45 protein-coding genes are annotated in these 57,671 nt (G+C 38.1%); 24 read left to right on the forward strand and 21 right to left on the reverse strand.

Annotated elements, in window-relative coordinates:
• Positions 1–149 precede the first annotated feature (149 nt).
• Positions 150–368 carry a hypothetical protein gene (locus ACFIKB_RS03755; RefSeq protein ID WP_273723922.1) on the forward strand — a complete coding sequence of 73 codons (219 nt, stop codon included), beginning with the start codon at positions 150–152 and terminating at the stop codon, positions 366–368.
• 8 nt (positions 369–376) lie between these two features.
• Positions 377–1,420, forward strand: a complete 1,044-nt coding sequence (locus ACFIKB_RS03760) for a tyrosine-type recombinase/integrase (protein ID WP_375635686.1) — start codon at positions 377–379, stop codon at positions 1,418–1,420.
• Positions 1,421–1,665: 245 nt separating this feature from the next.
• Here the strand turns inward: ACFIKB_RS03760 and panB are convergent, their stop codons facing one another.
• From panB to rpoZ, 11 genes are all read right to left on the reverse strand, one after another.
• Entirely contained in the window at positions 1,666–2,481 is an 816-nt protein-coding gene (panB, locus tag ACFIKB_RS03765; RefSeq protein WP_375644890.1) for a 3-methyl-2-oxobutanoate hydroxymethyltransferase, read from the reverse strand.
• Positions 2,478–3,338 (reverse strand): pantoate--beta-alanine ligase, encoded by an 861-nt coding sequence (gene panC / locus ACFIKB_RS03770; RefSeq protein WP_375652861.1) that lies wholly within the window; start codon positions 3,336–3,338, stop codon positions 2,478–2,480. The genes panB and panC overlap by 4 nt, the downstream gene beginning before the upstream one ends.
• A 23-nt stretch (positions 3,339–3,361) precedes the next feature.
• Positions 3,362–4,108 (reverse strand): DNA repair protein RecO, encoded by a 747-nt coding sequence (gene recO, locus ACFIKB_RS03775; protein WP_375652862.1) that lies wholly within the window; start codon positions 4,106–4,108, stop codon positions 3,362–3,364.
• Between the two features lie 25 nt (positions 4,109–4,133).
• Positions 4,134–5,039 carry a GTPase Era gene (gene era, locus ACFIKB_RS03780; RefSeq protein ID WP_012754937.1) on the reverse strand — a complete coding sequence of 302 codons (906 nt, stop codon included), beginning with the start codon at positions 5,037–5,039 and terminating at the stop codon, positions 4,134–4,136.
• Complete coding sequence (gene rnc, locus ACFIKB_RS03785; protein WP_375644889.1) at positions 5,032–5,739, reverse strand: ribonuclease III; 708 nt, start codon at positions 5,737–5,739, stop codon at positions 5,032–5,034. The genes era and rnc overlap by 8 nt, the downstream gene beginning before the upstream one ends.
• Positions 5,720–6,532 (reverse strand): signal peptidase I, encoded by an 813-nt coding sequence (gene lepB / locus ACFIKB_RS03790; protein ID WP_375635832.1) that lies wholly within the window; start codon positions 6,530–6,532, stop codon positions 5,720–5,722. The genes rnc and lepB overlap by 20 nt, the downstream gene beginning before the upstream one ends.
• Before the next feature lie 79 nt (positions 6,533–6,611).
• The gene (gene acpS / locus ACFIKB_RS03795) at positions 6,612–7,013 is read right to left on the reverse strand and encodes a holo-ACP synthase (RefSeq protein ID WP_375635690.1); all 402 of its coding nucleotides are present in this window, start codon (positions 7,011–7,013) and stop codon (positions 6,612–6,614) included.
• The gene (locus ACFIKB_RS03800) at positions 7,010–7,624 is read right to left on the reverse strand and encodes a DUF2062 domain-containing protein (protein ID WP_375652863.1); all 615 of its coding nucleotides are present in this window, start codon (positions 7,622–7,624) and stop codon (positions 7,010–7,012) included. The genes acpS and ACFIKB_RS03800 overlap by 4 nt, the downstream gene beginning before the upstream one ends.
• A 93-nt stretch (positions 7,625–7,717) precedes the next feature.
• Entirely contained in the window at positions 7,718–8,296 is a 579-nt protein-coding gene (gene pyrE, locus ACFIKB_RS03805; RefSeq protein WP_375619471.1) for an orotate phosphoribosyltransferase, read from the reverse strand.
• A gap of 16 nt (positions 8,297–8,312) precedes the next feature.
• Positions 8,313–10,538, reverse strand: a complete 2,226-nt coding sequence (locus ACFIKB_RS03810) for a RelA/SpoT family protein (RefSeq protein WP_375635692.1) — start codon at positions 10,536–10,538, stop codon at positions 8,313–8,315.
• 149 nt (positions 10,539–10,687) lie between these two features.
• The gene (rpoZ, locus tag ACFIKB_RS03815) at positions 10,688–11,086 is read right to left on the reverse strand and encodes a DNA-directed RNA polymerase subunit omega (RefSeq protein WP_273791104.1); all 399 of its coding nucleotides are present in this window, start codon (positions 11,084–11,086) and stop codon (positions 10,688–10,690) included.
• A 546-nt stretch (positions 11,087–11,632) separates the two neighbouring features.
• Between rpoZ and ACFIKB_RS03820 the strand changes: the two genes are divergently transcribed.
• On the forward strand, positions 11,633–12,313 hold the full coding sequence (locus tag ACFIKB_RS03820) for a uracil-DNA glycosylase (protein ID WP_375635834.1): 681 nt from the start codon (positions 11,633–11,635) through the stop codon (positions 12,311–12,313).
• Positions 12,314–12,362: 49 nt separating this feature from the next.
• Here ACFIKB_RS03820 and smpB read toward each other — a convergent pair whose 3' ends face one another.
• On the reverse strand, positions 12,363–12,839 hold the full coding sequence (gene smpB, locus ACFIKB_RS03825) for an SsrA-binding protein SmpB (RefSeq protein ID WP_012231306.1): 477 nt from the start codon (positions 12,837–12,839) through the stop codon (positions 12,363–12,365).
• 18 nt (positions 12,840–12,857) lie between these two features.
• Entirely contained in the window at positions 12,858–13,742 is an 885-nt protein-coding gene (dapA, locus tag ACFIKB_RS03830; protein ID WP_375635693.1) for a 4-hydroxy-tetrahydrodipicolinate synthase, read from the reverse strand.
• 251 nt (positions 13,743–13,993) lie between these two features.
• Between dapA and ACFIKB_RS03835 the strand changes: the two genes are divergently transcribed.
• Positions 13,994–16,084, forward strand: coding sequence for a lytic transglycosylase domain-containing protein (locus ACFIKB_RS03835; protein ID WP_375652865.1), 2,091 nt, complete (start codon positions 13,994–13,996; stop codon positions 16,082–16,084).
• Positions 16,085–17,094: 1,010 nt separating this feature from the next.
• On the opposite strand, the gene ACFIKB_RS03840 is transcribed toward ACFIKB_RS03835, so the two are convergent.
• On the reverse strand, positions 17,095–17,865 hold the full coding sequence (locus ACFIKB_RS03840; RefSeq protein ID WP_375652930.1) for an energy transducer TonB: 771 nt from the start codon (positions 17,863–17,865) through the stop codon (positions 17,095–17,097).
• Between the two features lie 245 nt (positions 17,866–18,110).
• Here ACFIKB_RS03840 and ACFIKB_RS03845 point away from each other — a divergent pair, with 245 nt between their 5' ends.
• The 5 genes from ACFIKB_RS03845 to ACFIKB_RS03865 all read left to right on the forward strand — a co-directional run bounded on the left by ACFIKB_RS03845 (position 18,111) and on the right by ACFIKB_RS03865 (position 24,457).
• A complete protein-coding gene (locus ACFIKB_RS03845; protein ID WP_375644887.1) occupies positions 18,111–20,288 on the forward strand; it encodes a TonB-dependent hemoglobin/transferrin/lactoferrin family receptor in 2,178 nt (725 codons plus the stop codon).
• A gap of 271 nt (positions 20,289–20,559) precedes the next feature.
• Positions 20,560–21,603: a hemin-degrading factor gene (locus tag ACFIKB_RS03850; protein ID WP_375652866.1), complete on the forward strand. Its 1,044-nt coding sequence runs from the start codon at positions 20,560–20,562 to the stop codon at positions 21,601–21,603.
• Between the two features lie 18 nt (positions 21,604–21,621).
• Entirely contained in the window at positions 21,622–22,524 is a 903-nt protein-coding gene (locus ACFIKB_RS03855) for a hemin ABC transporter substrate-binding protein (protein WP_375644885.1), read from the forward strand.
• A 5-nt stretch (positions 22,525–22,529) separates the two neighbouring features.
• Entirely contained in the window at positions 22,530–23,627 is a 1,098-nt protein-coding gene (locus ACFIKB_RS03860; protein WP_375652868.1) for a FecCD family ABC transporter permease, read from the forward strand.
• Positions 23,624–24,457: a heme ABC transporter ATP-binding protein gene (locus tag ACFIKB_RS03865; protein ID WP_375652869.1), complete on the forward strand. Its 834-nt coding sequence runs from the start codon at positions 23,624–23,626 to the stop codon at positions 24,455–24,457. The genes ACFIKB_RS03860 and ACFIKB_RS03865 overlap by 4 nt, the downstream gene beginning before the upstream one ends.
• Before the next feature lie 218 nt (positions 24,458–24,675).
• On the opposite strand, the gene ACFIKB_RS03870 is transcribed toward ACFIKB_RS03865, so the two are convergent.
• Both ACFIKB_RS03870 and ACFIKB_RS03875 read right to left on the reverse strand, forming a co-directional pair.
• Positions 24,676–25,650 carry a tail fiber protein gene (locus ACFIKB_RS03870; protein WP_375652870.1) on the reverse strand — a complete coding sequence of 325 codons (975 nt, stop codon included), beginning with the start codon at positions 25,648–25,650 and terminating at the stop codon, positions 24,676–24,678.
• 780 nt (positions 25,651–26,430) lie between these two features.
• A complete protein-coding gene (locus ACFIKB_RS03875; RefSeq protein WP_155914971.1) occupies positions 26,431–26,601 on the reverse strand; it encodes a hypothetical protein in 171 nt (56 codons plus the stop codon).
• 1,642 nt (positions 26,602–28,243) lie between these two features.
• Between ACFIKB_RS03875 and thiC the strand changes: the two genes are divergently transcribed.
• The 9 genes from thiC (at position 28,244) to ACFIKB_RS03920 (ending at position 39,947) form a co-directional block, all read left to right on the forward strand.
• On the forward strand, positions 28,244–30,079 hold the full coding sequence (gene thiC, locus ACFIKB_RS03880) for a phosphomethylpyrimidine synthase ThiC (protein WP_375652871.1): 1,836 nt from the start codon (positions 28,244–28,246) through the stop codon (positions 30,077–30,079).
• The gene (locus tag ACFIKB_RS03885) at positions 30,076–31,026 is read left to right on the forward strand and encodes an FAD-dependent oxidoreductase (RefSeq protein ID WP_375635700.1); all 951 of its coding nucleotides are present in this window, start codon (positions 30,076–30,078) and stop codon (positions 31,024–31,026) included. Before thiC ends, ACFIKB_RS03885 begins: the two co-directional genes overlap by 4 nt.
• A gap of 3 nt (positions 31,027–31,029) precedes the next feature.
• Complete coding sequence (gene thiS / locus ACFIKB_RS03890; RefSeq protein ID WP_012754917.1) at positions 31,030–31,227, forward strand: sulfur carrier protein ThiS; 198 nt, start codon at positions 31,030–31,032, stop codon at positions 31,225–31,227.
• Between the two features lie 4 nt (positions 31,228–31,231).
• On the forward strand, positions 31,232–32,005 hold the full coding sequence (locus ACFIKB_RS03895; RefSeq protein ID WP_012754916.1) for a thiazole synthase: 774 nt from the start codon (positions 31,232–31,234) through the stop codon (positions 32,003–32,005).
• Entirely contained in the window at positions 32,002–32,607 is a 606-nt protein-coding gene (locus ACFIKB_RS03900) for a thiamine phosphate synthase (protein ID WP_375652873.1), read from the forward strand. Before ACFIKB_RS03895 ends, ACFIKB_RS03900 begins: the two co-directional genes overlap by 4 nt.
• Positions 32,598–33,356 carry a hydroxymethylpyrimidine/phosphomethylpyrimidine kinase gene (locus ACFIKB_RS03905; protein WP_375652874.1) on the forward strand — a complete coding sequence of 253 codons (759 nt, stop codon included), beginning with the start codon at positions 32,598–32,600 and terminating at the stop codon, positions 33,354–33,356. Before ACFIKB_RS03900 ends, ACFIKB_RS03905 begins: the two co-directional genes overlap by 10 nt.
• Positions 33,357–33,812: 456 nt before the next feature.
• Entirely contained in the window at positions 33,813–34,643 is an 831-nt protein-coding gene (locus ACFIKB_RS03910) for a uracil-DNA glycosylase family protein (RefSeq protein WP_375652875.1), read from the forward strand.
• A 69-nt stretch (positions 34,644–34,712) separates the two neighbouring features.
• Positions 34,713–37,340 carry an aminopeptidase N gene (pepN, locus tag ACFIKB_RS03915; RefSeq protein WP_375644877.1) on the forward strand — a complete coding sequence of 876 codons (2,628 nt, stop codon included), beginning with the start codon at positions 34,713–34,715 and terminating at the stop codon, positions 37,338–37,340.
• Positions 37,341–37,625: 285 nt separating this feature from the next.
• Positions 37,626–39,947 (forward strand): ATP-binding protein, encoded by a 2,322-nt coding sequence (locus tag ACFIKB_RS03920; protein WP_375644876.1) that lies wholly within the window; start codon positions 37,626–37,628, stop codon positions 39,945–39,947.
• Here the strand turns inward: ACFIKB_RS03920 and ACFIKB_RS03925 are convergent.
• Positions 39,944–40,468 carry a methylated-DNA--[protein]-cysteine S-methyltransferase gene (locus ACFIKB_RS03925; RefSeq protein ID WP_273788414.1) on the reverse strand — a complete coding sequence of 175 codons (525 nt, stop codon included), beginning with the start codon at positions 40,466–40,468 and terminating at the stop codon, positions 39,944–39,946. The genes ACFIKB_RS03920 and ACFIKB_RS03925 overlap by 4 nt on opposite strands.
• 816 nt (positions 40,469–41,284) lie before the next feature.
• On the opposite strand from ACFIKB_RS03925, the gene carB reads away from it, so the two are divergent.
• From carB to ACFIKB_RS03940, 3 genes are all read left to right on the forward strand, one after another.
• On the forward strand, positions 41,285–44,770 hold the full coding sequence (carB, locus tag ACFIKB_RS03930; protein WP_375652877.1) for a carbamoyl-phosphate synthase large subunit: 3,486 nt from the start codon (positions 41,285–41,287) through the stop codon (positions 44,768–44,770).
• Between the two features lie 244 nt (positions 44,771–45,014).
• Positions 45,015–45,224 (forward strand): cold-shock protein, encoded by a 210-nt coding sequence (locus ACFIKB_RS03935; RefSeq protein WP_012754908.1) that lies wholly within the window; start codon positions 45,015–45,017, stop codon positions 45,222–45,224.
• A 320-nt stretch (positions 45,225–45,544) separates the two neighbouring features.
• The gene (locus ACFIKB_RS03940) at positions 45,545–46,747 is read left to right on the forward strand and encodes a pyridoxal phosphate-dependent aminotransferase (RefSeq protein ID WP_375652878.1); all 1,203 of its coding nucleotides are present in this window, start codon (positions 45,545–45,547) and stop codon (positions 46,745–46,747) included.
• Positions 46,748–47,894: 1,147 nt separating this feature from the next.
• Here the strand turns inward: ACFIKB_RS03940 and ACFIKB_RS03945 are convergent.
• A complete protein-coding gene (locus tag ACFIKB_RS03945) occupies positions 47,895–48,800 on the reverse strand; it encodes a LysR family transcriptional regulator (RefSeq protein ID WP_012754906.1) in 906 nt (301 codons plus the stop codon).
• A gap of 42 nt (positions 48,801–48,842) precedes the next feature.
• Positions 48,843–49,799 carry a thioredoxin-disulfide reductase gene (trxB, locus tag ACFIKB_RS03950; RefSeq protein WP_375635706.1) on the reverse strand — a complete coding sequence of 319 codons (957 nt, stop codon included), beginning with the start codon at positions 49,797–49,799 and terminating at the stop codon, positions 48,843–48,845.
• Positions 49,800–50,110: 311 nt separating this feature from the next.
• Between trxB and ACFIKB_RS03955 the strand changes: the two genes are divergently transcribed.
• Complete coding sequence (locus tag ACFIKB_RS03955) at positions 50,111–51,505, forward strand: TrkH family potassium uptake protein (protein WP_375635707.1); 1,395 nt, start codon at positions 50,111–50,113, stop codon at positions 51,503–51,505.
• Positions 51,506–52,660: 1,155 nt separating this feature from the next.
• On the opposite strand, the gene ACFIKB_RS03960 is transcribed toward ACFIKB_RS03955, so the two are convergent.
• Both ACFIKB_RS03960 and greA read right to left on the reverse strand, forming a co-directional pair.
• Complete coding sequence (locus tag ACFIKB_RS03960; protein ID WP_375635708.1) at positions 52,661–53,719, reverse strand: glycosyltransferase family 4 protein; 1,059 nt, start codon at positions 53,717–53,719, stop codon at positions 52,661–52,663.
• 17 nt (positions 53,720–53,736) lie between these two features.
• Positions 53,737–54,210, reverse strand: coding sequence for a transcription elongation factor GreA (gene greA, locus ACFIKB_RS03965; RefSeq protein WP_012754902.1), 474 nt, complete (start codon positions 54,208–54,210; stop codon positions 53,737–53,739).
• A 338-nt stretch (positions 54,211–54,548) separates the two neighbouring features.
• Between greA and ACFIKB_RS03970 the strand changes: the two genes are divergently transcribed.
• Together ACFIKB_RS03970 and uvrB are read left to right on the forward strand one after the other, a co-directional pair.
• The gene (locus ACFIKB_RS03970) at positions 54,549–54,863 is read left to right on the forward strand and encodes an SH3 domain-containing protein (protein ID WP_375635709.1); all 315 of its coding nucleotides are present in this window, start codon (positions 54,549–54,551) and stop codon (positions 54,861–54,863) included.
• Positions 54,864–55,122: 259 nt separating this feature from the next.
• Complete coding sequence (uvrB, locus tag ACFIKB_RS03975) at positions 55,123–57,432, forward strand: excinuclease ABC subunit UvrB (protein WP_375652879.1); 2,310 nt, start codon at positions 55,123–55,125, stop codon at positions 57,430–57,432.
• Positions 57,433–57,671 lie beyond the last annotated feature (239 nt).

A 57,671-nucleotide genomic window follows, 5' to 3' on the forward strand; every position in this document is an offset into this window, starting at 1 on the left:
TACAACAACTCTCAACAAAAGCTGCTTAACCTTATGGGGGTGTTTTGTTCCCCGCATATCTACGAGCACCCCCACCCTTCCTAACAACTTTCAACACAAGCGTGATTCACGCCACACGTGAATTGCATCTCAATGTAAGGAGAAAAGATATGGCGCCTCGTCCAGCTGCTATAACGCAACCAGCCATTGCACGCGCTTTAAGAGAAGCTAAAAAACAAGGTTGTGAACTCGTAGAAATCAAACCTACCGGTGAACTGCTTATCTATCTCAAATCCGATATTCCACTACCAAATTCAGCAGCGCATCCAGACAAACTTTTAGATTTGTCAAAGAATGAATATTACGAAACCGCGCTCTCTAAGATGTAAAATTGATTATGCCAAAACCACGCCCTCCTCATCTTGTCAAACAAATTACTCAACATGGCAAAATTGTATGGTATGTACGTATTGGTCATGGCAAACGCATTAGAATACGCGGTACCTATGGAACGCAAGAGTTTGTTGATAACTACAAAAGCGCACTTGCCGAGTTACAAGGACTTATACTTCCTAAATCCAAAACCGGTAAACTTGTTGAAGGTTCATTTGCATGGCTGCTTAAACAATACTTTAACAGCTCTAATTGGCATAGCTACTCTAATACTACAAAGAAACAAAAAGAATACATTCTTATGAAGATATGCGACTCCATAGGAAATATTCCATACCAAGCAATTGAAAAGAAACATATCATAGCCGGTGTTGAACGGCGCAAAGAAACACCAGCAATGGCTAGAAACTTTCTGAAAGCCCTTAATGGACTTTTTAATTGGGCAATTGATCAAGGTCTTTTGGAAAATAATCCAACTTTAGGCGTCAAAAAACCTCCTCTTAAAAATAAAAGCGGCTTTCCTATTTGGACAGAAGAAGATGTTGAGAAATATTATCAAAGATGGTCCCATGGTACCCATGAACGCGTTTGGATTGATGTTCTTTTATATACGGGCTTGCGTCGTGGTGATGCGGTACGAATTGGTTGGAAAGATGTGAAAGATAATATCATTCATCTTAAGACAGAGAAAAGTAAATTCCAAACAGATGTCTTTCTACCTATTTTACCGGAATTAGCCAAAACGCTTGAAGCTGGTCCTATTGGAGTAGAAACATTCATCTGTAGTAAAACTAATCAAAAACTCTCCAAAGAAAGCTTTGGCGATACATTTAGAGACGCTTGTAATGCGGCTGGCATTAAAAAATCGGCGCATGGATTAAGAAAATTAGCAGCAACACGCGCAGCTAACTCTGGTGCAACAGTATCACAACTCAAAGCAATTTTTGGCTGGACAAATGATGCTATGGCATCTCTTTACACAAAGAGCGCAGATCGTAAAAGACTAGCTCTTGAAGCTATAAAAAAGCTCCAAAAAGATGAGGGATAGAGGCAAAAAAACTCAATAGAATCAAGATTCACCTATTCCCCCATATTAGACATAACTATTTTATTTTACTTGCTTTTTATATACCATTCACAGACGCCGTCGCGAAATAGGAGTTGAGTTCCTTAAGAAAGCTTTCTTAAAAAAAAAGCACAGCTCAAATTGCATACAAAATATATGAAATAATGCACTTTCATTATCAAAACAACAAATGTTCCCTTGTCAAACTTTTCATCTTAAACTGAAGTTTATTTTAGTTTATAAACTTCATTATCCGCTGGGAAAGCACGAGAGGTGACATCCTCTGCATAATTCTTTATTGCAGTTTCCATGGCTTGTTCAAAGTCTCCATAACGGCGTACAAATTTTGGCACATGAGCACCATAGCCCAACATATCTTCCATAACCAATACTTGTCCATCGCACTGATTGGATGCACCAATACCGATCGTAGGGATAGAAAGCTTTTCTGTCAGTTTTACTGCTAAAGGTTCGACAATCCCTTCTAAAACAATAGCAAAAGCACCGGCCTCCTCAATTGCAGCCCCATCGGCTTCAATTCTTTGCCAATCACTCTGTTTTCGTCCTTGTGTTTTGAAACCACCAAAACGATTCACCGCCTGGGGTGTAAGACCGATGTGCCCCATCACTGGAATGCCACGTTTACACAAAAAATCAATTGTTTCCGCTATATAAACACCACCTTCAAGCTTAACTGCACCACACCCCGTTTGAGCAAGAATACGCGATGCATTTAAAAAAGCTTGCTCTGGACTTTCCTCATAAGAGCCAAAAGGCATATCAATAACCACAAGAGCTTTTTGAGATCCACGCACCACGGCTTGTCCGTGTAAAATCATCATATCTAAATTAACAGGAAGCGTTGTCTCAAATCCATACACAACCATACCAACGCTATCACCAACCAAAAGGATATCGCAATATGGATCAGCAATCCGCGCAGTATAAGCTTGATAAGCTGTTAAAGAAACAATTGGCTGTTGTCCCTTTCTTGTACGTATTTCGGAAGATGTTATACGCTTTACGGTTTTATGTACACTCATTTTCCGCCCTTCTCTTGCAATATATATTGATCAATCAGCCTTACCTCTCCAAAGCGAACAGTAAGAAGTAAAACTGCTGGTTTATTCAATGTTCCTTTAATCACGCATAAAGTTTCCATATCCCGTAAATCTATTGCTTCAATGATTGCACGCGTTTCTTGTTGTAAAATATCACGAACAGTTTTGCATAATTTATCAACCGACCGTTCACCTTCATGGTAAAGCTTTTCAGCTGCTTTCCCACTTTCAGGAATAATTTTGGCAGCTTTACGATCTTCTAATGTTAAAAACTGATTGCGTGAAGAACAAGCTACACCATCTGACTCCCGTAGAATAGGAACTCCAACAATTTCAATAGGAAAAGCCAAATCTTCAACCATACGCCGAATAATTAAAATTTGTTGAAAATCCTTTTCCCCAAAAAAAGCCTTATCTGGTTGGACAATGTTAAAAAGTTTAGCAACAACGCTTGTCACACCACAAAAGTGCCCTGGACGTAATTTTCCCATCAAAATACGTGATAATTTTTTCACTTGCACAATTGTATCATTTCCCAGTGGCCACATTTCATCTACAGAAGGGGCAAAAACACATTCAACACCTGCTTCTTTTAACAAAGCACAATCGCCCTTCAAATCTCTTGGATATTGAGAAAAATCTTCATGAGGTCCAAATTGCTTTGGATTGACAAAAATAGAAACCAATACGCGATCACACATTGCTCTTGCATACTGTACTAATGCAAGATGACCATCATGCAATGCCCCCATTGTTGGAACAAAACCAATCGAAAAACCTAAACGTCGTTCCTCTGAAGTATATTGGCGGACTTCAGCAATTGTCTTTAAAACTTTCATTTTCCCATTCAATTATCATCAGATCAACAAATTAATGCTTGTATACCAAATTGGCGCTCAAACAATTGTATCAAATTCATGCGCACTGACGGCTGCTTTATATCTCGTGGCTCCCAGACATGACGCATAAGAAAAAAACCCGTCAGTATAAAACCATTTATTATGTCACTAAAATCAGTAGGACGAGTCGTTCTTTGCACAAGAAACTGTGGTAGAATGAGAAGCTTTTTTTTCCAAGGTTCCCCTGCTTCTTCACAGACAGCCCGTCCAGATTTTGGTGATACGTAATGAAGCCTTTCCTGACGACCTGTTGCAGCACAACAAGATAAATCAAGACCAAAACCAAGTTCTTCAAGAAGCCGCATTTCAAAACGTACAAGCAATTCTGCATTTACAAATGGTTCATCAAAATTCTGCATAAAAAGGTGTAAAATATCATATAAAACGGGGTGCGGATCACGTTCGGGAAGAAGCCGCAAATGAAAAGCTATCAATTGCAAAGCATAAAGTGCTTCTGGTAGACAGATTAATCGTGCCGCATGTAGATCAAGAGCTTCAAGCCGAAAAAGTCCCAAATGTTCTTCTAAACGAGCCCACCATTCAGCCTCCACAAAATTTCCAGGTTGAAGAAGAGCTGCCATACGACGTGATCGCCCCCCTTTTACCACTCCCATATAACGACCATGTTCACGTGTCATAACCTCAAGAATAACACTTGTTTCACCGTATTGGCGTGTACCAAGAATAACAGCTTGTTCTTTCCACTTCATTTTACTTTAATTATTTTAAAAAATCTTATTTTAAAAAATCCAATCCCATTTCGCGATAACGTTCTGGATCGGTATCCCAATTATCGCGCACTTTCACAAAGAGAAAAAGATGAACCTTTTGATCCATAATTTCCATGAGTTCTTTACGTGCTGCTTGACCAATCGCTTTAATTGTATCGCCTTTTGCTCCTAAGACAATTTTTTTCTGACTCTCACGCTCGACATAAATAACTTGATTAATTTTAACGGAACCATCTGAACGCTCTTCCCAGTTTTCTGTTTCAACCGTTGAGGAATAAGGAAGTTCATCATGAAGACGAAGAAAAAGTTTTTCACGCGTAATTTCAGCAGCAAGATGACGCATGGGCATATCGGAAATTTGATCTTCCGGATAATACCATGGTCCCTCCTGCATCATATTACTCAACGCATGAAGTAAATCCTTGCAACCAGAACCGTTTAGAGCAGAAATCATAAATGTTTGCGCAAACTTTACACGTTCATTTATTTTAGTGGTTAACGCTAGAAGAGATGATTTAACAACTGTATCAACCTTATTAAGAACAAGAACTTTTTCTTGTTTCATGTTGTTTACAATATCTAACATCATATCAACTTCATCCGAAAGACCACTTTGAGCGTCAATTAAAACGAGCAGAACATCCGCGCTCTTAGCCCCTCCCCAAGCAGCAGAGACCATGGCACGTTCTAAGCGCTTATGGGGACGAAAAACACCCGGTGTATCGACCAACACAATTTGCACATCATCATGAATGACAATACCGCGGATTAAAGTTCGTGTTGTTTGTACCTTATGCGTTACAATCGAAACCTTTGTTCCAACCAATTGATTAACCAATGTCGATTTACCGGCATTAGGCATCCCAATAAGTACAACAAACCCAGAACGCGTTTTCATAACGTCACTCATGATCATTTTTTCCCACTGTTTTCCATACACCCTCTCGTCGCAAAATTTTTTCAGCTGCCATTCTTTCGGCATATCTTTTGGAACTTCCCTGCCCAATCTCTGAAGCAAACCCAGAAATACTTACCTCTACCATAAAAACAGGATCGTGATCTGGACCTGAACGTTTTATAACCTGATAATGTGGTTGTGCATTGCCTTGGATATGCGCCCATTCCTGTAATTCGGTCTTGGCATCACGCCGACCAGCATCCATTTTCTTTGCCCGACCGTGCCAATATTTTTGAATAAAAGGGCGAACGCTTTCCAATCCTCCATCGAGATATATCACGGCAATCAAAGCTTCCACGACATCTGCATGCATATTGATGAGTCGACGCCCCTCGAAATTTTTCATCTCAAAACCAACACGGATCATATCAGGCAGCCTCATTTCACGCGCAATATCAGCACATGTCTGCGCATTAACCAGATGATTCAAACGGACTGATAATTCACCTTCACTTGCCTGAGGAAAAAGTTGATACAGCATTTCTGCAATCAAAAGCCCTAAAACCCGATCCCCTAGAAACTCTAGTCGTTCATAATTCCCCTGTTCCGAATCTTGTACACTCGAGTGTGTTAATGCCTTCTTTAACCTCTCTTCATCTTTAAAACGATGCCCCGTCAGCTTGAAAAGCTGATCAATCATTAGACGTTTCATCGTTGTTTCCTTGCTTGATAAGCGGCAAATCATGAACCGTATTTATGAAAGAAAACAAACGCTTCCAACGCACATCAAATGGCCAGCGCCAAACCTGCCAAGCACTTGAACCGTTACTGATAGAAAAGAAAATCACGCTCGCGCGACCAATAAGATTTTCTTCTGGAACATAGCCTACATCTAAACGACTATCATCTGAATTGTCGCGGTTATCTCCCATCATAAAGTAATGTCCTTGAGGAACTTCAAAAACTTTTGTATCATCAACTTTCGGGATGAAAGCTAAATCAAGTGTATCATAACTAACACCGTTAGGCATTGTCTCGCGATAAACCTCAACAGGATAGTTAACCTCTGTTATATCAGAATTATCAATCTCCCCCATAAAGTGACGTGAAACAGCCTCATCATTAATATAAAGAACACTTTGACGGACTTGTATACGATCACCTGGTAGCCCAACAACGCGTTTTATATAATCAATCTTCGGATTACTTGGTAAGCGAAAAACGACCACATCTCCACGTTGAGGTTGAGATGCCCAAATCCGTCCAGAAAAAAGAGGAGGAGAAAAGGGGATGGAAAAACGAGAATACCCATATGCATACTTAGAAACAAACAGATAATCTCCCACCAACAAAGTAGGACGCATTGAACCGGACGGAATACTAAAAGGCTGGAAAAAAAGTGTCCGAATAACCGCCGCTAAAAGCAGAGCCTGTACTAAAACAGAAATAAATTCACGAACCCCGCCTTTTTTTTCTTTTTTATGCACTTTATCTTTTTGGATCATCACCAACTGCCTTCTCATCACAGATATAATTTATTTCATCATAATATTCAAATAACAAAAGCACAATCTCTCACACCATCTATCCACGTGGAAGTGCTTCGATAATAATAAATGCCTGTGCCCAAGGAAAATCATCTGTTATGCTAAGATGAATAACTGCATCATGATGAGGAGGTAATAACTTTTGAAGTTGCACTTGCGCACGATTTGTTAATTGCATTATTGGTTTACCAGATGGCAAATTAACGACCCCCATGTCTTTCCAATTGATACCACAAGCGATTCCCGTTCCTAAGGCTTTAGCGCATGCTTCTTTAGCAGCAAATCTTTTTGCATAGGAAGAGGAGCTTTTTTTGAGATTTTCGGATCTATTCCTTTCAATATCCGTAAAAATACGTTGGGTAAAACGCTCACCATAGCGAACCAACATTTTCTCAATACGTCGTATATCAACCAGATCATTTCCAAGACCAACAATCATACGGTATTACCCGATCTTTCTTCCGATGAACGCTTCTTTAAAAGCCTTTTTTTTATAATCTTTTGATATCGCTTTTGTTTAAAACGAACCGTTGCTCTGTAAACACCTATATAAGATAAACCACCAAAAACAATACCTAAAAGAGTTCCACCTAAAATCATAGGACTCATAATTGTGTCCCATGCGCCTTTAAAGAGGAGAGAGAGATTTGACAATGTCAAACCATTAAATAGAGCACGAATTTGCGAAAGAGAAATCTCTTTGACATCGCTAAAAAGTGATAAACAAAAATACCCTACTTTATAATCAGCCATGACAATCAATAAAAATGTGAGTGGATTAGAAAAAATCGTCCCAATGATTGCGGCAGCAAAGTTTGCACGCAAAAGCCAAGAAAAAAATATTGCCAAAATAATATGCAACCCAAAGAAAGGGGAACAAGCTAAAAAAATGCCAACAGCAACCCCTAATGCTACTTCATGCGGTGTTGCTGATATACGCAAAATACGTTTATGTATGTAGCAAAATGAGCGAGAAAATGAACGACGTGGCCATAACCAAAGTCGAATACGCGTTACAAAATCTATTGGTTCTCGACTACGAAAAAGCATATGACTCTCAATATACATCTTTTGATGATGAAATAATTTATATCATCCAAATTAATCTTTTTAAGCTTTTGCACAAAAAAAATAGAACGACAATTAAATATTTCGACTGCCTGGTTTAATCGCTGGAAGAACAGAAAGCTCTGCAGGAAGTGCATCACTAGTATAAGAGGTTATCTCATATTCAGCAAGCGCAATCAATGGAACTCCAACATTGACCTTACCACCAGAACGATCAAGGATACATGCACTGGCCAATACCTCTGCTCCTGCTGCAACAAGCGCCTCAATAGTCTCACGAATGGAAAGACCCGTTGTCACAATATCTTCGACAATAACAACCCGTGCACCCTTCTTGATTTCAAAACGACGCAATTCAAAGATGCCATTTACACGCTCTACCCAAAGAGAAGGAACACCAAGGTGACGTGAAGTTTCATAGGAAGGAATAAGGCCGCCAATTGCGGGACCAACAACATAATCAATTTTTCCCTCGATAGATTTTTTGATTTTTTCAGCCAATCCACGACATAACTTTTCCGTCAAGTCAGCATGCATGAATACTTTCGCTTTTTGCATATAAGTCGCACTATGGCGCCCCGATGTTAAAATAAAATGCCCTTCTAGAATAGCATCTGCTTGTTTAAAAATATCAATGACATCTTGTGTATTCATTGCAAAATCTTTCTTTTTATCCATGAACCCGCCGTACTGTACTTACTGAACCTGCCTCTTTTAACTGAGAAAAAATACGATTCAAATGTTTTAAATCCCACACTTCCAAATCAATCATAATTTCTGTAAAATCCGGTGCTGTACGGATAAAAGATAAATTTTGGATATTGGCATCGTTAGCAGAAATTATTTGTGTAATTTCAGCCAAAGAGCCAGGACTATTTACAACCAAAATATTTATCCGTGCAGGAAAACGTTCATTCATTTGGGCATCAATATCCCAGCGGACATCAATCCATCGTTCTGGCTGATCATCATATGCCATCAAAGCTGAAGACTGTATTGGATAAATAACGATCCCAGCTCCGGGCTGCATAATACCAACAATCCGATCTCCAGGTACTGCTCCTTCCGGTGAAAAACGTACGGGTATATCTCCACGGGTTCCTCTAATAGGCAATGCTTTAGATTGATGATTCTCGACCATTGCATTTTTTTCATTTTCTGGAACTTTAAAAATCATACCTTGAGCATTCTCAATATTAAACCAACCTTCTTCCCCAGGCTTAAAAGATGACTTTTGTACCACACGGTGATCTTGATAATCAGGATAAACCGCTTTAATCACATCAGCGGAAAACAGCTCTCCACGCCCAACAGCAGCCAATACATCCTCTACATCTTTACGTGCTAAACGTGGCAAAACTTTCTTCAAAACGTCTTTTGAAAATTGTTTTCCCATATATTCAAATGAACGCTCGAGAATACGATATCCTAAACCCGAATATTGTTTACGTACCGCGGCACGACTTGCTCGTCGAATAGCTGAACGTGCTTTACCTGTGACAACAAGAAATTCCCATGCAGCTGGCGGAATTTGAGCGTGTGAACGAATAATATCAACCTCATCACCATTTTTTAATTTGGTCATTAAAGGCATAATACGACCATTGATTTTTACACCCACACAAGAATCACCGATGTCTGTATGGACGGCATAAGCAAAATCAATAGGCGTAGCTCCTTTAGGAAAAGCAATTAATCGACCTTTCGGCGTAAAACAAAAAACTTGGTCTTGAAAAAGCTCAAGCTTTGTGTGTTCTAAAAATTCTTCCGGATTATCTCCATCTGACAAAGATTGAATCGTTTGACGCAACCATGCATACGCATTTGTTTCATTTGATAACCTCGAAGCCGAATAATTAGAACCTTGCTCTTTATAAATGGAATGTGCCGCAACGCCATATTCAGCAATTTCATCCATAGCAGCAGTTCTAATCTGCAATTCAACACGTTGTCGCGATGGTCCCACAATCGTTGTATGAATGGAACGATAATCATTCTGCTTTGGTATAGAAATATAATCTTTAAAACGACCAGGAACCATTGGCCACGTCGTATGAATGACACCAAGAGCGCGATAACAATCATGCACTGTTTCAACAATCACACGAAATCCAAAAATATCGGATAATTGTTCAAAAGAAAGCGCCTTGCTTTCCATTTTGCGAAAGACGGAATACGATTTTTTCTGACGGCTTTTAACATTCGCTTTAATGCCATGCTCGAAAAAAAGTTTTGTCAACTCGTTTTCAATTGTGGAAAGCAAATCACGATTGCGTTTTGATAACTCAGAAAGACGATTGGTAATCGTACGATAACCTTCTGGATTTAAATAAAAGAAAGAAAGATCCTCTAATTCCTCGCGCATATCTTGCATACCCATACGACCAGCAAGCGGCGCATAAATATCCATCGTCTCCTCAGCAATTCGCCGACGTTTATCATCACGCATAACACCAAGGGTGCGCATATTATGAAGACGATCAGCAAGTTTGACTAAAAGAACACGAACATCATCAGAGATGGCAATAAGAAGCTTACGAAGATTTTCTGCCTGTACGGCTTTCTTTGATACAAGATCAAGCTTATTAAGCTTTGTAAGTCCTTCAACCAACTTCCCAATTTCAGAACCAAAAAGCTGATCAATTTCTGCTCGTGTAGCGCTTGTATCTTCAATTGTATCATGCAAAAGAGCAACAGCAATCGTCGCCTCATCCAACCGCATATCTGTCAAAATAGCAGCAACTTCTAAAGGATGAGAAAAATAAAGATCACCTGAAGCACGCTTTTGATGTGCATGCTTTCTCATTGCATAATCATAGGCCCTGTTTAAAAGAGCCTCATCTACGTCAGACTTGTAACGTTGAACACGTCCAACAAGCTCACACTGACGCATCATACGAGCATATCCTTTATCTTTTCACACCCCTAATCCTTATTGAACACGTCTTATCAATAAAAGACAAGAAAAATAACTGCTCCTTACAGACAAGGTATCTTTACTCCTGTAATATAATATCTTTACTCCTGTAATATAAAATGCCGCAATTAATAATCGTCACTTTTTTCTGGAACAACCAAACCCTCAATACCCGCTAAAAGCTCTTCCTCTGACATATGATCAAATGAAGTACCTTCTTCTTGCGACGACGTATTAAAAACACTTTCAGCTTCACCTGAATGGGTAATAAATTCACTTGCCATTTCTGGCTCATCTACTTCCACATGCTTTTGCAGCGAATGAATAAGGTCTTCCTTTAAATCAGCAGGCGACAATGTTTCTTCTGCTATTTCACGCAAAGCAACAACTGGATTTTTATCATTATCACGATCAACCGTAATCTGCGCTCCTTGTGAAATCTGACGCGCCCGATGACCTGCTAAAAGTACCAATTCAAAGCGGTTGTCAACTTTATCAATACAATCTTCTACCGTTACGCGGGCCATTTATGCCTCTTTCTCAAATAAAAAAATTTAATAGCGGATAGAGGAGTATATACAATAATCAAAATAAAACACAAGAAAAACAACACAAACTTTTATATTTTTTGATTAAAGAACTTATTTAAGAAAATTCTTGGAAAATTTATAAAAATGTATAACCTATTCATGCTCGTTATCAAAGCTGCTCTTAAAAGCATTCCAATAGATTGGCTTCAAACAAGGGGAGGTCTTTCTTGACAAAATACTTGTCTGGAGTCTTCATCCTTTTAAAAGGAACACCAGCTGTTTAAAATCCTTTGCAATAACGACAGCCTTATGCATACTTTTTATGATAATATCTTTATTTAAAGAGAGAACTTTTTTTCTTTGAACATCATGTGTATTGTACTCTTATTCATCAAATAAATTACTGAAAGATTACCTCTCTGTACATAATAATTAGCAATAAGTTTATATTAAACTTTATTTATATTCATTATAGATTGTTTATCAAAACATAACCCGTCATATACGCTATACAAAGACTCAAAAAAATAGAAAAAATGATTGATGCCTAACACCACGAATAGCCAATTAACATCGCTTTGCCCAGAACCACCCCAAAATTGCAATTTATGTCCTAGGCTCCATCAGTTTATCGCTGACTGGCGTATCAAAGAACCAAGTTGGTATAACGCACCGGTGCGCCCCTTCTTTCCTTATAAAGGAGCAGACACAACGCGCCTTCTTATTGTCGGGCTTGCTCCTGGATTACGCGGAGCAAATCGAACTGGACGTCCATTCACTGGTGATTATGCTGGGCACTTACTTTATTCAACTTTAAAAAAATTTGGTTTTGCCCAAGGAACCTTTGAAGAAAGAGCAGACGATACTCTTGAGCTGATTGATGCAGCAATCGTCAACTCTGTTCGTTGTGTTCCCCCAGAAAATAAACCCACCGGTGCAGAAATTAACACGTGCCGCTATTTCTTCTCACCTCTTTTAACAAATCTTCCCAAACTTAAAGCCGTTATTACCTTAGGCACCATTGCGCACCATTCAACGATACGTGCCCTTAATGCAAAAGTTTTAGCTCACCCTTTTGGACACGGCGAAATTCATAACATCGGCAGATTACGCATCTTTTCGAGCTATCACTGTTCTCGTTATAATACAAATACTGGACGCTTGACAGACGCCATGTTTCACCAAATTTTTCAAGCAGCAAAAACATACTTAGATCAATGCTAAAACTGTTTTAAACCAGCGCTATAAATAAAGGATATCTAAATCGCATCCGTCATCCATATCTTTTTAAAAGTCTTGCTTTTTCACGTCCCCAATCGCGTTTTTTTTCCGTTTCGCGCTTATCATGAAGCTTTTTTCCCCGCGCTAGAGCAATCTCCAACTTAACACGCCCTCGTTCATTAAAATAAAGTTTAAGAGGAACAAGTGTCATTCCTTCACGAGACGTTGCATTAAAAAAACGTGCCATCTCACGTTTTGAAAGTAATAACTTGCGCAAACGTCGCGGTTCATGATTAAAACGATTAGCCTGCGTATATTCAGGAATATAGCTGTTTACTAACCATAATTCCCCATTCTCAAAACTCGCATAGCTTTCAGCAATATTGGCATGATTAGAACGCAAGGACTTTACTTCCGCTCCCTGAAGGACAAGACCGGCCTCGAGATTATTAAGGATTTCAAAATTAAAACGTGCTTTACGATTGTCAGCAATTATTTTCCGTACGGGCGCGTTCTTTTTTTTATTCATGGCTTTGTCAATATCATTTTATGCTTTTAAAATACCAGCATGACTGAGGGCTACATCAATAATCTTCTTTGTTCTTTCTGTTAATGGAACAATCGGAGAACGCACAGTATCACCACAAAATCCTAATTTTGCAGCAGCATATTTAATACCCGCTGGACTAGGCTCAATAAATACAGCACGATTAAGAGGCATCAAGCGATCATTTAATTCTCGTGCTGTTTTATAATCACCACGAAAACAAGCAGCTTGAAGCTCTGCACACAGCTTTGGAGCAACATTGGAGGAAACTGAAATACACCCCATACCTCCATGTGCATTAAAACCTAACGCTGTACAATCATCACCGGAAAGCTGTACAAAATCCTTCCCACACTTTTCACGTTGTTCACTAACGCGTTCAATTCTGCTCGTTGCATCTTTTACACCAATGATATTTTTAAAATCTTGATAAAGGTCTTTCATCGTTTCCACAGCCATATCGATAACAGAACGACCAGGAATATTATAAATTATAATCGGAATAGAAACAGCTTTGGCAATGGAAGAAAAATGTTTGTATAAACCAGATTGATTTGGTCTATTATAATAGGGAGTGACAACCAAAACTGCATCTGCACCAGCTTTTTGCGCGTATTGTGCAAGCTCTACAGCCTCACTTGTGCTATTTGATCCCGCTCCAGCAACAACAGGAACACGCTTTGCGACCTGCTCAACACACAATTCTATAATCCGCTTATGTTCTTCATGACTTAACGTTGCTGATTCACCGGTTGTCCCAACTGGGCTTACACCATTAATCCCTTGTGTAATCTGCCATTCAATAAAATCACAAAACGCCTTCTCATCAATTGCGCCCTTATTATCAAACGGTGTAATAAGCGCAGTTATAGCTCCCTTGAGCATGATAAACTCCCTATAATATTCGCTTTTATTTTTTTAATAATCGCCTTTTATAAATTTTAAATAGAGCATAATCTTGCTCTATCATTGAAGCAAGATGAATTTCAAAAAAAGCCCTCATAAGATGAAAATGTCCCTCCTTAAATGTTGCACATTTATTTAAAATAAACCGTCTATATTAACGCGTTTTTCATGCTTGTGTTCTATAAATCCTTAAGTTTTTACAAAAAGCAAGGTCTCAAGGTCTTTTCTCTATGCGTGTATTTTCCACCTCTCTTTTCGTATCAACCTTTACTGCACTTATACTGGCAATAAGAATTTTATTTTCAAGTGCATCCGCGCAAACACCTCTTTTGCACGGGAAAGCGCCAATCCCTTTGGTGCGCCCTACTCCCTTTACCGAAAAAGGAGCTCAAGAGCCTCTTCAACAGATACACACGACATCACACAATACTGCTACACTTCAGCAACTGAAAGCTGGGCTAGATGCACTAGCAAACAACAATATTGCAAAAACAATAAATCTTCGTAATTCAATGGAAAAACATAGCCTTGATCGTCATATTTTGACATGGGCGCTGGGGATATCAAACAAAGCTAATATACCAAGTTCTGAAATATTTAATGCAATCAACATGCTAAAAGGATGGCCCGGTATAGAAACGATGCAACGCAATGCTGAACGTGCTTTTCTTAACGAAACCAACGTCTCACGCGCAATCATCCAAAAATTTTCTCATCACCCGCCCCAAACAGCGCAAGGAATGGCTCTCTTCGCTAAAGCACTTATCGCAACGGGACAAACCACTCGTGCTCAACACGTTATTGCACCGTGGTGGCATAAGACACAGCTTAATGCAAAAGAAGAAACATTTGTTCTTAAAAATGCAAGCGTTGCATTAAAACCTATTGATCATTTGAAACGCATGCAATTTATGCTGTATGCATATCGTTTTGATTCAGCAGCACGCGTTGCAAAATTAGCCCATGCTCAATCTCTTTTTGATGCTTTTGTGGCCGTTGAAAAAAATGACCCTAGAGCTACACAAAAATTAAAAGCTGTAGAGAGATCATGGCAAAAAGATCCTCTTTTTCAGTTTGCTCGAATACGCCATCTTCGACGAACAGAGCAATATAATGCAGCCGCAGCACTCATGATGAAAACATCAAAAGATGCATTCCGCCTTATGAACCCTCATTCATTGTGGAAAGAACAACGCGCCCTTTCTCGTGAAATGCTCGATTTAAATAAACCAAAAATTGCTTACCAACTCGTTGCAATGCACACTGGTATAACATCTGCATTAGCTATCGATGCTGAGTTTCATGCAGGATGGTACGCACTACGGTTTCTTCATAACCCTAAATTGGCAATGCAGCATTTTTCACGTATTCCTCAACTCTCTTCTTCACCTTTTTCTGCATCACGTGGATATTACTGGATGGGACGAACAGCAGAAACGCTAGAAGAACATAAAAATGCCCAGCATTACTTTCATCGCGCAGCTCATTTTGGTGCAACTTACTATGGTCAATTAGCCGCTGCACGACTCAACCAAAAAAAGCTTAAAGTTTTCTTTCCCAAACCAACAACCGCTGAGCGACAACATTTTAGTGCACGAAAAGCGATCAAAGCAATTCAACGTCTTGAAGCAGCCGGCTATGCTGATTTTGCTAAAATTTTTTATAGAGAGCTCGGAAAAAAAATAGAAAGCCCCGGCGAATTAGCCCTTCTGGCTGTTATGGCAGAAAAAAATGGAGACTATTATACCAGCCTCAAAATTGGAAAAATGGCTGTTTTTCAGGGAAAAAATGTCGGTGCACTCTCTCATCCTCTGGGAGCTATACCAGCTTCTACTAATATTTCTGTAGAAGAAAAATCGCTTATCTATGCCATTGCACGCCAAGAAAGCGAATTTAATCCAACAGCCATATCAAAAGCAGGCGCACAAGGTATACTCCAATTGCTTCCTAGAACAGCAAAAGCATTGGCAAAAAAATACTCAATCGCATGGTCTCCTAAAAAATTTAGCAGTGATGCTCATTATAATGCAACATTAGGTGCCCATTTTCTCAATGAACAATTGGAACGTTTTAATGGATCCTATATACTAACTCTTATTGGCTATAATGCGGGTCCCCGTCGAGTCAATGAATGGATAAAACGTTATGGCGATCCTCGAGGACAATCTCTCGATAACGTCATTGATTGGATTGAGCGTATTCCTTATACAGAAACACGTAATTACGTGATGCGTGTCATGGAAAATTATGGTGTCTACAAAGCAAGACTCACTGGGAAAATAGATATAAAAACCGACCTGCTTTCTGGTCGACGGAAATGATATGCCTTAACTTCCCAAATAGTATTTGAAAGTGTTCATAAGAAGTGTTTTTATTCCTTTTTAAATAATACCCACATACCAACCTGCTTATGATATATATAAGCAAGTAATTTTAATTGATTCAGTATCAATAAATTCGAAATGAGAAAACCCTACGCTATTCAGATCTTTTATTTCAAACACAAAATGATAAATTATCATTATAAATCAACATGTTGTACAAATAGTTCATTTCTTCTCAACATAAACGACAATATCATAGATGATTACAAATAGGTCATTTTTTTACTGTTGCTTATTAGTGTCAATATTCAAATCTTGTACAACAGCATATTTTAAGACTATTTTGTTCTGCTTATAACATTTCTATACCAAATAAGAGTACGTTATTATGTATATCGTTTGGATTATCTCTAATAACAGAAAGACAGACTCATTGAGTTAGAAAGCTTTAAAGACAAACAATTCTCTTCTACCCCTTCCCTTTTCATTCGGGTTTACGACTTTTAAATATGTCAATATCTTTTAATGATGAAGATAAAGCTTTGCTTTTTTCCCCCATTTTTACATATAAGCTCACATCCTTCACACAAAACAGAGCATCTCAAAATAGTATGTTTTTCTTATTTATATTCTTGTTTTATTTTAATGTTTCTAAGGCCATTTCACAACGGTGTATCTGAAAAGTATTTACGAAAATCCTCTCACGAATGGTATAAAAATCGATGAGACACGATTAACCTTTACTGAATAAAAGCTATAGCTCTATCATCCCTTAACTCCCAATGTTGTAACAGCCCTTTCATTTAGAGCATTCATAAGAAATATATTCACTGCTTTTTAGAAGTTTTATATCCATGCTCCCCCTCAACTTGTGTCATAAGTAAGCGAATGGTTTTGATTGATACAACGTCAAAAAAATCGAACGAACTATATTTTAACTTTTGTTAAAATTATAAATAATTATTATAAATCAATATATTATAAGAATAAGCGCCCTATATAAAAAATCAGCTAAATATCAGGGATACTCTGATTATTTTATTCACTTTTGATAGTGGTGGTGGTGGAAAAGAACCAACGCGTTGAAGTGCCGCCATCGCTAATCGATCAAGTTCCGGATTACCAGCAGAGACTGCCACACGACTAGAAAAAATACTCCCCTGCTCATGCACCATAAATTCTAACTTCACCGTTCCTTTTGCACGACTGGTACGCTGTCCCACAATATAATTTTTTTGCCTTTCTAATTGTGACTGTACCTTTGCTAACCACTCCATTAACAACATATCTTCAAGCCCTGCCGTACCGACGCCCTTGTTGGTGGAAGAAGAACGTACCGCCTTTGCATTGGAGCGCTTTACTACAGCCTTTGGCATCGGTATTGTTTTTTTGATAAACGCTTTATGTTCCACTTTTTGAGGAAGGGGTTCTTCCAAAGACTTTAAGTCATCTTGTTCTATCATATGCTGAGGTTCTTCCGATTGAACTTCATCCACGGATTCCAATTCCTCTGACTCCTGCTCTAAAAGATCAGACTGTAATACTTTTGGCTCTGTATTAATATCCGACTCTGTATGAATATCTGACAAATCTGTATCAACATCCGGATAGACAGTTTCTTGCACAAAAGTCAGCTCAATCTCCGACGAGAGCAAGCCATTACCTACACCCGTACTTTGAAAATAAAATTGCGCTCCCAATAATACATGCAAAAATAAAGCTCCAACAAATGCACCAATCCAAAGAGTTAATAATTGCGTCGTATTTGCAAAATTCATCATTTCTTCTGCCACTATTTTAAGCTTAATATTGGTGTTCAATCTCATTAAAACAGGCTATTTTGAAATTGCAACTTTTTTCTTGACTGATTTTGTCATGTTTAATATGGTTTTCTAGTGATTTTGTCTTGTTGGCAAAATCATTTCTGCTTGGCTGGCAAGTTTTAATCAGCGGGTCCAGCCTTTTTGTATGTAAGTAAAATTTCAAAACAGAGAGGGGATGTTTAAAAAGGTTGTGATGTGTTATGCAAATAAGACGAAAAAATATCTATAAAAGCTGTGTGATTTTAAGTGCATTATCGGTCTGTATGCCTTCATTTGTTTTTGCACGAAATAAAGATGGAGGTGCTGTCACTGAACTCAAACCAATTGTTATTGAAGAGAAAAAAATAGGAACGGCCTTGGATTCGGTCACTATTTTGACAGATCGAAAAACCGCGAAGGATATTCGTGAGAAGCAAATAACTGATGCCTATGATATTAGTCGTCTTTATCCAACCGTGGGGTATAACCCAAGCAATAACAGTTTTGTCATGCGTGGTTTAGAAGCAAACCGTGTTCTCACAACAATGGATGGTATTGTTCTTCCATGGTTCAATGATATATTGCGTGAGAACAGTGGTAACACAATGTTTGACTTTAGTGCGCTTTCCACACTTGATGTTATTCAGGGATCGGATTCTAGTCTTTATGGCTCTGGTGCACTAGGAGGAGTTGTTGCGTTGCGTACCCTTGATCCTGAAGATCTTATCACAGAAGGAAAAAATTGGGGTGGTCTTATAAGAGGTGGTTATCATTCTGTTGATAATAGTTGGCACGTAGATCAAGCTGTTGCAATGCGTGCTCAACAAACGTTTTTGCTTTTCCAAGGTTCTTATGCGGAAGGTCATGAGCGCAAAAATATGGGAACTCTAGAAGGCTATGAAGAGCGCACACGTAAAAACCCTGCTCATTTTGACCAAAATAATTTGCTCTTTAAAATTCACCAATACCTTGATGACAATCACCGGCTTGGTTTTACAGCAGAGCGTTTTGGTCACAATATTGATACACATTTATTGAATGCTTCTGACAGATATGCCCCTGGTTCCGTTTATGAGAAGGACGACAAACTCCGTGAACGCTTTTCTCTTTCTTATGACTATAACGGCAATGAAGATGCTATTTTTGATGCGTTTCGTGGACAGATTTATTGGCAAAGACAGTCAAGTCATGATATTACGACTTCATTTCGTGTTTCGGCACCCAAAGGGGATTTTTTGAGAGATAATTTTTTGCGTAATACCAATTATGGTTTCAATGCTGATGCTCTCAAGAAAGTTCATATTGGCACTGTAGATCATACGTTAAAGCTTGCCGCTAATGTCGTGTCATCTAAGTTTCATCATTATTTGTTCGGGAAAGATAATTGTCACTTGCCGGAAAATGCACGGGGGTGCCTCTTTGTACCCGCTAATCGGTCAGATTCACCAGATACAAATGGCTATAATTTGGGTTTTGTTTTTGAAGATGAAATTGGCTTTGCTGATAACCATTTCCGTATAACACCTGGAATTCGTTATGATTGGTATAAGTATATCCCTCAGAAAACGTCTTCTTATGAGAAAGCTCTGCTTTCTGACAAATTTCCTCCAGAAAGAAATGGTTCACGTTTTTCTCCCAAATTACGTGTGGAGTGGGATGTTCGTGATCAAGTAACGCTCTATGCTCAATGGGCACAGGCTTTTCGTGCACCACGTGTTGCAGAACTTTACGTCTCTTATATGAAACCCCCTGCTTATTACTCGAAGGGCAACCCTGATCTAAAAGCAGAAACGAGCAATGGGTATGATGTTGGCATAAGGTATGGAAATGGAAATTTCGGTGGTTCACTCAGTGCCTTTTTCAATCAATACAAGGACTTCATAGATACTGTGGATATAGGGCCATCAGAGGAATACCGATTGGGACGTCGCCATTATACAAATCGTGCGAATGTGCGTATTTATGGTGCTGAAGCAAAAATACATTTGGCTCTTAATGATGGATTCCATAGCAATTTTTCTCTTACCTATTCGCAAGGAAAGGATCTTGATAAAGATGAATATCTTAACTCAATTCCAGCTTTAAAAGTGATTGCTGGGATCGGATATGCAAAAGAAATCTGGGGAGCAGACGTCGTGCTTACCTCATCTGCCAAACGTGATAAAGTTGCTAAGGAATCGGACTATCAAAAAATTCCAGGTTATAATATTATTGATGTGTCAGGTTGGTTGAAGCCCTTTGGTGAAAAGGGTCCTGTTATAAGGGCTGGTGTTTATAATCTGTTCAATCAAAAATATTGGAATGTATCAGATCTTCCTTCCGGTGAAAGCTCAACGCCGAAGGATTATTATAGTCAGCCTGGTCGCAACTTTAAAGTTTCGTTCGTGCAAAAATTTTAGTCACTTTTGTTAACCATTAGATCAATGAAAAAGGTTATATCGGTAAAGAATAAATTATTGCGTTTCTGTTCTCATTGTCCTTTGAACAACAAATTTTGATGTTAGCGCTTTAACTCTTTGTAATTTATCGGTTTTTATTGTTCTACTGTTGATAAAATAAGGGCTTATTTGGTGGTGGGTTGAACCATTAGTTGATAGTGGTTCGACTTACTTTTTTTGATTTGAAAAATTAAACAATTAACCTTTAAACAGGTAACATAAGGATAAGCCCATGTCATACACAGCCGAAATGATTATTCGCTTGCGTGAAGAAAAAAAAGAGATGCGTAGCCGCGATTTCGCGGACTCTATTGGTATATCCGAAGCAGAACTCATTGCGGCTTATTGTACAATTGGAAAAGCAAAAAAACTACGCGCTGATGTCGCTACTCTCTTGGAAAATGCTCCTAAACTTGGAATAGTCATGGCATTAACACGGAATGAAAATGCTGTCCATGAAATAACAGGATGTTTTGAGAAGATTGTTCAAAGTCAGCATATTCCGATAACACTCGGTGAAATTGACTTGCGTATTTTTTCAAAACAGTGGAAGTTTGGTTTCGAGCATGACGTGACTATTCTCGGAACACCTATGAAAAGTCTGCAATTTTTTGATCAATATGGCATTGCTATTTTCAAACTCTATTCTCAAGACGCAACAAATATGGAAGAATGGGCTGCACTTGTTGAAAAGTTGCTTCATGACGATCAATCATCCGCACTTGATATTTCTCCCGCTCCTACTCCAGTACAATGTGATACGGCAAAGTTAGATGTTGAAAAGTTCCGAGATCGTTGGCGACAGATGACTGATGTGCATCAACTTCATGGAATTATTTCTGAACTGAAAATTAATCGACATAATGCTGTAAAACATGCCGGAAATGAATTTGCCGATGAGTTAAAAATAGAAGCTGTTGAGATGATGCTCAAACAAGTTGCACAAGAAGAGTTACCAATTATGTGTTTTGTTGGAAATAAAGGATGTATCCAAATTTTCACTGGGCAAGTAAAGAACATTAAGCAAATGGGACCTTGGCTTAATGTTCTCGATCAGAAATTTCACCTCCATTTACTCGTTTCTGGAATCAAGAAGGTATGGCGTGTTCGCAAACCTACAATTGATGGGTATGTCAACTCACTTGAAGTTTTCGATAAAGATGATGAGATGATTATTCAATTCTTTGGCGTACGCAAGGAGGGCCAAAAAGAACGTGAAGATTGGCGCTCTTTATTGAATGGTTTACCATCGCGTCAAGAAAACAGCAGTAACTAAGATAAGGTAAGGTCAGACATGTTCATATCTCTTTTGCATAGGTTATCAAACCTTTTCCTTATGTGTTTACTGCTCTCTCTTACCTGTTTTTCTAAACAAGTGATTGCTGAACCCACAACCCGTTTTCCTGAAAATGCTCGAATTGTTTCTATCGGCGGAGCACTTACAGAAATTGTCTATGCATTGGGAGCCCAAGATCAACTTATCGCCCGTGATAGTACAAGCGTCTACCCACAAGAAGCGCTCAAGCTTCCTGTGCTTGGATATATGCGTGCTCTTTCACCTGAGGGTGTTTTATCACTTGCTCCAGAGGGCATATTACTTGTTGAAGGAAGCGGTCCTGCTTCAACAATTGATATTCTCAAAAAAACATCAATACCTCTGGTGATCATACCAGAAGACTACTCCCGTGAAAATGTGATAGAAAAGATTCGCCTCGTTGGCCAAGCTATTCATCGAGAAGTGCAAGCGGCTGCGTTAATTGAAAAATTGAAGCGTAATTTTTTAGAAAACGATGCGCTTTTGGCGAAAGTAACAACACCAAAGCGTGTTCTTTTTGTTTTCTCTGTGCAAAATGGACGCGTCATGGCATCTGGAACAGGTACTGCAGCTGATAGTATGATAAAACTTTCAGGTGCTATCAATGCTATCACCGATTATAAAGGATATAAACTTCTCAATGGCGAAGCGTTATTGAAATCAGATCCTGATGTTATCTTACTTGTAAAACATGGTGCAAGATCAACCAGCATTGATAAGATTTTAGCCATACCGGCAGTTCAAGCAACAACAGCAGCAAAAAATCATGCCATAAAACAGATGGATGCTATGTATTTTTTAGGATTTGGTCCACGCACTGCAGACGCATCAAGAGAGCTTATTGAGATACTTTATGGTGCAAATCAAAACGGTAAGAGCTGATAAAAATGGTAGACGGTACATCCATGATGCATTTACCTGAAGCAAAAGAAGGTAAAAAAATAAACCGTTCAAAGCAGGGGAGGATTTTATTATTAAGCTTAATAATATTCCTTATCTTCAGTATTTTTGGTGGGCTCTTGAATGGTGCTGCAAAGGTTTCTTTCGTTGATCTCCTCCATGTAATGCTTACACAAGATTTTTCAGTAAGTAGTAAAACGCGTGATTACCTCGTGCTTATCGACATAAGGCTTCCCCGTGTTATCTTTGGATTGTTGATTGGAGCAGCTTTAGCTGTCTCTGGTGTTCTTATGCAAGGGCTTTTCCGTAATCCTCTTGCAGATCCTGGAATTATAGGCGTATCAGCAGGTGCTGGACTTGGAGCAGTCTTAGCAATTGTTGTCGGTATTGCTTTTCCTGTTTCATTGACACCTTTTCTAGAGCCTTACAAAGTTATCATAGGTGCTTTTTTTGGTGGACTTTTATCAACGATTATTCTCTACATAATAGCAACGCATAATAGCTTTACCTCTATTGCAACCATGCTGCTTGCTGGTATTGCTCTTGGTGCATTAAGCAGTGCAGTTGTTGGAACATTGATTTTTATCGCAAATGACCAACAACTCCGTGATATCACTTTTTGGAGTCTTGGCTCTCTTGCGGGCGCTACATGGTTGAAAGTATGGCTCGTTCTCCCTTTCATCGTTATTGGTCTTCTTTTCTCTCCCTTTTTATCACGAGCACTTAATGCCCTTGCTCTTGGAGAAGCTGTTGCTGGCCATATTGGTTTCCATATTCAACGCGTTAAAAATATTGCTATTCCCCTTGTTGCTCTTATGTGTGGTAGTGCTGTTGCTGTCAGTGGTGGTATTGGTTTTATTGGTATTATTGTTCCTCATATTTTACGTCAACTCATTGGCCCTGATCATCGCTATCTCATTCCTTGCTCTGCTCTCTTGGGAGCAGCATTACTTATTTTTGCTGATACGTTTGCACGCTTAATTGTTGCCCCCGCAGAATTGCCGATTGGAATTGTAACAGCACTTTTTGGGGCACCTTTCTTTCTATGGATCCTTATATGCAAACGAGGAACAGACTTTTCATGATTGAAGCGACAAATATTTGTGTTCAGCGCGGAAAGAAGCAGATTCTTAAACACATTAATCTTCAAGCTAAAAGTGGTGCTTTTACCATTATTATTGGTCCTAATGGATCAGGAAAAAGTACTTTTATCAAAGCACTGAGTGGAGAAATTCCCTACAGTGGAAAAATAACCTTAAATGGTTATAATGTATGCCAAACAAAAACTCATGAAATGGCAACCATGCGCGCTGTGCTACCACAATCAACAACATTGGCATTTCCATTCTTAGTCTATGAAGTAGTAGAACTTGGTCTCTCCGCGAACCAATTCACCATCGCAAAAGATGAATTGAAAAACCTTACCCAAAAGGTTTTAGAATGCGTTGGTCTTGCTAACTATAGTGATCGATATTATCACCAATTATCAGGCGGAGAACAAGCTAGAGTACAACTTGCTCGTGTCCTTTGCCAAATCTGGAAACCTGTTCATAATGGAATTCCTCGCTGGATGATATTAGATGAACCTATTGCTAACCTCGACATCCAACACCAGCTTGTTGTTATGGATATTGCCAAAAATTTTGCCCATTCTGGTGGCGGCGTTCTTGCTGTTCTTCATGACCTCAATCTCGCAGCACATTATGCAGATAACATGATTTTGCTCAAGGAAGGAGAGGTTTATTGCGAAGGAAATGCAACTAACGTTTTGACAACACAAAATCTCCGCGATGTTTATCATTGTTCTTTAAACGTTTCTGAATTACCTAAAGAAGATATCCCATTTATACTCCCTCAAACGGCATCCTCCTATGAAATTAGATCTCTAAGCTATCGGTTTCAATCTAAAAACTAAAGTCCATAGAAAAATAAAACATGCAAATATTCAAGAATTTTTTTTATTTTTATATGAGCTTTTTTTGTCATCTGTCATTTTAAAAAATTGTTTTTTTGACTCTCTCAAGTATCATATTAACAGTATAGATTTCCTCTTCATATGCTAGAAAATAACGCGGAATTGCTCCGCGTTAACAAAATTATCAGGGTGGATGGATTATTATTACTCAAACATACTCATGATTTTATAGCATAGACAACGGTTGCATTAACAGGGCGCGTTTCTGCCTCACCCGTATGGGAAAGAGTTACCTTGTGTGTATGTGCACCAGCAGAACCTGTTCTCCCTTTCAGGGTCGCATTATAGGTATAATGATTTGGTAGTCTCCCAATATCACCAACTGGCCATCCTACCCCTTGATACTCAAAATTATGCGTATGCTCGCCTGCATTTTCAATACTCCCAATATGCGTATGCGATTTTATGCTATCTTGTTGTTTATCTGCAAATTTTCTACCACTATCTAAACCCCGACCATTATCAAAGCCGCGTAAAAACATGCCTCTAAAATCAGGAACTTTAAAAGTTTTATTGCTGTCTTTTCCCCATTTATCACCTATTGCGTTGAATAACTGCGGATAATCTTCACGCTTATAGACCTTACCATCACACAAAAGCCAACCATTTGGCACATTTTGCATAGCAAATGTTGCAATAAATCCAGAGGGAAAACTTTCTATCTTTGGTGGTGTAGGATTTAATAAGTACCACCCCTCATGCTCTTTTATTAAAACACCATTATTGTATACCATTTCATAAATGCCATCTGTTTGAAATTCTCCACCTTCTAATGGTATAACTCCCGCATCAGTTGCTTTATAGATAAGCTTTTCTCCTATATTATTAACAGTTATTTTTGTCGAGCCAATATTTACACCACAAGCTTTAAAACGTATGACGATATCATTGTTGTATTTCTTTATAGGCGAAACTGTCTTTAAGGTAATTAATGTTGTTTTATCTTCCACATTTACTATAAAGCTTGAATTAATAGATCCACCATTATCTGCAAGATATTCACGCACGCGCTGCATCATCGCCCGTGCACTATCATTAACAGAACTAGGCGGCTGACCTTCTGCCCAATTAATGATACTATCTGAATAAGCATTTTCATCAGCCTTTAGAGACCAATCGTAAATATTAGACATTATAAATCCCCCATTATTTTCATAGTTTTTTTAACAAATTCTCGTTCTGTGCACTAAAATGTGCTGCCGCTGTTGATTGGTACATCATAATCACTGCACCATCCGTATTTACGCATTTTACCTCTCTTCACTCCTTACAATTTAATAACCTAAATTCACCAGATGCTTTTCATAACATTAGTATTAATGTTTTCTCTTCTAATGTGTAATGTAACACCTCATCTGATGTTACTTAATATCTTGTTTTGTTGCTTTGCTGTTGTTATATAATTATTTTTTAAATCTTGCATCTTGTTGCAAAATTTATAAATACTGTTCAAAATTTTCCTTATTATGGATTTCATACAACCATTATCGAATGTAATAACTTATCATCCACATAGAAAGTTTCTGATTTAAACATTATCTTTTTTTATTTTTTTCAATAGTTTAAATCTATCGCGTTGATATTTTAAAACAAAAAAACTCTATCTTTTGGCTATCACTTGTATTAAAATTTTAAAAGTTAGCTTCAACTTCGTTGCATGCTTCATTATGTTTTTATTCACATGCAGATGCTTTGTTATATTTTATTCAATTTATTCCTGAAATTGTATTACAAGGTCAGCACCAATGTTTTTTTGAACAAGCTTTTGTCTAATCTAAATGCACCATAGAAAATATATTCAATATGGACATTTCTTCACACTTTCATTGAACTGGAAATGAAATACTTTGAAATACTAAAGAAACACCACACACCCTCACCAAATCTGAAGGTTGTATCCAATCCGGAAAATATTAAAAAACATAACCTAGCACCCTCCCCCAATTTTTATGAACAATACCCTTGTTTTTTAAACGCCCCGTAATCAAATTCTCCCCTCCCGCACTTAGCATATCTCTATATATATTATTATATGTATATTTTTTTTGCAAGAATAATAAATCATTCTCAACAACATCTTGCAATTATTGGTGCTCTTCTCTATTCTTTCCGGCGTTTACCTCATTATTTAGTATAAGTGCACTACTTAAAAATGATTTTTTTACAAGATCTAAAAGATAAACTGTTTTTTATATCTTTCATAATGTTCATAACCAGTTTTATGGTATTAGTGGGACAATGCAAAGCGATTATAGAATGCTATAATAGTGTAGATAAAGAACTCACTAACGAATTTACCTATGAGTCTCTTGTTAACACATTTGTCTATCTCTGGAGTATACCAATCATCTTTTCCTGTATAGCTGCAGCTTTTATATGGCTACCAATTGTAACATTGCTAATAATAGCAATATTAGTGGGAATTTGGTTACTCCTCCTCATAATTCCCTACTTATTCCAAAATTAGTTTTTGGCTTTGTTAATCATTATCATAATAATTCTTTGTTTGCGTTTGTTTTATTTATTACCTATTTTAGTGTTTAAAAATTTTTTTGATGAAAATTTACTCAATTTTTCTCTTGTTCTATTATAATAATAAGAGCACTTCGTTATAATTAGAAAGCTTTTTGTATATAATTAATGATTTTTTATCTGTAATATTGTTGCATGATATCACATGACTATTGAATAACTTTACCTTGAAAACAAAGAGCTTTATGTCTCAGAAAATGAATTTTTGCCTCGTCTTAAGCTAAAACACAGCGCTTTGTGCGCATTTCTATTGCAAACTAATTAATGAATTTACGTAGTACTTTATGCTGAGATACATCCTTTTTCTTTCCTCTCTCTTCCAACTCTTTAAAAGTGTTGATGAAATTTCAAGATGAAAAGCCTTTGTTCATTTTCATCATCATTTTTTAATTCCGCTTTACGATTTTTAAAACATTCAAGGCAATATTATTTTTAATAATAAAGATTAGGTATTGTTTCACGCTTTTGTTTATCGCATTCTTAATGGGAACATCCCCTCATGAAAAATAGAATGCCCCACACAAAATATAATGATAAGCTATTACAGATCATCATCTTTAAGCTTTTGAAGATACAAGCTGGAACCCATCATACATTTTGTTGGCCCCCACATTGCGATAGTCCTCGCATCTGAGAATGTTCATGAATGACTTTTGGCTTCCTTTCTTCAAGTATTTTGCCCCATATGCTCCCACTTATGACGTGCAAGGAAGTGATTTTATATGAAAAGATGTATGATGAGAGAATCTTATAGTATTCTGAGTTATTATTTTAATATGAAAAAATCTCAATCAGAGCTATAAACTATCTACTTTTTCCTTGATAATCCGTTTTTAACTTTATTCTTGTTTATAAAAGCTTCAATATCACAGTTTATCACTTCATAATATCTATTTTCACTCTTAAAAAACACACCAAAATCGTTTAAATATATTTTTATGATTGACAATATAGATATTTAAGCCAACCATATTCGTATTAGCAAAAATACTTTAAGTGGGAGGAGGCATGCAAATATGAGAATAGATATTGTATCAATTTTTCAAAATAAATTTTCTTGATCTTTATTGGGTTTGCTTTGCTATAAAGCAATACTATTCCTATTCATCCGAATACTCGTGATTGATAATTTGAATACATCCCCATTAACATCGTAACCTATTTTTGAACTCTGTGTCTATAAGGAAAAAGTTTGTGCAGAAAAATACTCCATCAATTAGTTGTAGCCCCTTTCCCGCTTCACGCAAAATTTATCAACAAAGTCCTATCTTTTCTGATGTGCGCGTACCATTGCGTGAAATTTCACTGACTGATGGCAGTGATGAAAAACCTTTAAACATCTACGATACTTCTGGCCCCTACACAGATAAAGATATGATCATTGATATTACAAAAGGCTTGCCAGCAATTAGCTTGCCTTGGCTCTCTAAGCGGGATGATACTGAAACTTATCCTGCACGATTAGTAAAACCTGAAGATAATGGATTGGCTTCTGATAAAAACCTTACACCAACATTTAAACAAAAACGTCCCATTTTACGAGCAAAAAATGGCAAAGCAATTACACAAATGGCTTATGCGCGCGCAGGCATTATTACAGCGGAAATGGAATATGTGGCTATACGAGAAAATGAAGGATTAGCAGTAAAAGAACGGCAGAGTGTACCATCAAATGAAACATTTGCTGGATCAATACCAGAAATTTATACTGCCGAATTTGTTCGCAATGAAATTGCTTGTGGACGCGCCATTATTCCACAAAACATTAATCATCCAGAGTGCGAACCCATGATTATTGGGCGTAATTTTCGTGTTAAAATTAATGCCAATATTGGCAATTCAGCAGTGACTTCATCTATGGAAGAAGAAGTTGATAAAATGGTTTGGGCTATTCGCTGGGGAGCAGATACAGTTATGGATCTCTCAACAGGTCGAAATATTCATAATATTCGTGAGTGGATTATTCGAAATGCCCCTGTTCCCATTGGGACTGTTCCACTTTATCAAGCACTCGAAAAAGTACAGGGTATTGCCGAAAACTTAACATGGGATATTTTCCGTGATACCCTTATTGAACAAGCAGAGCAAGGTGTTGATTATTTTACCATTCATGCGGGATTAAGATTACCTTTTATCCCTTTAACCGTTGATCGGGTAACAGGTATTGTTTCACGAGGTGGTTCTATTATGGCAAAATGGTGCTTGCATCATCACAAAGAAAGTTTTCTTTATGAACATTTTGATGAAATTTGTGATATTGCACGCACGTATGACATCTCTCTTTCCTTGGGGGATGGATTGCGCCCTGGCTCTATTGCCGATGCCAATGATGAAGCCCAATTTTCAGAGCTTAAAACTTTGGGAGAATTGACAAAAATTGCTTGGGAAAAAGATGTACAGGTTATGATTGAAGGTCCTGGGCATGTCCCAATGCACAAAATTAAAGAAAATATGGAGCAACAATTAGATCTCTGTCACGAGGCGCCTTTTTATACTTTGGGACCTCTTACAACCGACATTGCTCCTGGTTATGATCATATTACATCAGCAATTGGTGCCGCTATGATTGGATGGTTTGGAACAGCTATGTTGTGTTATGTAACACCTAAAGAACACCTAGGACTCCCCGATAGGAATGACGTAAAAACTGGTGTGATCACTTATAAAATTGCTGCTCATGCCGCTGACCTTGCCAAAGGTTTGCCTAGAGCACAATTGCGCGATAATGCTCTTTCGCGTGCACGATTTGATTTTAGATGGCATGATCAATTCAACCTTTCTCTTGATCCGGAAACAGCCTGTGCCTTTCATGATGAGACAATGCCTAAAGAAGCCCATAAATTGGTACATTTTTGTTCCATGTGTGGACCAAAATTCTGTTCTATGCGTATTTCTCATGATATTCGTGAGGCAGCAGCAATAAGAAAAACAAAAGGGGAAGGTATGATCGCCATGGCCGAGAAATATCAGAAAAATGGTGACCTTTATATGGAAATTGTTCCTCCTCAAAAAGAGAAAGTAAACAGTTGAAGAACATTCTTATCAAAGGTGCAGGTGTAGGCGGCTTAACGGTTGCCTTTATGTTACAGCAAAAAGGTGTTTCTGTTACTATATCAGCTCCCCCTCATTCTCCTATAGGAAGTGCTAGTTGGTATGCAGGAGGAATGCTCGCACCTTACTGTGAGAAAGAAAATGCGGAACAGATTGTTGAAGATCTTGGTATACAAGCTATACAGTGGTGGCGTAAAACGCTTCCCAACCTTGTCATACAAAAAGGCACTTTAGTGGTTGCACCTACACGAGATAGAGGAGAGCTTGAACGGTTTTCTGGACGCACGCATAATCACAAAACCATAGATAATATAGAAATAGCTCATCTTGAACCAGATCTTGCGGAACGTTTTAACTGTGCGCTCTTTTATGAAAATGAAGCCCATATTGATCCTCGCAAAGCACTTATGGCTTTAAAAGAAAAGCTTCTCAACAATGGAGCGTGTTTTGTTGATGTAGAGACGGCTGAAACAAATTTTGATATTGTTATTGATGCAACAGGAATAGCACGTTTAGGAAAAGATAAAAATATACGGGGCGTGCGCGGCGAAATGCTTCTCGTGCGCTGCACCGATATTAAAATTTTGCGTCCAATTCGTCTTCTTCATCCACGGTTTCCTCTCTATATTGTACCTCGACAAGATAATATTTTTATGATTGGTGCAACAATGATTGAAAGTGACTTTGATGGTGCAATCTCAGTGAGATCAATGATGGAACTGCTCAACGCGGCTTATACTTTACATCCTGCTTTTGCTGAAGCAGAAATTATTGAATCTGGCGTTGGTGTTCGTCCATGTTATCCTGATAACTTCCCTTCTGTGCATAAAGATGGTAATTGTATTTCTATTAATGGATTTTATAGACATGGTTTTCTTTTGTCTCCAGAAATGGCAAAACGAGCAATGAAATTGGCATTGGAATAAAGCATGCAAATATTTGTTAATGGTGAAACAGTCCAAACAGAAGTTATGACTCTCGGTCTCTTACTTGAAGAATTGGGGTATGAAGGAAATTGGCTTGCAACCGCTGTTAACGCTGAAGTTGTTTCCATAGATGCACGAAGCCAATTTGTCTTGCATGAAGGAGATAAAATTGAAATTTTAAGCCCAATGCAAGGAGGCTAAAATTATGCTGAATCTTTATGGACGACAATTCTCTTCCCGTCTTCTATTAGGTACAGCGCAATATCCTTCACCAGCAATTCTTCGTGATGCTATTCATAAATCGAATACGGAAATTGTGACTGTTTCCTTGCGTCGTGAAACGGCAGGTGGAAAACAAGGTGGACAATTTTGGCAATTTCTTCAAGAACTTGGGGTAACAGTGCTTCCTAATACTGCTGGTTGTTATACTGTTAAAGAGGCCGTAACCACAGCGCAATTAGCAAGAGATCTCTTTAAAACAGCTTGGATTAAACTCGAAGTGATAGGAAACCCAGACACCTTACAGCCAAATATTTTTTCCTTAATCGAAGCAGCGCAAATTTTAAACAATGAAGGTTTCAAAATTTTTGCTTACACAACGGATGATCTCATTGTTGCTGAAAAACTTTTCGACATTGGTTGCCGTGTTATTATGCCTTGGTGTGCTCCTATTGGTTCTGCCAAAGGACCTCATAATACTGATGGATTGCGTTCTATCCGTGCTTACCTTCCTGACGCTACTCTTGTTATTGATGCCGGCATTGGACGCCCATCACATGCCGCCATTGCGATGGAACTCGGTTATGATGCAGTACTGCTTAATACCGCAGTTGCTAAAGCAGGTGATCCTGTCTTAATGGCTGAAGCATTTTCTAAAGCTGTTCAAGCAGGACGTATGGGATATAAAGCTGGCATGATCGAAGCACGCAATGTAGCAGTCCCTTCAACGCCAGTCATTGGAAAAGCAGTATTTTCATGAAACTGGATCCATTTTACCTCATCGTTGATAACGCTGATTGGATTGAACGTTTGCTCCCTCTTGGCATCAAGCTCGTACAATTGCGTATGAAACATGAAAATCAACAAATAATCCGTCAACATATCAAGCGCGCAAAAAACATATGCAATAAATTGGGAGCACAATTAATTATTAATGATCATTGGGAAATAGCAATTGATGAAAAGTGCAATTTTATTCATCTGGGACAAGAAGACCTAAGTAATGCTGATCTTCACGCAATTCGTAAAAGTGGTATAAAAGTTGGTCTTAGTACACATGATGAACATGAATTGGATATCGCACTCTCTGTTAATCCTGAGTATATTGCACTTGGTCCTATTTATCCGACAATCTTAAAAAAAATGAAATGGATGCCGCAAGGACTAGAAAAAATCAAACAATGGAGAAAGCGGATTGGTGCTTTACCTTTGGTGGGTATTGGTGGTTTAACACCAGAACGCGCAGTTGATGTTTTAAAAGCGGGAGCAAATAGTGCTGCTGTTGTGACTGATATTATCCTCCATAAAAAACCTGAAGAACGTGTCCAACAGTGGATAAAAGTGACACAAACATGGCGTTGATACCTTCCATTCTTATTGTTGCAGGCACGGATCCAACAGGAGGTGCCGGTATTGTTCGTGATATAGAAACCGCTGCACATTTTCAAATAAAAGCAAATTTGGCAATCACTTGTGTTAACGTACAAGATGATAATCGCGTTGCCGAAATCATTCCAATGCGTGAAAACCTCGTCGCTGCGCAAATGCGTGCTGCCCTAGAAGCAAATCCAATAAGCGCAATAAAAATCGGTATGATGGGTACAAAAGCAATTATAACAGCAATCTGTAACGTACTCAAAGACTATCCCCATGTTCCAGTTATTTTGGACCCCGTACTTGTCGCTTCATCAGGAGGAAAACTAACAACGGAAGCAATCATCGACACGATGATCGATAAACTGCTTTCTCATGTTACTCTTTTAACACCGAATAGAGAAGAACTTGCTCTTCTTAGCCAAAGTCCATTGGCATCTCATGATGAGCAAGCAATACAACAAGCAAAAAAACTTTTGTCATTGGGAGCTCGATCTATTTTAGTAAAAGGGGGACATGCAGAGGGTCCTCTTGCAATTGATAGCTTCATCGACAAAACTGAAGTCATAAATATTTCTACGCCACGTTTAAAAGGAACAATGCGAGGAACAGGTTGCATTCTCTCAAGCGCTATTGCTACGCATTTAGCATTAAATGAACCTCTCATTTCAGCTGTAAAAAAAGCAAAAGCATATATCCACACATTGCTTTTAACCCATTGTAAAAACAGTTTGTAAAGTCTTAATATTTTCTCATATAAAAGTAATATTTATATATCTCATTAATATATTTAATATTTTTAATAAAAATTATTAAAAAAAAAGATAAAAATATAATAATAAAAAATTTATACTTAATTATTACAAATAAAATACTACAAAAATCACTTTCATTAATTATTAAATATAGAATATAATGATCAAAAATGTTATCATACCACTTGCATTCAGTAGAGAATTCTTTTATTATAAAGAGCTTAGTCTGTTTAAAAATTTAAAATAGCGTAATTTAAACAAATTGTACATTTAAAGATGTATATAATCGCGAACACTCGCATTTTACGATTTGCCTTTTTTGTGAAAAGAGAGAATCCTATCAGCGTTCTTGTACATTAATGGCTAGCGAATACATTTATAAAACTTGAAGGATAATTTTGTTTGATCTATAGTTGCTAGATCATTAGAAAAAATAAAATGTTAAATCAAACGCCGTGCTCAATTTCCTATGAAGAACTCTTAAACTTTTATAAAGAAAGTGGTGCGGATGCTGTTCTGACAGATTTCCCCATTAATCGTTTTAAGCAGTCTGCTTGTTCAGAGAGAAAATTAATATCTGTCGTGAACATTTCTCATAATCAACAAACATCTCCCACCGTAAAATCAGATCATCGTCCGCTGCATAACTCTAGGGGGGCTATACAAAATGAACCCACAGCTATAGAAAGTGCAAACAATGCAAAAACACTTGATGAATTAAAATCTGCGCTCCTCGCATTTAATGGCTGTTCACTAAAATTGACAGCAAAAAATACCTGCTTTTCAGATGGAACAGCAGGAAGCCCCCTGATGCTTATAGGCGAAGCACCAGGACGAGAAGAGGATATACAAGGAATTCCTTTTGTGGGAAAAGCAGGGATGTTGCTTAATAAAATCCTCGCATCAATTGGCTTAACAAGAAATAATGTTTACATTGCCAACACTATTCCTTGGCGTCCACCAGGAAATCGTACACCAACACCAAGAGAAGTTGCCTTGTGCCGCCCTTTTATTGAACGGCACATTTATTTAGCGCGTCCTCGTGTACTTATAGCACTGGGAGGCATTGCTGCACAGTTTCTTACGGGATCTCAAAATGGGATTATCCGAACACGAGGGAAATGGCATATTTATGAAAGTGAGGATAATATAAAAATACCTGTTATGCCAACTTTCCACCCTGCCTACCTTCTCCGAACCCCTAGTCAAAAAAAACTTACATGGACAGACTTCTTAGAAGTAAAAAATCGCCTCGATAGCCTTTTGTAATTCTGTAATCTTCTTTGACTCTAAAATTAAACACCTTCTTTAACTCTTAAAATACGAATGGGAAAAACTATGGAACAGCCAACAACATCTATTTATCGTTTGGAAGACTACCAGCCAACCCCTTACGCTATCCCTAAAACACAACTTTCCTTCCAATTGGCACCAACAAAAACCTATGTTACAGCCATATTGTCTATTGAACCCCGTCACAATACAAAAGAATTAACACCTCTTGTTCTTTCTGGTGATGATCTTACTTTAATTTCCGTTTCTATCAATGGTGAGACGTTAGCCCCAAACACTTATAAAGTGACGCCTTCACGTTTAGAAATTACAAACCCACCAGCGGCTCCTTTTACATTGAAATTGGTTACGGAACTGAATCCTGAAAGCAACCGCCAACTTATGGGCCTTTATCTTTCAAATGGTGTTTATTGCACACAATGCGAATCGGAAGGCTTTCGTCGTATTACTTATTTTTACGACCGCCCAGATGTTCTTTCTACCTATAGAGTGAAAATTGAAGCAGATTCCCAAACAATCCCAATCTTGCTTTCAAATGGTAATCTAGTGGAAACAGGAACTTTAGAGAATAATCGCCATTTTGCCATTTGGGAAGATCCTTATCCCAAACCATCTTATCTCTTTGCTTTAGTAGGTGGAGATCTTGATAAGTTAGAAGATCATTTTACAACTGTATCTGGACGACGTATCGAGCTTGGTATCTATGTGGAAAAAGGAAAAACCAAACGCGCAACCTATGCAATGGATGCTCTTAAACGTTCCATGCGTTGGGATGAACAATGTTTTGGGCGCGAATATGATCTTGATGTTTTCAATATTGTTGCTGTGTCCGACTTTAACATGGGAGCAATGGAAAACAAGGGACTTAACATTTTTAATGATAAATATGTTCTCGCAGATCCTGAAACAGCAACCGATCAGGATTATAGAAATGTTGAACGTGTCATTGCACATGAATATTTCCATAATTGGAGTGGTAATCGTATTACCTGTCGCGATTGGTTTCAACTCTGTTTAAAAGAAGGATTCACTGTTTATCGTGATCAGGAATTTTCATCAGATCAAAATGTACGCAGCCTACAGCGAATTGAAAATATAAAAACATTAAAAGCTACTCAATTTGCCGAAGACGCTGGTCCCCTCGCTCATCCTGTACGTCCTCGTCAATATAGCCAAATTAACAATTTTTACACCACAACTGTTTATGAAAAAGGTGCTGAGGTTGTTCGCATGATACGGACTATTTTAGGACCCTCTCTGTTTCGTAAAGGTACTGATCTTTATTTTCAACGTCATGATGGACAAGCTTGTACAATTGAAGATTTTATCACCTGTTTTGCTGAAGTATCTGGTCAAGACTTTTCCCAATTCATGTTGTGGTATGAACAAGCTGGAACACCAAATGTAGAAATCGATAGTCATTATAGCGATGGTGTTTTAACAATTCATGCAAAGCAACATATTCCGGCAACCCCACAACAAAATACAAAAAAGCCCATGCTTATCCCTATATTATTTGGCTTGTTAGGACATAATGGAGAAAACCTCACCTATGAAGCGGATACAGATATTCAATCAAACGTTATGCTTTTATCCAAGGAAAACCAAACGTTTACATTAAAGGGTCTGCGTGAAAAACCTGTTTTATCACTGCTTAGAGACTTCTCTGCGCCAATCAATCTACAAACTCCATTCAATGAAAGCGAACTTATTTTTCTTGCACAACATGATGACAATCACATCAATCGCTGGCAATCTCTTAATCATTTAATGACGCAAGCTTTGATTCAAAGCATTCAAGATGAAACAAAAGCAAAAGAGGGGATGCCCTCTGCTTTGATAAAATTGATTGAAGCTATCATTACAGATGAAAGTCTTGAACCTGAGTTTCGTGCATTTTGTTTAAGTTTACCGAGCGAAGTTGAACTTGCCCATACACTTGGTAAAAATGTTGACCCAGAGCGTATTCATCATGTGCGCAATCAGTTTTTAGCTTCGCTCGCACATACACATCAAGGGCTCTTCACAAAATTTTATGGGCAAATGCAAACCAAAGAGCCCTATTCATCAAACACTGTACAAGCTGGAAAGCGAGCATTAAAGAATATAATACTGGATTATCTTTCCATTACTGAGGCCAATCCAAATCGTGCTGCCGCACAATATGCAACAGCTGATAATATGACTGACCGTATGGCTAGTATCGCTGTTCTCGTGAAGCGTTTTAAAGAAAGTGAGCAGGCGCAAAATGCCTTAAATGATTTTGAAAACCGCTATCACCATGATCCTTTGGTCATGGATAAATGGTTCTCCATTCAAGCAATGGTTGCAGGGGCATCAACGCTCGAGAATGTTCAAAAGCTCATGCAACACCCGCTATTTTCAAAAGACAATCCCAATCGTGTGCGTTCCCTAATCGGTGTCTTTTCCTCTAACAATCTCACGGGCTTTAACAGGATGGATGGAGCATCTTATCATTTTCTTTGCCAAATCATTTTGGAAATTGACAAAAAAAATCCACAGCTCGCTTCACGATTATTAACGACGATGCGCTCTTGGCGACAATTAGAACCCATTCGACAACAAAAACTTGAAACTGAATTAAAAACAATTGCTGCTGCGCCAAAATTATCAAGCGATGTCGCTGATATTATCAACCGTCTGCTCACTTGAAACGAAAAATTATTTTAAATCAATATTCTATAATATTTTTTAAATAAATTCTACAGACTATTCGATCATCATTAAATCTATAAACAGGCAATCTAAGCCTGTTTATAGATCATGTTTAAAGTGCCTTTTCCTTTTCATATTCCAAGTTCATAGAAGTAAAATTATTTTTTTTAAAAAAAAGACTGGACAGAAGACTCCTGTTTTGATTCATTGCACTCGATGGGGTTACTATGAATATCGAAGCAGTTTTTAAATCACATTATTCCATAATTAAAGGAACTGGAAATGGCTAAATTGGACGCATATCATGCGCCAACGGAGGTGTATACTGATTCAAAATCGAGCGCTCCAAGTCATAAAGCGCAGAAAAAACGTATTCATCTGCTTTCTGGCTCCGCCTATCAAAAGCTTCTCTTTATTGAACCTTGGTTGCGTCGCTCACTTCCGTTTGTTATTTTAGCATTTCTTATTGTACTTGCATCAATTCGTTTTATATCACTCTATGATTGGCGTAACACGATTGATAAGAACACGCGTTCTACCATCACTCTCTTAGCTTCTCATATTACCAATACAATTAATCATGACTTACTGGCTGTTTCTCAGAAAGGAAAAGTCTCTGCCCTTTCTCATAGTCATTTGCAAAATATCCTCACCACTTTTCGTAATCAAGATCTTATTAATCCTAGCACTCTGATCGCCATTATTGATCAAAAAGGAAATGTCTTAGCTTCATCCAGTTCAGAGATTTCTTTAGGAAAACCTTTGCAAGATTTTATCTCTGACAGCATTGCTTTACAATCTCTTGGACAGCACGTTGGAATTATGAAAATCACAATAGGAAAAGATGCCCCTGCTCTTGCTTCATTTCAGCAAACAGAAAATGGGCAATATGGCGTATTCATTAGCGAAAAAATGCAAGATAGCGCCATGGAATGGCGGAAAATTCTCTCGTTAAATATAACCCTGTTCATTGGAACTAGTGGCGTTATCCTCGCTCTTCTTTATGCTTATTACAACCAAATTGTACGAGCACGCAAAACGGATCTTGTCTCAGAAAAAATTCAAAACCGTATTGATATGGCAATGATGCGTGGACGCTGTGGACTATGGGATTGGAATATGGCAAGTGGACGCGTCTACTGGTCACGAGCAATGTATGAAATGCTGGGCTATGTCCCTCAAGATGCATTGCTCTCAATTTCCCAAATTAGCGCCATTATCAATCCAAATGATGCGAATTTTTTTGATCTTGCTCAGGAATTAATGAGCGGTAAAAAAAGGCATATCGATATTAACGTTCCCATGCGTCATGCCGATGGCCATTATGTCTGGATGCGCATTCGTGCTGAAGTTACTGAAGAAGAAGAACCCCATTTGGTTGGTATTTCCTTCGATATTAGTGAACAGCAACAATTGGCTGAACAAACAGCGCAAGCCGACCTTCGTATCCGTGATGCAATTGAAAACATTTCAGAATCTTTCGTCTTGTGGGATTCAGAAGGACGTTTAGTCATGTCCAACAGCAAATTTTGCGAATATGCTGCTATTCCTAAACAAATTCTACAATCCGGTATCCAACGTGCAACCGTCGAAGCCATGGCACGCCCTGCACTCAGTGAATATCCCCTTAAAGATGATGGTACTGGTAACTTAACCAGTATTCGCCAAACGGCAGATGGTTGTTGGCTCAAAATTAACGAACGGCGAACCCAAGACGGAGGATTGGTTTGTATTGGTACTGACATTTCTGAGCTTAAACAACAACAGGAAAAATTTGAAGACAGTGAAAGGCGTCTTTTTTCTTTTATTCAAGAACTCAAACGTGCTCGAGGAAGTGCTCAACAACGTGCCTCAGAAGTTGAAAAACTTAATAAAAGTCTCAAGGCAGAAAAAGAGCGTGCTGAAAGTGCTAACAAAGCTAAATCAGAGTTTTTGGCTAATATGTCCCATGAATTGCGCACTCCACTTAACGCCATTCTCGGCTTTTCAGATATCATGTTGCAATCGACTTTTGGACCTCTTGGCTCACAACGCTATAAGGAATATATGCATGATATTTACAATTCGGGAACCCATCTTCTAACCCTTATCAATGACATCCTTGATATGTCAAAAATTGAAGCTGGAAGATTTTCGCTTGATTGTAAAAATACCGATCTTGAGCCCATCATTAGTGAAGCAGTACGGACACTAACGCCTCAAGCTCAAGAAAAAAATATTGTTGTTACAACAAACATTACCCCAGAACTTCATGCTGAAGTTGATGGTCGTGCTATGAAACAGATTTTCCTTAATCTCATCTCTAATGCCGTTAAATTTACGCCTTCTGGCGGAAATATTGATGTCTGTGCTTTCAAGAAAAAAAACAACCTTATTTTTAAAATTACAGATACAGGTGTTGGCATTCCCCAATCAGCAATTAAAAAACTTGGGCAACCTTTTGAACAAGTTGAAAATCAGCTTACTAAATCTCACACGGGCTCAGGTCTTGGCTTAGCCATTTCACGCTCCTTGCTAGAACTCCACAAAGGAAAACTTGAAATTACCTCAAAAGAAATGAAAGGGACAACTGTAACGATTATAATGCCCATCACACAAAATTAAATTCCTCCATTTTGTTCTCGTTGTAGCAAAATCTGTTTCCGTTTGGATCCCCAACGATACCCTGAAATAAAACCATTTTTACGCACAACACGATGACACGGAATGATAACAGCCAATTCGTTACGTGCACACGCATTAGCAACGGCACGAAAAGCGTTCGGTATACCAATACGGCATGCTAAGACTTCATATGAAATTGTTTCACCACATGGTATATCACATAATACTGCCCATACTTGTCGTTGAAAAACTGTACCATTTATATCTAAGGGAAAATTATATTTTTTGACCAACTTAGGTGTTTCTATCATAGCTATAATATGAGCAACTTCTCTCTTAAATGTATTGTCACCTACAACTTGTTGTGCATTGCCAAATCGTATCGTAAACTCCTGTAATAATTGTTCTATAGTATCTCCTAACGCTATATAACAAATCCCTTTTTGAGACCTAGCCACCAAAAGCTTTCCTATTGATACATCTTTCAGACAGAATATTCTCGTTTGGGAAATGTTCAGCATTTTAGCCTTCTTTATATTTTTAAATATTTTTGAACATCATCCATAAAGTAAAGAGAGAGTATTCACTATCTTTTAACAGCAAACAAAATCATTCTGAAATTATCTCCTTAGCCATTGTATTAAAATACACTCTCACCCTTTTATGAAATGGAAATATACATCAATTGACTTTCTTCCTACCCTAAAACGGAAAGTTCGACCAGAACCGATCTATCAACAATCTTGCTTTTTATCTAACAGATTCCAACTAAGACCATTTCATATGGTTTATTTCACAAGCTCTCTAAAAACAAATCCCGCCCTGAATTCTATCATATACTCTAACAAAAAACACCTTAATGTAGTAAATTTTCATACCTTATATCACAGCTCTAAACGGCAGTATTTTACGGAACAACAAGATAAACTTCCCATTTCATTTTACGAAATCCCATCGAACCATCAATAGTGGCTTATGTTGTACAAGCAACAGAAAAAGTGCGCTCCCTCTTTAGGAAAACAACGTCATAAAACACAAAATGTGCCGGCAATGGATTGAAAAGATGTTCCGGCTTTTATTCTCCACAGTATGCTTAAATATTCTAATTTGTTGGAGTACTACTATTATTTTTTTATCAAAGATCATACTTTTGATATACTGACGAGATGACTCAGCTCAAAAAAGAAATTTATCTTCAATTTTATGAAAAAAAGCATGGAAAAGGTATTTTAGTGCTTACTTTCTTTGTCACTTAACTTATAAAATGACTGTAGCCTCAGAACTGAAATATTTTACCCGCAACAATCGCGCACAGATATTTGTCATAGGAAAAAGCCATGCCCAAACGCACAGATATAAAATCTATTCTTATCATCGGAGCAGGACCTATTATCATTGGTCAGGCATGTGAATTTGATTATTCAGGCACACAAGCCTGTAAAGCATTAAAAGAAGAAGGTTATCGAATTATTTTGGTAAATTCTAATCCTGCCACGATTATGACAGATCCAGATCTAGCTGATGCAACTTATATAGAGCCCATTACTCCTGAAATAGTTGCCAAAATTATTGCCCACGAACGTCCCGATGCCCTTTTGCCCACTATGGGAGGACAAACAGCCCTCAACACTGCTTTATCATTAAAGCGTATGGGTATTTTAGACCGCTATCATGTTGAAATGATAGGGGCCAATGCTGATGCTATTGATAAAGCTGAAGATCGTGCTTTATTCCGCCAAGCGATGGCAAAAATCGGTTTGGAAACGCCACGCTCTATGTTAGCCAATGCAACAGAACTAAAAGAAGAAAATCGCCGACAGCACGCAAAAACGCGTGCTGAACTTAAAGCAAAACTTTCTGGTGCTGCACTTGACAAAGCACTCGAAGAACTTGAGCGCAACTGGCGACATACCGAAACTGATCGCAAACAACATTATATCGCCCATGCAACAGCAAAAGCAGTTCAAGCTCTTGATGTTGTTGGACTTCCAGCTATTATTCGTCCTTCATTTACCCTTGGTGGAACCGGTGGTGGAATCGCTTACAATCGTTCTGAATTTTATGAAATTATCGAACGCGGTCTTGAAGCTTCGCCTACAACTGAAGTTTTAATTGAAGAAAGTGTTTTAGGGTGGAAAGAATATGAGATGGAAGTTGTTCGTGATAAGAACGACAACTGTATCATTGTTTGTTCTATTGAAAACATTGATCCAATGGGGATTCATACCGGTGATTCGATCACTGTAGCGCCTGCTCTCACCTTAACAGATAAAGAATATCAATGTATGCGTAATGCTTCGATTGCTGTTTTGCGTGAAATTGGTGTTGAAACGGGGGGATCCAATGTACAGTTTGCTGTCAATCCTGAAAATGGGCGCCTCATTGTTATTGAAATGAATCCACGTGTTTCTCGCTCTTCAGCGCTTGCCTCAAAAGCAACGGGGTTTCCCATTGCCAAAGTAGCCGCTAAACTGGCTATTGGTTATACTCTTGATGAATTAAAAAATGATATAACGGGTGGTGCAACACCAGCATCATTTGAACCTTCTATTGACTATATTGTGACAAAAATTCCTCGTTTTGCTTTCGAAAAATTTCCCGGTTCATCACCTGTCCTCACAACTGCGATGAAATCTGTAGGAGAAGTCATGGCAATTGGACGCACTTTTCAAGAATCGTTACAAAAAGCACTCCGTGGACTTGAAACAGGACTTACGGGTCTTGATGAAATTGTTATTCCAGAGCATGCTGAAGGTGATGAAAAAAGTTCTATACGCTCCGCCATTGCAATACCAAGCCCTGATCGTCTACGCTATATTGCTCAAGCCATGCGCACAGGCTTACCCTTAGATGAGATTCACCAAATTAGCAAAATTGATCCGTGGTTTTTAGAACAAATAGCCTCCATCATTGAAATGGAGCAGCGTATCCGCGTTCATGGATTACCCCAAGACGCAGATAACTTACGCATGTTAAAAGCTATGGGATTTTCAGATGCGCGATTAGCCTCCCTTACTGGAAAAGAACCCGATGATATCGCAGCTTTACGCAAATCACTGAATGTTAGACACGTCTTCAAACGGATTGACACTTGTGCTGCTGAATTTTCTTCTCCTACAGCCTATATGTATTCAACATATGAAGTTCCCTTTGCAGGTATAGAGCACTCGGAAGCACACATTTCTGAACGCAAAAAAATTGCTATTTTAGGCGGTGGACCAAACCGCATTGGGCAAGGTATTGAATTTGATTACTGTTGCTGCCACGCTGCTTTTGCACTGCGTGATGCAGGCTTTGAAGCGATTATGATTAACTGTAATCCTGAAACAGTTTCAACCGACTATGATACCTCTGATCGCCTTTACTTTGAATCTTTAACAACAGAAGATGTTATCGCTATTTTAGAAGCAGAACAGGAAAAAGGAGATTTGGTTGGAGTCATCGTCCAATTTGGCGGACAAACACCCTTGAAATTGGCAAGCGCTCTAGAAAAACACAACATTCCCATCTTGGGTACTTCACCTGACGCTATCGACTTAGCAGAAGATAGAGATCGCTTTCAAAAACTGTTATTTAAACTTAACTTAACACAACCTCAAAATGGTATTGCTCACTCCATCGAACAAGCACGCCTCATTGCCCACGAACTAGGCTTCCCATTGGTTGTACGTCCCTCTTATGTTTTAGGAGGACGTGCTATGCAAATTATCCGTGATGAACGTAGCTTACAAAATTATTTACTTGAGAGTGTCCCAGAATTAATTTCAGAAGATATCAAAGTCCGTTATCCTAACGACACAACAGGACAAATCAATATATTGCTTGGTAAAAATCCGCTTCTCTTTGATACCTATTTAACAGAAGCAATTGAAGTAGACGTTGATTGTCTATGTGATGGCAACGAAACACTGATTGTTGGTATTATGGAACACATTGAAGAAGCTGGTATCCACTCTGGTGATTCAGCATGTTCTTTACCAGTCCGTACGCTCTCAAATAAAATAGTTACTGAATTAGAGCGCCAAACCAAAGCATTAGCACAAGCACTTCATGTTCGCGGCTTAATGAATGTACAATATGCTATAAAAGATGACACCATTTATGTCTTAGAAGTCAATCCCCGTGCTTCACGTACTGTCCCATTTGTTGCAAAAACGATTGGTCGCCCTATTGCTAAAATGGCTGCACGTATTATGGCAGGAGAAACACTTCATGATGCTCTTCAAGCTTATGGTGGATTACCTTCCTTGCAGAAAAAACAACATATTGCCGTCAAGGAAGCAGTGTTTCCTTTTGCTCGTTTTTCAGGTGTTGATACACTTCTTGGTCCAGAAATGCGCTCAACCGGTGAAGTTATGGGACTTGACTATGAATTTTCGCTTGCTTTTGCTAAAGCACAACTTGGAGCTGGTGTAAAACTCCCTAAAGAGGGAACTTTGTTCGTTTCTGTAAGAGATGAAGATAAAAAACGCATCTTAAATCCTGTAAAACGTTTAACTGAGCTTGGCTTTTCTGTTGTTGCCACAAGTGGAACACATAAATTTCTTACCGAACACCACGTTGAAGCAACAAAAATCAACAAAGTCCTAGAAGGGCATCCTCATATTGAAGATTCCATTCGTAATCGCCAAATTCAATTGATTTTTAATACAACTAGCACTGCCAGTGCCATCTCAGACTCAAAATCATTACGTTATGCAGCACTCATGCAAAATGTTCCCTATTATACAACAATAGCTGGAGCCGAAGCCGTCGTAGAAGCGATCAAAGCACTCAAAAAAAGGCGCCTTGAAGTACGTTCACTACAAAGTTATTTCAGTTGAATTTTTTCTACTCAGCAAAAGGTACACTGCTTTCTTATTTTTTTTATATAAAAATTGATTAAGACTTGCTTTTTGTTCTAAAGACTTTTATAGAGGTTTCATCGAATTTTCGGTTACGTGACTTTCTTTCCTGTGCGATCTGCACTTTTGACGAAACTTCTCCCACCTAATTTCGATCTACAACCGTATTGAAGGAATGAAAGCTTCAATACTCAATATAATTATATATTCTAAGGAGTTTCCTATGTCTACAGGAACAGTTAAGTGGTTTAATACAACAAAAGGTTTCGGATTCATTCAGCCTAGTGATGGTAGTGCAGATGTATTTGTACACATTTCTGCCGTTGAGCGTTCTGGTCTAAACAGTCTTAATGAAGGGCAAAAAATTTCTTATGATGTTCTTCAAGATCGTCGTTCAGGAAAATTTGCCGCTGGCAACCTTGCTGCCCTTTAAAGTTTAAATTCTGCAGTATTTTATTTAAAAATCTTCGTCTGTAACGACGAAGATTTTTTATTTTGTATAAAGCATCATTTTACCTTGTTAAAATAAAAGACTGCTTACCTCCTTTGCACAATTTATCAAACCTCCCTTATACTTCCTCTAAAACTTTCATAAAATCTAAGAAGAAATTATCTTGTAAAAATCTCAAAAAAGAAGAATGTAAAGCCCGTGTAAGAGTATTTTGGAAGTTTTTTATTGCATACAATATAATCTCTTATAGAATATCCTTAAAGCAATAACTATTTGTTGATATAATATAAGGATTTAAAATTATGGCTTTTATTGCCGACAAACTGTCTCGTATCAAACCTTCTGCAACAATTGCTGCTTCCCAAAAAGCCCGTCATTTAAAAACATTAGGGCGCAACGTTATTGCTTTAAGCGCTGGAGAGCCAGACTTTGATACCCCAGACAACATCAAAAACGCGGCCATTGAAGCTATTCGAAGAGGAGAAACAAAATACCCTCCCATATCTGGAATTCCAGAATTGCGCCAAGCAATTTCTGCAAAGTTTAAAAGGGAAAATAATCTCAATTATGAACCAGAGCAAATTATTGTTGGTACCGGTGGAAAACAAATTCTCTTTAATGCATTGATGGCAACTTTGAATAAAGGGGATGAAGTCATCATTCCATCTCCTTATTGGGTAAGTTATCCAGAAATGGTTGCACTCAACGATGGTACGCCTGTCTTTTTAGAAACAAAAGCCGAATTTTCTTATAAACTCCAACCACAAGAGCTAGAAGCTGCCATTACCCCCAAAACCAAATGGTTCATCTTTAACTCTCCTTCAAATCCATCAGGTGCCGCTTATACACATAATGAATTGAAAAAACTCACAGATGTTTTAGTAAAATATCCTCATGTTTATATTCTTTCCGATGATATATATGAACATCTCACATATGAGGGTTTTACCTTTGTTACTCCAGCTCAAGTAGAACCAGCGCTTTATGAGCGTACACTCACAATGAATGGTGTTTCCAAAGCATATGCGATGACGGGATGGAGAATCGGCTATGCAGGGGGACCACAAGAATTAATTAAAGCTATGGATACCATTCAAGGTCAGCAAACATCTGGAACAAGTGTCATTTCACAATGGGCTGCTGTTGAAGCACTCAATGGGCCACAAGACTTTATCGCTAAAAATAAAAGTATTTTTCAAGCACGCCGTGATCTCGTTGTTTCCATGCTAAACCAAGCTCCTGGCATTCACTGTCCAACGCCCGAAGGTGCTTTTTATGTTTATCCCTCTTGCACAGGACTTATTGGAAAGAAAACACCCAACGGTCAATGTATTACGAATGATGAAGACTTTGCCATAGCGCTTCTAGAAACAGAAGCTGTTGCTGTCGTCCAAGGATCTGCTTTTGGACTTGGATCAGCTTTTCGTATTTCTTATGCAACATCAGAAGAATTACTTGAAGAAGCTTGTATACGTATACAGCGCTTTTGCAACAGTTTAGTTTAAAATTTTTAATATCATCTCTTGTGATCGTTTTTTTTTGCCGAATGTCAGTATATCCGAGAAAATATCGGAAACTGTATCATGGTCTGAATCAATCGATTCAGTAAAAATATCCATGAATAAACACAACAATAGAGGCTGTAGATAAAGATCAAAAAAATCTAGCGATCAAATAAATGAATCGGTTTATTATCATGAGATGATAAAAAAACTATTCTGCTTTCTCTATTCAATTTATAACTCTAAAAAAGATCGAGCGCTTTTAAACCCAATTGCCCTTACAATCAAATCTTTTCTATTTCTCGGCTTCTTCTTCGTCCTAAAATGAAGAAGAAGCCACTTCCCGTCGTTATGTAAACAATCCAGTTTCCTTTAAGTTCTATCTAATAACGACTTGATTTACTTCATAGGCTTTATGAACAAGACCTGCCTTAAATATTCACCTCTCACTCTAATAAAAAGCACCTCAATGTATAAAGTTTTAAATATTTTATATCACGCCCCTAAAAGACAGACTTTTATGCTACAACAGAATAAATCTCTCTCAAACTCCTTATTGAATTTTAGTATTCTTAAAAAATTGTTGGATATCCACAAGTTTCGAAATTTTTTCCTTATCATCCTCCCATATATTGCAATTTCTAGGAGCTCTTTCAAAAATAAAAAAAAGCCGGACATACGTCCGGCAAATTTGGAAAATCCTCAGAGATAAAATCAATCTGATAGATCTTCGTAAGGGAACACTCAAGAAAATGCACTGGGAGGCAACATAATCAAGAGATAGCATTCTATGTCATTTTATAAGAAAAAGTACAATAAAGACTTAAGCGTATCTGCTATGCAATAAACACATAGCTTTAAATTTGTCTCCATCATGTACCACTCTTTTTAATTAAATATAAAAATGTAAGCTACACCATCACACGATTGTCCAGTTTTCAATATATAATACCCCTCACATTTGCTAGCATTCATAAAAAACATTTATCCCTTTTTTCAAAAGTATTTTTCCACACGGACTCCATCCACTTTTAATGTGCAACGAATAGTTTTAATTGATTCAATATGGGCAAATTTAAAACGAAAGAATATTAGGGGATTCTCAAATTGTAAAACAGTTAATTATTCCTTATAAATTAAGGCATTAACATTAAAAAGACCACTGACGGGCTTTTAAAAAAATATAATCTCGAAAAGCATTTAACCTTGCCAAATTCTTTAAATTATAAGGATAACAAAAAAAAGTATCAAAAGAAGGAATATCAACCATATCAGGAAAAAGACGCACCAAATGCTCATCATTATTGACGATATAATCAGGCAGCACAGCAATCCCAAGATCACGCATAAGCGCATTCTTTATTGAGATGATATTGTTGATTTGTAGAACTGAAACGCGCAATGATCCATCACTTCTACCAGCCTTTTCCAACCAATTTAAACCAGACAAATAAGGTGGGACAGGTTCACCGAACGAAATAATACGATGCTCATCGAGATCAGACAATTTTTCCGGCTTTCCATAATTTGCAATATACTTTTCCGAAGCATAAACATGCATATGAATTGTAAAGAGTTTTCTTTGTATAAGATCAGGTTGTTGGGGTTGATGTAAGCGAACAGCACAATCCGCATGACACATTGTCAAATCAAGCTCTTCATCGGAAAGCAAAAGCTGAACCTGCATATCAGGATAAAGACTAAGAAATTCTGGCATACGCTCTGCAATCCACCCTGCCCCCATTCCAAAGGTCGAGGTTACACGCAAGTGCCCCGTTGGTTTTGCATAGCTTTCACTTAGTTGCAAACGTACACTTTCAAGCTTCATCAAAACATCATGAGCTGTACGATAAAGAGTTTCTCCCTGTTCTGTAAGAATCAAACCACGCGCATGACGTTGAAATAAGGATACCCCAACCTCTTGTTCTAAAGCCGAAACCTGTCGTGAAACTGCTGACTGAGATAAATGAAGCTTTTGAGCAGCATGCGTAAAAGATCCCGCTTCTGCTGCAGCGTGAAAAACCCTTAACTTATCCCAATCCAACGGTGGCGCCACAATTAATTCTACCTCTAGATTCTTTATGTTCTCAATGAGTTACTAACGCTTAGATATATCTAAAAACCGTTCTGCCTCCAACGCTGCCATACATCCTCTTCCCGCAGCTGTTACAGCTTGGCGGAATATTTCATCTGTTACATCCCCAGCAGCAAAAACACCAGCAATGCTTGTTGCTGTTGAGTCCGGTGCTGTCCATAAATAGCCGCCTCGTTTTTGTTTCAGCTGTCCTTCAAACAGAGAAACAGCAGGATCATGCCCTATAGCAATAAATATTCCCTCTGCATTCACGGTCATCTCGTGACCTGTCTTAACATTTTTCAGACGTGCCCCTGTTACAACAGCGCCCACTGGCCCCTGTGCTGGCAGCCCCACAATTTCTTCCACCACATGATCCCAAATGATACGTACGTTCTTGCAAGCAAGCAACCTATCTTGCAAAATTTTTTCTGCCCGAAAATGATCTCGGCGATGAACCACGCTTACACTTTTAGCCAAATGCGATAAATAAAGTGCTTCTTCAACAGCGGTATTTCCTCCTCCCACGACAATAACGTCCTTATCACGGTAAAAAAAGCCATCACATGTAGCACAAGCGGACACACCACCGCCCATAAAGGTTTGTTCACTTTCTAAACCAAGCCAGCGCGCTTGAGCTCCTGTTGCAATAATCAGTGCATCACAAGAATATTGTGTTCCTGAATCCCCATATAAGACAAAAGGATACTTCAACAAATCAGCCTTTATAATTGTATCATAGACAATTTTTGTCCCCATATTCTCAGCTTGTTTCGCCATTTGTTCCATCAACCACGGTCCTTGAATGGGATCTGCAAAACCTGGATAATTCTCAACATCAGTTGTAATTGTCAATTGTCCACCCTGCTGCAAGCCCGTCACCAAAACCGGCTTAAGCATTGCTCTTGCTGCATAGATCGCCGCTGTATAACCAGCCGGACCTGAGCCAATAATCAGCAGACGAATATGCGATTGTATCATTAAATCCCCTTCACTTTATTATAACTTAATTATTCTATAAATGATAACGGAATGCAGCCTTTTAAAAAAATATTTTTCAAGAGCCTCGATTATGTTATATGTACTTCATTTTCAAGTTTTATGAAAAGGTCTGATTACCAATTCATCAAGGCATGCTAATGTTAAGGATTAATCTTTATCCTATAAAGAGAAAAACGTAAATTCTTATGAGCACAAAACCATAATAAAAAGAGATACAAAGATAGGGAACGGTCATTTTTCAGTTTATTATCAATGTCTGTGCACGTTTTGCGTTAATCATGGCAGGAGCAATGCTTTTGCCAATTTTTGTGGATCTGCACGACAACAATCGTAATTGGATAACCTTTCTCTATTCTTGTGCCATAACCACCATGTTAGCAACGCTGATTCTTTTAGCAACTAAGGGAGCTACTTGTCGTTTTTCAGCACGGCTTGGCTTTATGCTCACTGTTTGTCTTTGGCTAACAGGAAGCATCGTAGGTGCCTTACCTCTTTATCTTTCTCCTCTTCCCATTTCTCTAGCAGGAGCCATTTTTGAATCTGTTTCTGGAATTACAACAACAGGCTCCACAGTCCTTTCTGATCTTGATAATTTATCGCGAAGTATTTTGTTATGGCGTTCTCTTATATGCTGGATTGGGGGCATTGGTTTTATCGGTTTAGCCCTCTTACTTTTGCCTTCACTGCGTGTGGGTGGCGTACGACTTTTTCATATGGAATCATCTGATAAATCTGAAAAAATATTGCCTCGCATCAACCAAATTGCTAACGGAATTATCATCGCTTATGTTGGTCTCACATTGGCTTGTATGCTTTCTTATTTTGCTGCAGGCATGAATTTATTTGATGCCATTAACCATGCAATGAGTACAGTCGCAACAGCTGGTTTTTCAACGCATGATGCTTCTTTTGGTTATTTTTCAGATAAACCAGCCATCTTAATTATTTCAACAATCTTCATGTTGCTTTCTGCTTTGCCCTTCGTACTTTATGTTAAATTAGTCCTTCCTGGACACTCCAAACGCTTCCTTGACCCACAAGTGATTGTTTTTCTCCATATCGTTCTCCTTTTCAGCTTTGCTTTAGCGGCATGGCTACGGTTTTATGATCATCGCGCGTTCCACTTGATTTTCCTTGATGTCATTTTTCACCTTTCATCCATTATTAGCACCACAGGTTACAGCGCTGAAGATTATCAACTTTGGGGACCGTTTGCGCTTGGAATTTTCTTCATTGTTTCTTTTACAGGCGGATGTGCTGGTTCTACTTCTGGTGGCATGAAAATCAATCGCCTCATTATTCTTTGGCGTATTACACAAACAAATATAGAAAAACTTCTTTCTCCTAATGTCATTGTAAAGGCGCGCTACGATCACTCAAATATATCAAACGATGTTGCACAAGCCGTTTTGTTTTTTGTCTGTCTTTATATGTTTTGCCTTATTATCGGCACTGCACTTTTGCTTACAACCGGTCTTGACTTTACTTCTGCCTTTACAGGGGTCTTAACCGCACTTTCAAATGTTGGTCCAGGCTTTGGAGATATTATTGGCCCCGCTGGTAATTTCTCTACAATCAACGATAATGCTTTATGGATTTTAAGTTTTCTAATGTTAGCTGGACGCCTTGAAATCATAACAATATTCGTCCTTTTTATTCCCGCTTTCTGGCGTGAACAATTCTAATGCATAGAGCATTTTATTCTACCATGATAAAAAATTTACAAGATAAAAAAGCGTGAACAGTATGAGTCATAATATTCACCCCTCACTCAATCCACTGAAGATTTCCTAAAATTTCATACAAATCATCATATCAATGATATAAATGTTGATATAAAAATAATTCGACAAGAGCAATCAAATACCAAGAGCCTTCAAATCCAGAACATATAAAACTTCACTTTATTGATCTTCTTTATCAAATAAAGTGGGCACATAGAACATCCTTTTTTTACGAATAATCTCTCATGCAAAAAATATGAATATTTGCTGATAAAAGTGCGTTTTCTCTTTAATAGAGTTACATCCTTATAGAAAATAAAATGCTATTATATTACGAATTCACAAGCTTGTTTGTAAAAAACATCTCACAATACTCATCACCCCCATTTCACGACAGCTCTCATGAAAGATATAAAATGGGCACCATCATTTTTACTTAAATAATAATAAGGTGCAAGGCGGTACCACAAAATAAGATATAAATTAGTACCACCATACTATTTTCTTTCTGTTAATGTCGTAACAGCCTGCATTTCAGACAATTTATAAGAAATTTCTTTATACCCTGTCTTCAATAGTTTTTATCCACCACATGCTTTCTTCCAATTGTGATGTGCAAGAGGATAGCTCTTATTCAAATTAAAAAGGTAAATTATCTATAGAAATCATATATATATTGATCTTAGATCCATCTTATTATGAATTTATTGAAAATATGTACGACTATTTTACCCATGGAGACACCATAAATATCTTTTTAAAGACAAGAAAACGTTTTTTCTATCTATTTAAGTCTTCCAAAACGAACAATATCAGTACGACACCGTATATCTAAACTTGAGTTAAAGCATTATTTTCTTATTCTAAAATATCACTGAATAAAAATAATTTTCCTCTCTCCTAGTATGCTTCATCATAAAGCACATATTGCTCTCAAGCGTATACATTTTTAATCTTTTATCCAAAATTTTGAGAACTTCTTATAGCGTTCTACTAAAGACAATATAAATTTTGTAAAATAACATTTATATCATTGAGCTGTTTTCTTGATGACTATGAAAAACCTTTAAGGAAGACACTTTTTATCACTCCTCAAAAAGATTTTTGATATAATAATCAAAGTGTTTTTTCCGCAAACAGTTCTTTGTAAACACGCTCAATCTCGGTTGTCTCCTTTTCCAAAGGAAAGTGTGTACGAACATGGGTTAAAGCTTTCTTTCCGGCTACCAATGTTTTTTCTACATCAGCAAAATAAGGTTCAATTGCTGCTGTTAAAGCCGCTCCATCTCCTGCTTTTACAACTGTTCCTGTTCCCTCGACCACCAATTCTTTATAAGCTCCTGCATCACTCGTTACAACCGCAACCTGTGATGCCATTGCTTCTAATGGTGTTAAACCGAAACCTTCTGTACGAGAAGGTGCAACATAAAGCGATAAACGACGATACCACAAAGGGATATCCAGAATCTCACCAAGAAAAATAATGCGATCATCCAGACCAGCCTTAGCAATCTTTTGGTGTAATTCTTTTTCAAAATGATAATATTGCTCTGTCGTACGACCAGCGATAAGTGCTGTCCATTCAGGATAGTCAGGCAATAACGCTATCATGGCATCAACAAATAAATCTGTTCCCTTTGAGTAACGCAGACGCCCAAAACACCCTACCGCGTATTTTCCTGGAAATCCTGTCGAAAAAAAGCAATCATCAAGAGTCTGTGGTGGAGTAAAACGCTTCACATCCACCCCATGCATAATAACCTTATGAGGCACTTCTAGATAAGCGCCCGTATGTGTACTGGTAGCGATAACCCTATCCATACAGCGAATCAACCATTTGGTAAAAGGCTTATGATGGCGTTGTGAAGCCGATGTAAAGATAAGTTTCAGCTTCATTTTCAAGATATCGCGCAAAAAGATCCCAAAAAGCATCTCAATATTGCGTCGTGCATGCCAAATACGAAATGGCTTCCCTTTCGGACTTTTCCAAAGTCCGAAAAGGTCCTTAAAAGCAAGAGCCGGCAAAGTTTGTGGTAAACCAAACCCCAAAGTGGATATACGCACACCCTGTTCGCGTTGCAGTGGAATAAGCTGAATAATCGTAGATGTTACTCCCGATAAACGCCTTTTAAAGTGAGGCGCAATAATCTCAGTTTCATCCAAAGATACACGCATAATAATCCATATGTTATTTAGATGTACTGAACCTTAATGATCTCGTAATTATGCGCACCACCGGGTGCATTCACCTCAATCACATCACCTTCTTGCTTGCCAATGAGTGCACGTGCAATAGGCGAAGAAATAGAGATTTTACCAACCTTTACATCAGCTTCTTGATCTCCTACGATCTGATACACTTTTTTTTCTTCAGTATCCTCATCCAAGAGTTTAATGGTTGCTCCAAATTTTATTTTGTCGCCTGAAAGACGCGTGACATCTATAACTTCTGCTCGTGCGATATAATCTTCAAGCTCATTTATACGCCCCTCATTATGGCTTTGCGCTTCTTTAGCTGCATGATACTCAGCATTTTCTGATAAATCACCATGTGCACGCGCCTCAGAAATTGCTTCAATAATTCGCGGACGCTCCTGTTGTTGACGCCAACGCAACTCTTCTTTAAGACTCTCAAAACCAGCTGTAGTCATCGGAACTTTTTCCATAATCCGTCCCTTTCTATTACACGGAAGGTTTAATAAAAATACAAAAAACGGCTTCCAAAATTACTTTTGGAATCCGAAAACTACGATCTTTTTTATTATATAGTACAGTATCGCTATTTTCCATACAAAAATAAATAAAGGAAACAAAACATGCACAAATAGTGATTAAAACATCTCATTTTGGTGTTTAAACCGTTAAACTTCACTCTTCTCTTTAAAGTCTCCTAAAGAAGAAAGAATTGTATTTTTTTCTGTTTTATCATAATCTAGGAAAAGAAATCATATGGGATACAAAGAGAGAAGGATAGAAAATCTCTAAAGAAATTCTTTACAGAAGAATGAAAAAAATCGTCATTTTTTTTATGTTTGGCTTTTTCTTTTTCGCCACAACAGTATCTGAAGCTGCGGATGCTTTTGTTACGAGGAATCTTAATTTTAGAACAGGTCCCAGCACTCAGTATGCACTTTGCGGCTTAATCTCTGCTGGAGAATTGGTTTTTGTTAAAAACTGTGAAGGAAATTGGTGCCATATCCGATATAACACTCAAATCGGTTGGGTGTCATCTCGTTATCTTTCATTTAAAGATGGAAATGATCTTTATCACACATACACGATGTCTTTAGTACCCAAACGTACCGATTATTCTCCATAACAGCCATAATAACTTATGCCATCTTAAATATCATCATGGCAAAAATGCAATAGTGTCCACGAACAACCACAAATATGCTCCTCCAAAGAAACACTTCGAAGAATTCGTCTCATAGAAAAAACTTGATCAATATCCTAATGAAAGCTCCAATAAACCAAAATAAATCTGTTCAATAACGTTTTGCTGTTGTCGTGATGAAATTGTAAAAATTAGTATTTTCTTTAAAATCACCAGCACTTTTCTATCAAAGGATACAACAATGAAAAATGGTGTTACAGCAACAGTTGAGGCTCTTTCTGCTCTGATTGCTTCAGGTAATCCTCTTTTTAAGAATGGTGCATTATGGACACCTCACCGCCCTATTCGTCCTGAAAAGTCTGAAGGTGGTATTCCATTTCAACTCGAAACCCCCTTTGAACCTGCGGGAGATCAACCTCAAGCCATTAAAACTCTGGTTGATGGAATTCAAAAAGATGAACGTACACAAGTGCTTTTGGGTGTTACCGGCTCAGGAAAAACCTATACAATGGCCAAAATCATTGAAGAAACACAGCGTCCAGCTTTAATCTTAGCACCAAATAAAACTCTAGCAGCACAGCTTTACGGAGAGTTTAAAAGTTTTTTTCCCCACAATGCCGTCGAATATTTTGTTTCCTATTATGACTATTATCAGCCAGAAGCCTACGTTGCACGCTCTGATACCTATATTGAAAAAGAATCCTCAATTAATGAACAAATCGACCGTATGCGCCATGCTGCAACACGTGCTGTTCTTGAACGTGATGACGTCATTATTGTCGCATCTGTATCCTGTATCTACGGGATTGGTTCAGTAGAAACTTATACTGCTATGACCTTCAAAATAGAAAAAGGTGATAAACTCAATCAACGGCAATTACTGGCCGATTTAGTTGCCCAACACTATCATCGACAAGATATTAATTTCATTCGTGGTTCCTTTCGTGTTCGAGGGGATACAATTGAAATTTTCCCTGCCCACCTCGAAGATCGTGCTTGGCGTATTTCGCTCTTTGGCGATGAAGTGGAAACAATTACGGAATTTGATCCTCTCACAGGACAAAAAACAGGCGACCTTCAATCGATTAAAATTTATGCCAACTCACACTACGTAACACCACGCCCAACACTTAACCAAGCGATGAAATCGATTAAAATGGAACTCGTTCAACGCCTCGATGAGTTGAACGCAGCTGGACGTCTTTTAGAAGCACAACGTTTAGAACAACGTACAATTTTTGATTTGGAAATGTTGGAAACCACCGGCTCATGCTCTGGAATCGAAAATTATTCACGCTATTTAACAGGACGAAAACCCGGAGAACCACCACCAACCTTGTTCGAATACATTCCAAACAATGCTCTTGTTTTTATCGATGAAAGCCACGTAACCATTCCCCAAATTGGAGGCATGTACCGAGGTGACTTTCGAAGAAAAGCAACCCTAGCAGAATATGGGTTTCGCCTACCTTCCTGTATGGACAATCGCCCTTTACGCTTTGAAGAATGGGATGCCATGCGCCCACAAACTATTGCCGTCTCTGCAACACCAGGAAGCTGGGAAATAGAACAATCTCATGGCACTTTTGCAGAACAAATTATTCGTCCAACAGGGCTCATTGATCCACCAACAGAGGTTCGTCCAGCCAGCAATCAAGTCGATGATGTTGTGAATGAAATTCGTAAAACAATTCAAAAAGGCTACCGTACATTGGTGACAGTTCTCACAAAGCGTATGGCCGAGGACTTAACTGAATATCTCCACGAACAAGATATTCGCGTACGCTATATGCATTCTGACATTGATACATTAGAACGCATTGAAATTCTACGCGATCTGCGGCTTGGCACCTTTGATGTCCTCATCGGTATCAACTTGCTCCGAGAAGGCTTAGATATTCCAGAATGTGGTTTTGTTGCCATTCTAGATGCCGATAAAGAGGGCTTTTTGCGCTCTGAAACTTCCCTCATACAAACAATCGGACGTGCTGCACGTAATGTAGATGGCCACGTTATCCTCTATGCAGATATAATCACAGGCTCCATAGAACGAGCCTTACAGGAGACACAAAGACGTCGACAAAAACAAATAGCCTATAATGAAGAACACCATATCACACCGAAAAGTATCAAAAAAAATATCGGAGATATTCTCAATTCAGGCTATGAAAACAACCATATTCGCACAAATATCCCTGATGTCATCGAGAAAAAAAATATGGTTGGCAACAATTTGACATCTCATATTAAACACCTTGAAAAATTAATGCATGAAGCGGCTGCTGATCTCAACTTTGAAGAAGCAGCGCGACTTCGCGATGAAATCAAACAATTACAAAAGATAGAACTAGAAATCGCTGAGAGCCCCTTAACACATCATAGCGAACAATCCACCCATGAGCCCGTGTTACAACCAAGCCTTTTCTCCAAACCAGACCTTGCACATATGGGACCAACCATAGACACTGGTATTTTGGAAAATCGAAAAGGAAAATCTGGTAAAAACACCCCTAATCAAGCAACAATAAAACGAAAAAAACGCAATCAATAAAGGAGCAAAAAATTTCAAACCGCCTAAAATAATCTTCAGCTCTTCTAAAAAAACGACTAAAGCTCAAAAGCAAACAGCATTATCCGCAAAATAGATAACCTCAAACATCAAGGGTGCTCCAATTTATCTAAAACACCATGAGAGAGAACATTTTTTCTTGTTAAACCGCGTTATAAAAAATCCCTAAAAATGTAAAAAACTTCTAAACTTTAAAAAAGAAGACAAATTTAAAGAAAATA

Origin of the sequence: Bartonella sp. MR110HLJHH (genome assembly GCF_042194225.1) — a bacterium.
Lineage (GTDB): Bacteria > Pseudomonadota > Alphaproteobacteria > Rhizobiales > Rhizobiaceae > Bartonella > Bartonella grahamii.

Excerpts from the sequence above, each read along its gene's own strand:
- ACFIKB_RS03755 (WP_273723922.1), top strand. The coding sequence starts at position 150 with ATGGCGCCTCGTCCAGCTGCTATAACGCAACCAGCCATTGCACGCGCT.
- ACFIKB_RS03760 (WP_375635686.1), top strand. The coding sequence starts at position 377 with ATGCCAAAACCACGCCCTCCTCATCTTGTCAAACAAATTACTCAACAT.
- panB (WP_375644890.1), bottom strand. The coding sequence starts at position 2,481 with ATGAGTGTACATAAAACCGTAAAGCGTATAACATCTTCCGAAATACGT.
- panC (WP_375652861.1), bottom strand. The coding sequence starts at position 3,338 with ATGAAAGTTTTAAAGACAATTGCTGAAGTCCGCCAATATACTTCAGAG.
- recO (WP_375652862.1), bottom strand. The coding sequence starts at position 4,108 with ATGAAGTGGAAAGAACAAGCTGTTATTCTTGGTACACGCCAATACGGT.
- era (WP_012754937.1), bottom strand. The coding sequence starts at position 5,039 with ATGAGTGACGTTATGAAAACGCGTTCTGGGTTTGTTGTACTTATTGGG.
- rnc (WP_375644889.1), bottom strand. The coding sequence starts at position 5,739 with ATGAAACGTCTAATGATTGATCAGCTTTTCAAGCTGACGGGGCATCGT.
- lepB (WP_375635832.1), bottom strand. The coding sequence starts at position 6,532 with ATGATCCAAAAAGATAAAGTGCATAAAAAAGAAAAAAAAGGCGGGGTT.
- acpS (WP_375635690.1), bottom strand. The coding sequence starts at position 7,013 with ATGATTGTTGGTCTTGGAAATGATCTGGTTGATATACGACGTATTGAG.
- ACFIKB_RS03800 (WP_375652863.1), bottom strand. The coding sequence starts at position 7,624 with ATGCTTTTTCGTAGTCGAGAACCAATAGATTTTGTAACGCGTATTCGA.
- pyrE (WP_375619471.1), bottom strand. The coding sequence starts at position 8,296 with ATGAATACACAAGATGTCATTGATATTTTTAAACAAGCAGATGCTATT.
- ACFIKB_RS03810 (WP_375635692.1), bottom strand. The coding sequence starts at position 10,538 with ATGATGCGTCAGTGTGAGCTTGTTGGACGTGTTCAACGTTACAAGTCT.
- rpoZ (WP_273791104.1), bottom strand. The coding sequence starts at position 11,086 with ATGGCCCGCGTAACGGTAGAAGATTGTATTGATAAAGTTGACAACCGC.
- ACFIKB_RS03820 (WP_375635834.1), top strand. The coding sequence starts at position 11,633 with ATGCCTAACACCACGAATAGCCAATTAACATCGCTTTGCCCAGAACCA.
- smpB (WP_012231306.1), bottom strand. The coding sequence starts at position 12,839 with ATGAATAAAAAAAAGAACGCGCCCGTACGGAAAATAATTGCTGACAAT.
- dapA (WP_375635693.1), bottom strand. The coding sequence starts at position 13,742 with ATGCTCAAGGGAGCTATAACTGCGCTTATTACACCGTTTGATAATAAG.
- ACFIKB_RS03835 (WP_375652865.1), top strand. The coding sequence starts at position 13,994 with ATGCGTGTATTTTCCACCTCTCTTTTCGTATCAACCTTTACTGCACTT.
- ACFIKB_RS03840 (WP_375652930.1), bottom strand. The coding sequence starts at position 17,865 with ATGAATTTTGCAAATACGACGCAATTATTAACTCTTTGGATTGGTGCA.
- ACFIKB_RS03845 (WP_375644887.1), top strand. The coding sequence starts at position 18,111 with ATGCAAATAAGACGAAAAAATATCTATAAAAGCTGTGTGATTTTAAGT.
- ACFIKB_RS03850 (WP_375652866.1), top strand. The coding sequence starts at position 20,560 with ATGTCATACACAGCCGAAATGATTATTCGCTTGCGTGAAGAAAAAAAA.
- ACFIKB_RS03855 (WP_375644885.1), top strand. The coding sequence starts at position 21,622 with ATGTTCATATCTCTTTTGCATAGGTTATCAAACCTTTTCCTTATGTGT.
- ACFIKB_RS03860 (WP_375652868.1), top strand. The coding sequence starts at position 22,530 with ATGGTAGACGGTACATCCATGATGCATTTACCTGAAGCAAAAGAAGGT.
- ACFIKB_RS03865 (WP_375652869.1), top strand. The coding sequence starts at position 23,624 with ATGATTGAAGCGACAAATATTTGTGTTCAGCGCGGAAAGAAGCAGATT.
- ACFIKB_RS03870 (WP_375652870.1), bottom strand. The coding sequence starts at position 25,650 with ATGTCTAATATTTACGATTGGTCTCTAAAGGCTGATGAAAATGCTTAT.
- thiS (WP_012754917.1), top strand. The coding sequence starts at position 31,030 with ATGCAAATATTTGTTAATGGTGAAACAGTCCAAACAGAAGTTATGACT.
- ACFIKB_RS03895 (WP_012754916.1), top strand. The coding sequence starts at position 31,232 with ATGCTGAATCTTTATGGACGACAATTCTCTTCCCGTCTTCTATTAGGT.
- ACFIKB_RS03900 (WP_375652873.1), top strand. The coding sequence starts at position 32,002 with ATGAAACTGGATCCATTTTACCTCATCGTTGATAACGCTGATTGGATT.
- ACFIKB_RS03905 (WP_375652874.1), top strand. The coding sequence starts at position 32,598 with ATGGCGTTGATACCTTCCATTCTTATTGTTGCAGGCACGGATCCAACA.
- ACFIKB_RS03910 (WP_375652875.1), top strand. The coding sequence starts at position 33,813 with ATGTTAAATCAAACGCCGTGCTCAATTTCCTATGAAGAACTCTTAAAC.
- pepN (WP_375644877.1), top strand. The coding sequence starts at position 34,713 with ATGGAACAGCCAACAACATCTATTTATCGTTTGGAAGACTACCAGCCA.
- ACFIKB_RS03920 (WP_375644876.1), top strand. The coding sequence starts at position 37,626 with ATGGCTAAATTGGACGCATATCATGCGCCAACGGAGGTGTATACTGAT.
- ACFIKB_RS03925 (WP_273788414.1), bottom strand. The coding sequence starts at position 40,468 with ATGCTGAACATTTCCCAAACGAGAATATTCTGTCTGAAAGATGTATCA.
- carB (WP_375652877.1), top strand. The coding sequence starts at position 41,285 with ATGCCCAAACGCACAGATATAAAATCTATTCTTATCATCGGAGCAGGA.
- ACFIKB_RS03935 (WP_012754908.1), top strand. The coding sequence starts at position 45,015 with ATGTCTACAGGAACAGTTAAGTGGTTTAATACAACAAAAGGTTTCGGA.
- ACFIKB_RS03940 (WP_375652878.1), top strand. The coding sequence starts at position 45,545 with ATGGCTTTTATTGCCGACAAACTGTCTCGTATCAAACCTTCTGCAACA.
- trxB (WP_375635706.1), bottom strand. The coding sequence starts at position 49,799 with ATGATACAATCGCATATTCGTCTGCTGATTATTGGCTCAGGTCCGGCT.
- ACFIKB_RS03955 (WP_375635707.1), top strand. The coding sequence starts at position 50,111 with ATGCTTTTGCCAATTTTTGTGGATCTGCACGACAACAATCGTAATTGG.
- ACFIKB_RS03960 (WP_375635708.1), bottom strand. The coding sequence starts at position 53,719 with ATGCGTGTATCTTTGGATGAAACTGAGATTATTGCGCCTCACTTTAAA.
- greA (WP_012754902.1), bottom strand. The coding sequence starts at position 54,210 with ATGGAAAAAGTTCCGATGACTACAGCTGGTTTTGAGAGTCTTAAAGAA.
- ACFIKB_RS03970 (WP_375635709.1), top strand. The coding sequence starts at position 54,549 with ATGAAAAAAATCGTCATTTTTTTTATGTTTGGCTTTTTCTTTTTCGCC.
- uvrB (WP_375652879.1), top strand. The coding sequence starts at position 55,123 with ATGAAAAATGGTGTTACAGCAACAGTTGAGGCTCTTTCTGCTCTGATT.